Genomic DNA, 53,824 nt, shown 5'->3' with positions numbered 1-53,824 from the left:
GGAGCGGGCGGCGCGGCTGACACGGGCGGGGCCGACGCAGGCGCGGGCGGCGCAGGCGCGGGCGGTGGAGCAGGCGCGGTGGACGGGGCTGTCGGGGCCGGCGCGGGTGAGGCCGGCTCGTCCACGGTGATGCCGAAGTCCGTTGCGAGCCCTTCCAGTCCGGAGGAGTACCCCTGGCCCACGGCCCGGAACTTCCAGGCGTCGTTCCGCCGATACAGCTCCCCGAGCAGGAACGCCGTCTCGGACGTGGCTCCCGAGGCGTCGAACCGCGCCGCCTCGGCGCCGCTGTCCGCGTCCAGCACCCGAACGAACAGGCCGGGCACCTGGCTGAACGTGCCGTCTGTGGAGGCCGCGATCACCACGGTCGAGATCTCCTGCTCCACCGCGGACAGTTCGACCCGGATGGTTTCGAGCAGGCCCGTGCCGTCCTGGCGCCGGCCCTCGTGCCGCACCGAACCGCTGCGGTGCACAGGCTGGTTGTAGAAGACGAAGTCGTCGTCCGACCGCACCTTGCCGGCCGCCGTCAGCAACAGCGCCGACACGTCCACATCAGGCGCCCCCGGCCCTCCTTGCCAGCCCAGCTCCACCCGGACCCTGGCGGCCGGTACCGGTACGTTGGCACCCTTTTGCATCGACATCAGGCTTCCCCCTCTGTGCTTCCGACCCCCGAAGCTTAGGCGTTCAGGGCACCGGCTCAACACGCGCCCGCCGAGAGGGAATCCGACCGGGCACTTCCCGGGGAAAGATCCCGCATCCCGCCGGTCAGCGGGGCGGATGCGTCCCGCACGCCCGCGCTTGCGTCCGCCGGACCCGGCCGAGCTCCTTGTCGCCGGGGATCACCCGGACCAGGGTGTTGACCAGGTGGTCGATCACGTCGGCCCCCGGGCGGTCGGACAGGTTGGACAGCAGCCGCACCATGGCGGCCATGACGCGGGGCGACTTCACGGCGTTCTGGGTGACGAGCGAGGTGAACAGCGGGCGGGCCATCAGGGAGGAGAAGACGCGGCCGAGCCGGTAGTAGCGGCCCAGCCGGGCGGCGATCTCCTCGGGGTACCGCTCCAGCATGCGATCCCGGGTGCGGCCCGGCGGGCGGCCCATGGCCTGGGCCACGACGTCGGCGACGAGTTCGCCGGCTTCCATGGCGTAGGCGATGCCCTCGCCGTTGCACGGGTTGACCATGCCGCCCGCGTCACCGATCAGCAGGAGCCCCTGGTGGTGGTGCGGGAGCCGGTTGAACCCCATCGGCAGCGCTGCCCCGCGCAGCGGTCCTTCCGCGTGCTCCTCACCGCGCAGTCCCCACTCTTGTGGCGTCCGCTCCAGCCAGGGAGCGAGCATTTTGCGGACGTCGGTGGTGCCGGTGCGGGAGTCGTTGAGCACCCCGAGGCCCACGTTCACCCTGCCGTCGCCCAGCGGGAAGATCCAGCTGTATCCGGGCAGGATCCGGCCGTCGGGGCGGCGCAGGTCCAGCCAGGACTCCAGATACGGGTCCTGGTGTTTGGCGGGGCTCCGGTAGTAGCGCCGCACGGCGGTACCCACGGGGCGCTTCCCCAGCCGGGTGACGCCCATGGCGAGCCCGAGCCGCCCCGCGACGCCGTCGGCGGCGATCACCACGGGCGCCGAGAAGTCGCGTACCACACGGTCGGTGCCGCAGACGGCGCTGACCCCGGTGATACGCCCCGCCGCGTCCTGCAACGGCGCCGTCACCTTCGTCTCCGTATGCAGTACGGCACCGGCGGCGACCGCCCGCTCGGCGAGAAGCTGGTCGAAGTCGTGCCGGGTGCGGGTGAGGCCGTAGCCGGGGAAGCTGTTGCTCTCCGGCCAGTCCACCTCGAGGGTGACCCCGCGCGAGACGAACCGCAGTCCGCGGTTGCGGCTCCAGCCGGGAGCTGAGGTGTCGATGCCCATCCGTACCAGGTGCCGTACGGCCCGCGGTGTCAGCCCGTCGCCGCAGACCTTCTCCCGTGGAAACGCCGACTTCTCCAGCACAGCCACCTCCACCCCCTGTCGGGCCAGGTGGTAGGCGGCCGTCGCCCCGGCAGGACCGGCTCCCACGACGAGCACCTGAGCCGCTCGCTCCGGCCGCGTCATACGGCGGACTCCGCTTGCTGCTTCCCGTGTTCGCGCCCGTCCCCGTCTCCGTCCGATTCCTCAGGCCCTGGCTGCCGGGCCGGGGCGAGGGCACGGTGCAGGGCGACGATACCGCCGGTCAGGTTGCGCCAGCAGACCCGCTGCCAGCCGGCCTCCCGGATCAGGGCGGCCAGTGAGCGCTGGTCATGCCAGGCGCGGATGGTCTCGGACAGATAGGTGTACGCGTCGGGGTTGCTCGACACCAGGTCGGCGATGCGGGGCAGGCCGCCCATCAGGTACCGCAGATACACGGTGCGGAAGGGCGCCCAGGTGGGGTGGCTGAACTCGCAGACGACCAGCCGTCCACCGGGCCGGGTCACCCGGGCCATCTCCCGCAGCGCCGCGCCGGGGTCGACCACGTTGCGCAGCCCGAACATGATGGTCACCGCGTCGAAGGCGGCCGTCTCGAAGGGCAGCGCCAGCGCGTCCCCGACCCGCAGGTCCAGGGAGCGGGCGGCGCCGCGGGCCACCATCCCCGGCGACCGGTCGATGCCGACGACCGCCGCACCGGACCGGGCGAGCTCCGCGGTGGAGACGCCGGTGCCGCAGGCGATGTCCAGGCATCTCTCGCCCGGTCGCAGGGCGAGCGCCGCACGGGCGCGGGCGCGCCAGAGCCTGTCCTGGCCGCCGGAGAGCAGGGTGTTGGTCCGGTCGTAGTGGCCGGCGGCCTCGTCGAACATGCGCGTGACCTCGTCCGGGTCCCTCGCGAGGGTCGCGCGGCTCATCAGAGGTTCCCCCGCCGGTCCTGTTCCCGCTCGACCGCTTCGAAGAGGGCCTTGAAGTTGCCCTTGCCGAAGCCCTGGCTGCCGTGCCGCTCGATCAGTTCGATGAAGAACGTCGGCCGGTCGACCAGGGGGCGGGTGAAGATCTGCAGCAGGTAGCCGTCCTCGTCCCGGTCCACCAGTACGCCGCGCTCGCGCAGCTCGGCGATGTCCACGCGGACGTCCCCGATGCGGGCCCGCAGTTCCGGATCGTCGTAGTACGCGTCCGGGGTCGCCAGGAAATCCACGCCCGCAGCGCGCAGCGCGTCGGTGGCAGCCAGGATGTCGTGGGTTTCCAGCGCGATGTGCTGGACGCCGGGCCCTCGGTGGTAGTGGAGATATTCGTCGATCTGGGACCGCTTCTTCCCCGGCGCCGGCTCGTTCAGCGGGAGTTTCACCTTCCCCGTGCCGTCGGCGACGACCTTGCTCATCAGTGCGGAGTACTCGGTGGCGATGTCCTCCCCGATGAATTCGGCCAGCGTGGAGAAGCCGAGCACGCGCCGGTAGAAGTCCACCCAGGTGTCCATGAGGCCGAACTCCACACAGCCGACGGTGTGGTCCACCTGGTGGAAAAGAGGTGGCGAGGAGGGGACGGGCACAGCGGGCGGTGGCCCGAATCCGGGCATGAAGAGCCCGTCGTACCCATCGCGCTCCACCAGGGTGTGCCGCAGTTCGCCGTATGTGGCGATCGCGGCGGTCCGTACCCGGCCGAATTCGTCGCTGTGCACCGTGGGCTCCTCGAGCACGGTCGCCCCGGCCTCGGCCGCGTACGCCAGACCCTCGTCGAGGTTGCGCACCTGAAGCGCGACATCGCTGACCCCGTCCCCGTGAACTGCGGCCCACCGGGCGGCCGGACTGTCAGCGGACGCGCCGCCGGTGATGAGGAAGCGCACCCGGCCCGAGCTGAGCAGATACTCCGCGAGCCCGTTGTGCGAGGTCTCGTCCCCCCGGTAGGCGGTCACTTCCATGGCGAAGGCATTGACATAGAAGTGTGCCGCCTGCCGGGCATTACCGACGCAGAGCCGGATATGGTCGATACCCACCAGGTCGCACGGGCGGTTTCCGGCGGTTTCCCGTCGAGGCTGAGAGCGCACCTCATCAGCGGGAACGGTTGCCTGGAGTTCCATGAACTGGTCCTTTGCACGGCGTCAGGCGGCGTGAAGATCGGTGCGTGGATCGGTGCGGAGATGCCGGGCGGCATGAAGCCGCGCACGCCACAGACGGTACGTTCCGCCGGCCGGGGCGCCGGTCACCACAGGGGTGTCAGCAATGTCCCGTCACTCGGCCAAGTGAAAGTTTGACGCCGCAGGCCCATCGCGTGATTAGCGATCACCACCGGCTGCAATTGATCGCCGGGCCGTGGAATTCGGCCCCCCTTGTGAGTGCGTCCCGGCAGCTGTGTGTGCCTCCCGACGACCCTGTTCACGAAATAGCAGCCCTCTCACTGAAGAAGAAGGGTGTCACGTGACCTCCTCGACGACCACGCGGCCGAGCACTGTTGGCCACGTCTCCGCCCCGTCGGTCCCCCCTCTGACGATGGACCGCCTGTCGTTCATCCTCTTCGGGCACGCCGCCTTCCAGTACCTGAACGCCGCCTGCGAGCTGGGGCTGCTCGACCTTCTGGCGGAACGCGGCCCCCTGTCGGAGGAGGAGGTCAGGGAGCAACTGGGGCTTCAGGAGCGGGCCTGCGCGGTCCTGCTGCTGGGGAGCACCGCGCTCGGGCTGACCGTCAAGGACGGCTCCGGCTACCGCGTCGCCGACCTCGTCGCCTCGCTGCGCGCCGACGGCACCTGGCAGAAGATCAAGGACACCGTCGCCTTCGAGCAGGACATCGTGTACGAGGGGCAGGCCGACTTCGCCGAGTCGCTGCTGCGGAACACCAATGTGGGCCTGCGCCGCGTCCCCGGGGACCAGCCGGACCTCTATCAGCGGCTGGGCGGCAACCCGCGGCTGGAGTCGGTCTTCTACCGCTATATGAAGTCCTGGTCCGAGCTGGCCAACACCCATCTGGTGCACACGCTCGATCTGACGCACACCCGCCGGCTGCTCGACTGCGGCGGCGGTGACGCGGTCAACGCCATCGCGCTGGCCCGGCACAACCCGGGGCTGGAGGTCACCGTACTGGAGATCCCGGCCTCGGCCGGGATGACGGCTGCGAGCGTCGAGCGGGCCGGGCTGTCCGAGCGCGTCTCCGTCCAGCCGTGCGACATGTTCGCCGATCCGTTTCCTTCGGGCATGGACTGTGTGCTGTTCGCCCATCAGCTCGTCATCTGGACCCCGGAGCAGAACACCGCGCTGCTGCGGAAGGCGCACGCGGCCCTCGCGCCGGGCGGCCGGGTGGTGATCTTCAACTCCATGTCGAACGACGAGGGGGACGGACCTCTCGTCGCGGCCCTGGACAGCGTCTACTTCGCCGCGTTGCCCGCCGAAGGCGGCATGATCTACCCCTGGCGCGTGCACGAGCGGTGCCTGCGGGAGGCAGGGTTCGGAGCCGTCGAACGCTTTCCCGTACCGGGCTGGACGCCGCACGGGATCATCGTGGCCACCAAAGAGGCCCCGTGAGCCCAATGAGCGCGACGGAGCCGCCCGGCGCCTCCGTGGCCCCGGGCACGGCGGCCGCCTTCCTCAGGCTGGCGCGTGTCAAGTTCCTCTTCCAGAGCATGATGGTGACGGGTTTCGGCGTCACCCTGGCCGTCCACGCGAGTGGGGACTTCGCGCTCTCCTGGTATCTGCTCACCTTGGGCTTCGCCTGGACGACGCATCTGATGACGCACTTCTGCAACGAGTACTTCGACCTGGAAGCCGACCGGGCCAACCCCTCCCCCACCGCGTGGACCGGCGGCAGCCGCGCTCTGGTCGAGGGGCTGCTCAGCCCGACGGTGAGCCTCGCGTCCGCTTTCGTGACCCTCTTCACCGGCATCGCACTGACCGCCGCGATGCCGACCCTGACCACCCGGCTGCTGGCCGTCGCGCTGATGGCTCTGGCGTGGTTCTACACGGCGCCGCCACTGCGGCTGAACTACCACGCACTGGGCGAGGTGACCTGTGCGGCGGTGCTGTACGGCATGGGCCCTGTGCTGGCCGCGCTGTTGCAGTCGGGTTCGCTCTCACCGCTCCTGCTGTGGTGCACCGCGCTCGTGTGTGTGCTTCAGGTGCTGCGCTGCCTGATCATGAACCTCGCCGATATCGAGGGCGACCGGCTCGTCGGCAAGAACACCCTCGCCTCGGCTCTGGGGCCCCGGCGACTGGCCCGGCTGTACGCCGCTGGCCAGGGTTCCCTGTACACCGGGGTGCTGGCCCTGGCCGCGGCGGGTGAGCTGCCGCTCGTGGTCGCGGTGGCCCAGCTGGCCTGTGCTCCGGCCGGGCTCTACGTACTGCGGGCGCTGCGTACCGGGGCCATGGCGGAGCGGCGCAGGGCTGACGGTGTCACCTTCTGGGCTTCCATGCAGCTGCCGCTGACCACCTGCGGCACCATGGTCGCGCTGCTGGCCGACCTGGCGCTGCGGGGCAGGCCAGCGCCCGGGCTGTGGGTGGCCCTCGCGGCAGGCACCACCGTCGCGTTCGCGTGGTGGCTGGCGCGTACCGCGCTGGCGGCGCGGCGGCGGGCGGCTGCGGACGCGCTGCCCGGAGAGCCGGCTCTGGCCGAAGGGCGGGCCGAGCGGGCATGACCACCGCGGCGGGGGCGACTCCCTCCGAGCTCCGGGTCGCCCAGCAGATGTGCGAGCGCGCCCGCCGGTGGACGCAGCCCGCGCTCCGGGAAGCCGTTGCCCGCCTGCCCGGCCCACTCGCCGCAGCAGGCGCCTACCAGTTCGGATGGCAGCACTCGTACGGGCCCGAGGGACCGGGGCGGGCGTCGGATGAGGTGGACGAGGTACCTGAGGCCGCGTCACCAGCAGGGGCGGACAGCGGGAAAGCAGTGCGGCCCGCGCTGGTGTATCTCGCCGCCGAGGCGCTGGGCGCGCCGGCCGAGCGTGCCGTGCCCGGAGCCGTCGCCGTGGAGCTGGTGCACAATTTCACGCTGGTCCACGACGACATCACGGACGGGGACGCCACCCGGCGCGGCAGGCCCGCACTGTGGCGGCAGTTCGGCGTCGGCCCGGCCCTGCTGGCGGGTGACGGTCTCCATGTGCTGGCCATGGATGCCCTCTTGAGGCGGCGCGACGAGCGCTCGGCCGTAGCGGCCGCACTGCTCAACCGCGCTCTCATCGCCACCATGTACGGGCAGGTCAGGGACCTCGGCTTCGTCCAGCGGCCCTGGGCAGGGCCGGAAGCGGTCTCGGTCGCCGAGTACCGGGCAGCTGCCCGGGGCAAGACGGGGGCGCTGCTGGCCTGCGCGGCGGCCTTGGGGGCCGTGCTCGCGGGCGGCCTGCCGCGGCAGGTGGCCCGCTTCGCCGCCTTCGGCCGGCACATGGGGGTGGCGTTCCAGTGCGCCGACGACATCCTCGGGCTGTGGGGCGACCGGCAGCGCACGGGCAAGCCTGTCGGGGACGACCTTCTCCAGGCGCGGAAGACCATTCCGGTCCTCCTCGCGCTGACGGCGGACACGCCCGCTTCCGCGCGGCTGCGGGACCTGCTGACCCGCGCGGAGACACCCCTGAACCGGGAGGCACTGCCCGGGGTCCTGGAGCTGATCGGTGAGGCGGGCGGCGAGGAGGCCACCCGGCGGGAAGCCGAACACCAGACCGCGCTGGCCCTTCGGATGCTCGCGGCGGTGCCCATGTCCGCCGAGACGCGCGCGCGGTTCGCCGCCATGGCCGCCTATCTGACCCGGCGGGGCTCCTGAGGTGCCGCGCGCGGCGTGGCGGCGCACAGGAGCGGATCTGCCGTGGGGAGACCCGCTCCCCTCGCACCGGTCGTTGATGGAGGGCTATCTGTGGCGGTTCACCGACCCGGTACGCCACCGGGTGCTGGAGGTCGCCTGCGGGGTCAGCCATCAGCACGGCCGCGCCTGGGGGACCGTGGTCGTGGCGGCGAGCCCCCTCTCCCTCGTCCGGTCCACAACGCTCGACGACGCATGGGCCGGCACCGACCGCTTCGCCATCGAGGCGGCTCCCGCACTCTCCTTCGTACGCGACCGGACGGGGGCCTCCGGCGTACGGGACCGGCTACGGGTCTCCCTGGACGACGCGGAGCTGGAGGTGGCTCTCTTTCCGGGCACCCGGCGCCGGACGCTGCTGCCGGGCGCCGGGGTGTTCTCGCTGCTGCCAGGGCTCAACCACTACTGGCACCCCTACCTGTTCGAGGCCCGGGCCGAGGGTGCCGCGCGGCTGGGGGACGAGCACTGGGACCTGGCGGGCTGCCAGGTGTACGCCGAGAAGTCGTGGGGGCGGGGCTTTCCGCCCGCCTGGTGGTGGGGCCAGGCCCAGGACTTCGACCGTCCCGACGTCCGGGTGGCCTTCGCCGGGGGCCTGCTGGGGAGGGGCCGCGCCACCGTGCCCGTGAACGGGCTGGTCCTGTGCCTCGGTGGCAGGCGCCTCGATCTGTTTCCGCCCGCGGCCATCGTGCGCGGCGGGGTTCGGGCCGACCACTGGCGCCTGACGGCCACCGGCCCGCGCCACCGGGTGCGCGTCAGCGGTCAGGGAGCGGACAGCCCCCTCCTCCGGCTGCCCATCCCCGCACTGACCCCCCACCACCTCGGCTACTCCGAGCAGCACTTGGCGGGCACGGTCCGGCTGGAGGTCACCCGCGACGGCAAGCCGCTGTACGCGGGCACCTCCCGCCTCGCCAGCCTGGAACGGGGCCGGGCACCCCGGTCTCCTTGAGGAGCGCACCGGCGAGGCGCTGCGTCCGGTGCGCGGTTACTCCGTCGCCACTCCGGTGATCTCGTTCGGCTTCTCCTTGAAGGTGCCGGTCGCCTTCTTCTTCCCGGATGTCAGATCGATCGCGTAATCGAAGCGCCGGGCCAGATACCCGAACACATGGTGGTTGGTCACCAGCTTCCGCCGGCTCTTGGGAATGGTGTCGAAGCGCTGTTTCATCCAGGCGTCGAGCTGCCCGATCTTCTTGCCGTACGCGGCGGCTTGCGCCTTGACGGCACTCTTGTCGACGCCGGCGACATGTCCGGCTACCGCGTCGCCGATGATGCGGACGGCTTTGCGGACGCGGGAGGGGTCGGTCCAGAAGTGCGGGTCGGGCTGCCCCTCGGTGTCGTCCGTACGGTAGGTGAGGGGGTGCACCGCGGAGGCGACGCCGAGGGTGGGGACGTCAGCTTCCTTGGCCGCTTCCACGTGGCGCAGCACGTTCTCTTCCAGGCCCAGGCCGTTGTACACCACCAGGTCGGCGCTCTCGATCTGTGCGGCCTCGGTGGCCGAGACGCCGAAGGAGTGGGGGTCGGCGTTCGGCTTCATGAGCACTTTCACCTCGGCCTCGCCGCCGACTACTTGGCGGGTGAGGTCGCCCAGGATGTTGGTGGTGACCACCACGGTGGGGCGCTCTTTCTTGCTCCCGACGCATCCCGCGAGGCCGGCGAGCAGCGCGCAGACGAGCACGAGGACGCCCATGGCCGTGCCGCGCCTGCCGGGGCGTCCGGTACGCACGGCGGCCGTCATCGCCCCGTCTCCACCATCTCGGACGGCCTGAAGTCCAGGGAGAAGGAACGCGCTTTGCGGAGGCTGTCGTGGTAGTCGATCTCGTGGACCTTCCTGGCGGCCATGTCATTGACGTAAGCGCGGTTGGCGTCGATCTCGATGACCGCGCGGGAGACGTCCTTCGCTTTCGGCGGGGAAGAGAGGAGCTTTTTGCGGGCGAGCTGCTTCCCCGTGGAGATCTCGTACGCCTTCAGCGTGCCGGAGTTGTCCAGTACGAGAAGCGGGGTGCCCTCGCCTGCGCTGTTCACCGCTGCTACCGGCCCGGTTTCGATCAGCTTCCACTCGCGCTCGGCCACGTTCAGGACCCACACACCCGTGTCACCTGCCCGCGCGGTCAGCGTGGTGCCGAGCGACCGGCTGTGAAAGGCATCGGGCCGCTCGTCACCGGGCACCTTCCGCCCGAAGGGGATCTTCTCCGGGGCGAGTTTCTTCTGTTTCTCCGTGATGAACAGCGCACCGTCTGCGCATCCGAAGACGACGCCGGTCCGCGTCACCGCGGCGCCGCGCAGCTGAGGGCATTTCACACCGAGGGAGGTCTTCTTCCTGCCCTTCCGGTCACGCACCTCCACCGTGGAATCCCCGCCCGTTCCGGCGACAGGCACGAGTGCGTTCTCCTTGAAGGGAACGACCGGGCCCCGCCCGATACCGTCGAGGAACCCTGTCGTCCGGATCCGGCCCTTCTCCAGTTGCGCGTGGTCGACCAGTCGCGCGGTTCCGTCAGCGAAGGTGAAAGCGGTCAGCCATGGACTGCTGTAGACGTGCTCGGGCTGCTTTCCCCGGACCGCGCCGAGGCCGCGTGCCTTGGCCCGGTAATAGTGCAGATGGTCTCCGTGGTCGACCATCCACGCGCCGCTGTCGAACACCTTCGAACCGCGGCTGGAGTTGGCGTACGCGAACCGGCCATCGGTGACGAGTTCCGCGCCCTTGCCCATCCGGCCCAGCGGCCTGGTCCTCCCCTCGATGAGGTCGAGAATCTGCATCTCGCCGCTCTCCGCGTCTCCGAGTACGAGACGGGACTGCTGCTCCGCCGCCTCTTCGGCGCCCGCGACGTATCCGTGCGGCTTCGAAGACGACGCGGACTTCCTGTCGGCCCCTCTCCCCTCTCTGCTCTCTCCGTCGCCGGGATCCGCGCAGCCGGCGAGCAGCAGCCCCAGCGACAGGACCGCGGCGGACACCGGCCCGCCTTTCTTCGGGCTCCAGTTCATGTTGAGTGCTCGTACTCCCTTCGGTGGTTTTCGCTTCGGCCGTCTTCGCCTCGGCTGCCTGCGCTTCGGTTTTCGTCTTCCGGAGCGGGCTGCGCGACATCCGCCCGGCGGTTCCGTACGCCGGAGGCCAGCGCCGAGAGGAAGAACAGCAGGACGGCGACCGCGGCGATCGTCGCCCCGGCAGCCGTACCGAGGTGCCAGGAGACGAGGAGCCCAATGAAGGTCGCGGCCACGCCGGACAGCGCCGCACCGCACATCACCAACGGGACCCGCTGCGACCACGGCAGCGCCGCCGCCGGTGGAGCGATCAGCAGCCCGAAGACCAACAGCGTGCCGACCACGTGGAACGACGTGACGATGGCCAGCGTGACGAGCCCGAGCAGCGCAGCGTGCGCCAGCCGGGGGCGCAGCCCGAGCGTGTGGGCCTTCCGCTCGTCGAAGACGAGGGCCAGGAACGAGCGGTACCCCAGCGCGGAGACGAGCAGCGCGACGCACAACGCCACGGCGAGGCCGGTCAGATCCCGCTCCCGCACCGCGAGTACGTCGCCGAAGAGGAATCCGGTCAGGTCCACCGCGAAGGACTGGGACCGGGAGACGATGATCACGCCCAGCGACAGCATGCCCACGAACAGCAGGCCGATCCCGGTGTCCCGGGAGAGCCGGGGTGCCCGCCCCAGGGCCGTCACCCCGCAGGCCATCACGCCCGCGCTCACCGCCGCGCCGATCAGCAGGTTGCCCCCGCAGAGCGAGGCGACGGCGACCCCGGGCAGCATGCCGTGCGCCATGGCGTCCCCGAGAAACGTCATGCCACGCAGCACCACCCATATGCCGGTGGTGGCGCAGATCAGGGACACCAGGATCCCGCTCCACAAGGCCCGCTGAAGGAAGGCCACTTCGAACGGGCCGGTCAACCACTCCATGACCCGGAGCCTATAATGAAAATGATTGTCATAACAACAAGGGAGGACATGCCGCCATGCCACAGCCGAGGCCCTGCGAGGTCACGCTGCGCAACGCGGCCGCCGGATACCCCCGGCGGCCGGTGCTGCGGCAACTCACCGCGTCCATCCCCCGGTCGGCGACCACCGCCGTCGTCGGTCCGAACGGCTCGGGGAAGTCGACGCTGCTGAGCGTGCTCGCGGGGGTACGCCCGCTCACCTCCGGCTCCCTGGACAGGAGCAGTGCCTCCCGGCCGTGCTTCGTCGTGCAGCGCAGCGCGGTCTCCGACACGCTCCCGCTCACCGTGCGGGAAACGGTGACCATGGGGCGCTGGGCCCATCGCGGTGCCTGGCGGCGGCTGACCGCTCACGACCGCTCCGTCGTACGCGACAGCATGGACCGGCTCGGCATCCTCGACCTGGCCGAACGGCAGCTCGGCGAGCTCTCCGGCGGACAGCACCAACGCGCGCTTGTCGCACAGGGACTCGCCCAGGAGGCCGATCTCTTCCTGCTGGACGAGCCGACGACCGGCCTGGACATGGCAGCGCGGCAGAGCATCTCCGCCGCGCTCGGTGCGGCCGCGGCCGACGGGGCGACCGTGGTCCACGCCACGCACGACCTCGGCGCGGCCCGGGAGTCGGACCACTGTCTGCTGCTCCAGAACGGCCGGCTCGTCGAGGAGGGGAAGCCGGGGGACGTCCTCACCGAGAGCGCGCTGCGCCGGCTCTGGGACTTCCCGGAGGCACGATGACCCGCTCCCCCGCCGCCCGGAAGCGCGCACCCGAGATCCTGCTGAGCGTGGTGTCCGGCAACTCGCCCGGGGCGCGCGGCGCCCTGGTGGACCAAGTGCTGCACGCTGCGCCGGACGCCTGGGTCCTCGCCGTCTCACTCGACCCCGGGCCGGAGGGGTATCCGGTCGTCCAGCGCCTGCTGCGGGGAGCGGACGGGCGGATGCGGGATGCCGCGTCGCGCGGGGCGACAGGTGCGCCGGCGGTGATCGTGCGCGAAGACCTGCTCGCGATCGGCCGTGCGGCACACCGCCCGCAGGCCGTTGTCCTGGCGCTGCCCGAAACTCTCGACACCCTGCCCTTCCTGCTGGAGCTGTGGCGTGAGCGGACCGGAACCGGCTCGCTGGGCACCCACTACGTCGCGGGCCCCGTGCTGGCCGGTATCGATCCGGGCTCCTTCATGGCGGACATCCGCTGCGTTCACCGGGCGGTACGCAGATGGAACGGCTGGACGGCGAGCGCACCCGTGACCCGTGCTGAGGCAGCGGCCGTGCAGACGGAGGTGGCGGACACCGTCGTGGTGCACTCCTCGTCCCGCGAGGAAGGTCAACTCGCTGTCGGAGTCGCCTCGTTGATCCGGCACCTGAACGGTCGCGCCCCACTCGTGACCCATGACGGCGCCGAACCGGCCCGGCTGCCCTCCGCGGCTCTACGGCAAGTGGCGTACGACCCCGAGGAGGTGTGGCGGGCCCGGCTGGACCCCGTGACGGTGCCGCGGCTCTCCCGCGGCAGCAGCCATGGCGTGGGCTCCGTCCTGTGGCGGGCCCGGCGACCGGTGCACCCCGGGCGGCTGGCCGAGGCCCTTTCCGTCGCGCTGCTCGGTGTCGTACGCGGCCATGGGCACCTGTGGCTGGCCAACCGGCCCGAATCCGTGGTGACCTGGCGCTCGGCCGGTGCGCATCTGGAGCTGCGGGAAGCCGGGCCCTGGCTGGAGGCGGAGGCGCCGCAGCTGTGGGCGGCGGTGTCCGCGCAGCGGCGTACGGCCGCATCCTGGTTCTGGGACGACTACTTCGGTGAGCGCCGCAACGAAATCACCTTCACCGGTATCGAGCTGGACGCTCTCCGGATCCGCGGCGCCCTGGACGCGGCGCTGCTGACCGACGCGGAGCTGGCGCTGGGCCTGGACCACTGGCTGGGCGCGGAGGACCCCTTCTTCGCGGACAACGATGCGCTGTGAGCTCGCCGACTGCCGGCCAGCATCCCGTACGGTGGCGGAAAGCGAACCCCGGGAGGCCCCTTGTCCAGCAGCGTCGATGTCCCCAGCGCGGTGATCGCGCCGCTCCTCGCCGAGCACGCCGAACAGGTGCTGGCGATCTACCGGGCAGGGATCGAGGAAGGCAACGCGACCTTCGAGACCGGCGCACCGACGTGGGACGACTTCGACGCCGCGAAACTCCCCGAGCACCGCTTCGTCGCCCTGGACGAGGCCGGGACCGTGCTGGGCTGGATCGCCGCCTCGAAGGTCTCCGACCGGTGCGCGTACGCCGGGGTGGTCGAGCACTCCGTCTACGTCCACCCGGACGCCCGTGGCCGCGGTATCGCCTCCGGCCTGCTGAAAGCGCTGATCGAGTCGACAGAAGCAGCCGGTATCTGGACGATCCAGTCCGGGATCTTCCCCGAGAACACCGCCAGTATCGCGCTGCACCAGCGCGCCGGATTCCGCGTCATCGGAACCCGCGAGCGCATCGGCCGCCACCACGGCCGCTGGCGCGACGTCGTCCTCCTGGAACGCCGCAGTCCGGCGATCACCTGACGACGCGGGCCTTGGACGCTCCGGAGCGGCCCTTCACCCGCGGGAGACCTGGCCCGGGCCGATACCGGCCTGGCGCAGCGTCCTGCGGACCTCGCGCCGGGCTCCGTGGACGACGAGCCGCACGGCCTCGGGCCGCTCGACAGCCGCGCGGAGGAGGGCGTACGCACACGCGAGGTCGAGCCGGGTGACCTCGCTCATGTCCACCACCCACTCACGCGCCGCGCGCAGCCTCGGATCATCCAGCTGCTCCTCCAGTTCCCGGAGGACACCGGCGCCCAGGTCGCCGGCGAGGGTCAGCTCGGCACGCTGTCCGTGGACCATCGTCACGGAAGCGATCGTCCGCCGCGCCGGAACGGAGTGAGATCCGCGTGCAACAGCTGCCATGGCGGCCTCCTCGACAGTGGGGCTGCTCACTTCCATGATGCCTCCGCGGCCTGCGCCGCTCAGGTCTGTGGCTGTGGGCCGGCGATCTTCGCCAGCCGTGGGCGGGCGAGCTTCTCGTAGTCCGCGCCGGAGACGGCTAGTGACCGGTCCAGGCGGGCCGCGTTGAAGTAGAGCTGTGGCCGGGTGACGACATCCGGATCGGCGACGAGTTCCAGGTCGGGGTCGAAGCTGAAGGGCAGCACCGTGCCGGGGACGGCGCGGGCGAGGCGTTCGGCGGTGGCCGCGTCGCTGACGCCGGCGTAGCGGGCGGCGAACAGCTCGCGTATGGCGTCGAGGTCGACACGCCGGTCGCCGGGGACGACGGCGAGCACGTGGCGAGTGGTGCGCCGGTCGGGTTTCACCCGTAGGACAAGGCACTTGGCGGCTTGGGAGACAGGGTGCCCGCGCAGCGCGCTCACGGTCTCTGTGGTGCCCTCGGGGGTGTGGTCGATGAGCCGGTAGGGAGTCGCGGTGTCGTCGAGCAGGGCGATCAGACGGCGGTAGGTGTCGGTGTGGGGCATGCGGTCTTCTCTTTCGTGCGGGTGCGGTGGGCACGTTCGATGGCCTGGCCCCAGTAGGTGCCCGCCACCATCAGGAGCGCGCCGAGTGCGGTGGAGAGGGTGAGGTGTTCGCCGCCCAGGGCGAGACCGATGGCGACGGCCCACACGGGCTCCGTGCCCAGCAGCAGGCTGGCGCGGCTGGCGGAGCTGCGCTGGACGGCCCAGGTCTGGGCGAGGAAGGCGAACAGGCTGCAGAACAGGGCGAGGTGGGCGAGCTGGAGCCAGGTCGCCGTACCGGTGCCGGCGAGAGCGCTCAGGCCGGGTGCGGCAGGCACCAGGAAGAGCAGCGATCCCAACGAGGTCTGTACGGCGGTCAGTTGGAGCGGGCGCAGGGCACGTCCTGCGGTGAGCCGTCCGACGAGCGCGACATGCGCCGCGCGGACCACAGCGGCGGCCAGGATCAGCAGGTCACCGACGCCTGGCACCCCGAACCCGTGGCCGGACGTCAGCAGGCCGACTGCCAGCACACACAAGCCGGCGGCGAGGAAGAACCGCGGAGGCAGCCGGCCGCCGCCTGTGCGGTCCAGCAGTGGAGTGATCACGAGTGTCAGGCTGATGAGCAGCCCGGCGTTGGCGGCGCTGGTGTGTGCCACGCCGTACATCTCCAGCACCAGCACGGCGGCTTGGGACACACCGAGGACGGCGCCGATCCGGATCTCGTCCCGCGTCCAGCGGGGGCGCGAACGGGATGTGACGGCGAGAACGAGCGGCAGGCCGGCCAGGGACGAGAGCAGGTAGCGCAGGAACAGCACCACCAGCACGGGGGCGGCTTCGGCAGCGGTCTTCGCCGTCAGATAGCTGGAGCCCCACACGACCGCCACCAGCAGCAGCACCGCATCGGTACGACGTGCTTCAGGCATGCCCACAACCCTGCCCTGACCAGCACAGTGAAGCCAAGGACCATTTACTGAAACATCTATTTAGAGTGGCTACACTATTGATCTACACTATTGGCCATGGACGAGCGACAGCTGCGTGTTCTCCGCGAGCTGGGAGAGCTGGGCAGCGTGACCGCGGTGGCGGAGGCGCTGCTGGTCACGCCTTCGGCGGTCTCGCAGCAGCTGAGGCTGCTGCAGCGCTCGGTCCGTGTCCCGCTCACCGAGCGCGCGGGCCGCAGGCTCGTGCTCACCCCCGCCGGACGGGCTCTGGCCGCCGCGGCGATCGATGTCGAGACGTCACTGGCCCGTGCCCGGCACGCTGTCGAGGAGTTCCTGGAAGAGCCGGACGGCGAGGTGTCGGTCGCGGCCTTCCACAGCGCCGCCGCCGGTCTGTGGCCCCGCCTCGTACGCGGCCTCGCCGCCCCTGGGGCGCCACGGCTCGCGCTCGCCGACGAGGACGTCTCCCAGGAGGACTTTCCGCCGCTGACCCACGAGTACGACATCGTCCTCGCGCACCGGCTCGACCACTCACCGGCGTGGCCGAGGACCGTGTCGGCCACGCCCCTGCTGCACGAGCCCCTCGACATCGCGCTGCCGGCCGGGCATCCGCTGGCGGACAAAGAGCGCCTGACCCCGCACGATGTGGCCGATCAGACATGGATCACCGTCCACGACGGCTTCCCGCTGATGGCCACCATCGAGGCCATCGCCGCCACTGCAGGACGACGGCTGAGGATCGCGCACCGGATCAACGAGTTCGCCGTGGTCTCCGAGGTGGTGGCGGCCGGGGGCGGCATCGCGCTGCTGCCCCGCTGGACCGCGCGCCCGCACTCCGCCGTGACCCTCAGACCGCTCTCCGGCGTCCATGCCCGCCGCCACATCGACGCGCTCCACCGTCCCGAGAACGCGACTCGCAAAGCTGTGCGCACCGTCCTCGCCGAGCTCCGGAGTGCGGCGGCGGCCGTCAGCGGCGACGGCGGTTCCCCGGAAACCGCCGAGGGGTCCGACGTGCACCGATGACGGAGGCGGGTTCGGCTCCGGCTGTCCGCCGTCGCCCCTGCGAGGACGGGGCGGCGCCTCCGGCTCGTGCGGCGCCGTGCACAGTCCGTGCGGCCCGGCGCGGATCCCGCCACGTTCCGTGGGCGTCCGCCGACGGGGCGGCAGGGGTGGCGGACCGTGTGACGCAGCCCGCACGGTGCGGGCCCGGTGTCGTGGCATACTCGCCCGAAGTGCCCCTTTCGCTCCGGCGGTCATCGGCTGCGGACGCGGAAGCGGCGCACAGGTGCGGCGCCGGCCCGGTCGGGCCCGGCGTTCCGGCACTCCGCCGGGCAGGGCCGCGGGCTCCCCGGCGACGGTCTCCGCCCATGACGCCGGATGCCGGCACCGACGCCGTCGTCGGTGTCCACAGCACCCCAGCCCGTCGACCATCGACCACCGTGCCCATCCCCCCTCGACCGCCGTGTCCGCCGGGCAACCGCCGCGGGCCCTCACCGGTCGGGCCGGTGCCCTGCGCCACGGACCGGCGCCCTGTAGCAGATGGGAGTACCTCCCCCATGAAGACCCGCCGTACCGTCCTCGTCTCCACCGCCGCGCTCGCCGCCGTCATCGCAGCGGGCGGCGGCACCAACGCCCTGGTCGAGCACAAGGCCCAGGAGCGTGCGGCCGAAGCGACCCGGTGCCGGCTGGGCGACACCGCCACCGGGGTGCACGCGGAGCTCACCGACCCGCTGGCCGGCCTGAAGACACTGACCGGCCACGTCGGCACGCTGCACATCGGCGCCGACAAGGTCCGGCACGACGGCACGTCCTTCGCCGTGGACGCAGCGCTGCACGGCGTGTCCACCGACGGCAGCGCCACCTCCGGATCGGCCACCGTCACCGTGGGCTACGACGAGATCGCCAAGCGGCTGCCGAAGCAGGTGCGGGGGATGAAGCCCGGCACGGACGGGCGCCATCTCACCCTCTCGGGCACCGTGGGCGACACCGGAATCCCGGTGACCGTGCTGAACAAGGTGTCGGCCGGCCCGCGCGGGCTGACCGTCACCCCGGACAGCGTCAACGTCATGGGCCAGCAGATGAAGCTCAGTACGCTCACCTCGCTGCCCGGCATGGACCGGTTCGCCGACCAGCTCGGCCCGCGTACCGTCGGCATCGGCAAGCTCCCCAAGGGCGTGCAGCCCACCGGTGCCGAAGCCACCGACGACGGGCTCGCTCTGGACTTCCGGTTCTCCCCCGACAGCCTGCGCTCCGCCGGCGGAGACGCGGACGCCTCCTCCGGATGCGATTCCGGTCCCGGGGGCTCCGGGAGCAAGGGCGCCTGACCCTGCGCACGAGGTGCCGGACGGGAAGCTCAGCGCGGGCCTGACTCCACGAGTGCGGTGAGCGCCCGGCGCATGGTCCGGGTGAACAGCGGATCGGGGTCCTGGGCCGGGTCGGTCCCGGCCTGGCCGGCCGTGGCGGCGTCTGCCATGGCGGCGGCGAGGTGCGGCCGGTCTCCCTGGGCGGCGGCCGTGCCGAGATAGGCGGCCTGCGCCTGCCGGCGGTCGGTGTCCGTGCGCCCGCGCTGGAGCTCCGCACGGGCGAACTGTGCGATCAGAGCGTTCATCAGGGCGACGACTTCCATCTTGGTACGGCCGGACAGCGCGGTGGGCGCCAGTGCGTGCAGCGCGTACTCCAGGTAGTCCAGGCCCCGGGGCCCCAGCCGCAGGGGCTCGGGCGGGATGTCGGACAGCCAGGGGTGTTCCAGGTGTACGCGCTTGGTCCGGGCCGCAAGGGCGAGCAGATCCTCGACGGGGTCGCCGCCGAGCGGGACGCCGAGGTCGATCTGCCCGGTCACCATGTCGGCCATCAGGTCGAGCAGATCGTCACGGCTGGAGAGATAGCGGTAGAGGGAAGCCTGACCGGTGCCCAGCTCCTTGGCCACCTGACGCATCGACACCGCCGACAGCCCTTTGGCGTCCGCGAGTTCGACGGCGACCGCGGCCAGTTCCCCGCGGCTGTGCAGCGCGGCGGGGCCGCGGGCGCCGCGTTCGGGCCGCGTCCAGACGATCACGGGTTCCGGAGTCATGCGTCCATCCGCTTTCTGTGTTCCCCGCTTTCTGTGGTCCCCGATTTCTCGGCTCCACGGTGCATCCCCTACCCTAAAACCGCGAACACCGGTCGCAATTATTGGGAGGTCCCGTGTCCTCGTCGTCGCCCCACCCCTGGAGCCCCGTCCGCTGGGCGCAGAACGGCCATGTACGGCTGGCTTTCGACCAGCTGACCGAAGGGCAGGACGGGGAACCGCTCCTGCTGGCCACAGGGCTGGGAGTCAACCGGCTCTGGGTTCCGGACGGGCTGTGCCGGATGCTGGCCGCACAGGGTTTCGCGGTGGCCCGGTACGACCAGCGTGACGGCGGGGAGTCGACCCATCTGCCCGCCACCGCAACCCGCAACCCGATCGCCGCGCTCTTCGGCAAGCGCGGCGAGGCGTACACGGCCGAGGACATGGCGGACGACGCCGCAGCGGTGATGGACGCTCTGGGCTGGCGCTCGGCCCACCTGCTGGGCGTCTCGCTCGGCGGTGCCGTAGCGCAGCGCGTGGCGCTACGACACCCCGACCGGGTGCGGACGCTGACCTCCATGGCAGCGGTACCCGGAGACGCCACCGGGCTGCGGACCATGCCGTACATCCGGCTGCGGACGCTGGGGAAGTTCGCGCGGCTCACGTTCCCCGACACCCCGGAGGGGGCCGTCGCCGCCGGCGTCGCCGTCTCGCGGCTCCTCGCCTCGCCCAACCGCCCCTTCGACGAGCAGAGTGCACGGGAAGCCGCCGAGCGCAACGCCGACAGCGGGGTGCACGACCAGCGGGCCCAGAGCCGGCAGATCGGCGCCCAGTGGCACGGCCCGCCGATCAGCGCCATCACCCGGCCAACCCTCGTGCTGCACGGGGAGGACGACCCCCTCATCAAACCCGGCGCAGCCAAGGCGATCGCCTCCCGCATCCCGGGCTCGCGCCTGGTCGTCCTCCCCGAGGTCGGACACGAACTCCCCGCGTGCTCATGGCACTCCGTCGCCACGGAACTGCGGGCGCTCGCCGAAACAGCTCACCACCCGCCCGTACCACCCGCCGGGTGAAGCCCCGGTCGCTCCCCTCCCGTCCCACCGGCCGGTTCCGGGAGGGAGGCATCATCGGGGCGGCGAGCCGGCGAGCGGTTCAGCTCAGCAGCATGTCCGCTCCGCGGCACCGTGCGCACGCTGTGTGCCCCCGTTGCCGGCCGTCGCTTCCGCGTCGGCGAGCCTGCCGCGCAGCATGAGGTCCATGACCCTCATGAACCGCTGCGTGCCGTGCCGGCCGAGAACGAAGGGGTTCGGTCCGTGCGGGTCGTTCCGCAGCTGCTCGGCGCGTTCGAGGCCGTTGTCGTTGGGGTGGTTGGACAGCTCGACGTCCACGTTCTCCAGCCGCATCCGGGCCCGGAAGGAGTGGATCGAGGCCAGGTAGGTGCGCAGCTCGGCGGGGGTGGCCGGCGGGTTGACGCCGCCCCACAGCATGGCCGTATGGCGCTCGCCGCCCGCCTGCACCGGGAAGACCGGGGAGACGGTGCCCGGCGTGTGGCCGGGGGTGTGGTGCAGCTGGATCGTCGTGCCGCCGAGCGTGAGCCGTTGCCCGTCCCTGATGTCCAGGTCCCGGGCGGGGGCGTGCTCCGGGTCGGTGCGGGCGACGAGGTCCCAGTCGGCCGGTGCCATCAGCACGCGGGTTCCGTAGCGTTCGGCGAGATACCGCGCCCCGCCGTAGTGGTCGTCGTGGCCGTGGGTGACGATGACGTACTTGATCGTCTCGGGATCGGCCCCCAGCGTACGGAGTCCCGGGACGAGGACGTCCTCGGCCTCTTGGGACGAGGTGAGCGCATCGATCAGCACGATGCCGTCGTCGGTCAGCACAGCCATGGCCGACACCCAGCCGACGCTGAGCATGGCGAGGTTGTCGAATATCTTCAGCGGCTCCGGCGCGGGTGGGCGGGGGACGGTGGCGCCGGGCGTCAGCGCTTTCACGAGGGTGCGCAGCACGGGGTCGTCCCCGGCCAGCTTGCGGGCACGGTCGTAGTAGACCTGCCCCTCCCCTCCGGCAGCCGCCATCGCCGGGGAAGCGAGGGTGAGCGAGCCGGCTCCGGCGCTGCCCGCGGCGAGCGTCAGCGCGGCCAGCCGCCCGAAACGGCGTCTGGAGAGAGCCTCGGCCTGCCGTTCGTGGCGCGATGCATGGGTCATGGGGGTCCCCTCCTGGTGCTGCGGGAAGTCGTCATGGGTACAGGTGAGTTCTGCGGTCGGCCCTTGGTGCGTGGTTCGCGTGGTCAGCGCGTGTGGCTGGTGCGGGGTGGGCCGATATGCGGCCAACACCACCGGGCGGTCGGCCAGTTGATCAGTCTCACAGCAGCCAGGACGCCGCCGGACACGGGTTGGTTTCTCTGGGAGACCGATAAAGTGGGGGCCGTGAAGCGCACTCCGTTCGGGTCCTGGCCCTGCTCGATCGCGCGGACCGTCGATCTGCTCGGGGACTGGTGGACGCCGCTGGTGCTGCGGGAGGCGTACTACGACTCGAAGCGCTTCGGCGAGTTCGAGGCGGCCCTGAAGATCGGACGCAACATCCTCACCCAGCGGCTGAACCGGCGCGCGGGGCACGCGGACGGTGACGCCCTGTTCGACGCGATCGTGGCCAACCCCGCGGGTGTCACCTTCACCGCCGACGGCTGGGACGACGTGTGGGCCTATGTGCGGCGCCCCGACCGGCGCTTCACCGTCGCCATCCCCGAACTGCTCTCACAGCTGCCCGGGTTGAACCGTACGGGGCCGGGCTGGGTCAGCGATGCCTACCCCTTCGTGCTGACCGCGGGGGAGCGCCGCTCCTTCACCGCCAACACCATCATCCGCGACCCCCGCTGGCGCCGCCGGGACACGGAGGGTGCCCTGCGCATCAGCGCGGTCGACGCCGCGCGCCTCGGGCTGTCCGACGGGGACCCGGCCCGGGTCAGCACGGAACGGGGCAGCGCCGAGGCCCGGGTGGAGATCACCGACGCCATGCAGCCGGGGCATGTGTCACTGCCCAACGGCTACGGGGTCGACCACCCGGAGCACGGCAGCAGTGGCGTCGCGCCCAACGAACTCACCTCGCTCCACCTGCGGGACCCCATCGCGGGCACTCCCTGGCACAAACACGTCCCCGCCCGCGTGGAACCGGTCACAGCGGCCGACTGACGCGGTGCAGCGGGCCATCCCGAGCTTCGGTGTGGGCCGCTCTGACACCGGCTCACCCCGCCCTGACACCCGCTCACCCGCGAGTGATGGCGAGGTGGATGGCGCCCGCTTCTCACAGAGTGTTCACCGAGTTACCGAGAACTGGACACGGCCGCGATCGACTTTCGCCATATCCTTGCGCGGGCCGAACGGGTCGAACGGTGCCTCGATTGAGAGCCGTTGATCGTTTCTGGTTATGCTGCTGCAGCCTCGGCATGACGGAGTCTCACTGAGTTGCCCCGGCAACGTCTTGCCCTGCAACGGGTCCCGGACCGGTCGGGGTGTGCCCGGCGCAGAGGGCCGGAGGTGGACTCGTTGCTCCCCCATCGCCTCTTTGCTCAGCCTGTCGAACGATTTGAGGACGCTGATGATGCGCACGGGATCATCTCCCGGAGGTCAACGGTCCGCCCATCTGTGGTGGTGGCTGCCCACACTTGCCATGGCGGTCGCCACAACCGTCGCGGCCGTCCAGGTCCCTGAAGGTGCCGGGGCCGCGGTCGTCGCGTGCGGAGTCGTCGGCGTCGCCGCTGTGGCTCTCATCACAGGCGAGTTGTTGCGACGCGGCAGGGCGCTGACGACGTTGCAGGCAACGTATGCGGAGCAACATCAGGCGCTCCAGCACCGCCTGCGGCAGCAGGAATCGGCGACGGTGCAGCTGGCCAAGGACCGGCTGCCCGAGGCGGTGGAGCGGCTGCGCCGCGGCGAGTTCGCCGAGGAGGTGGTGCGCTCGTTGTCCATCGCCGGCCCGGAGCACGGGTCCGGGGCCGAGTTCGAGGCTGCCCATCACGAGCTGCTGCGCTCGGTGGTCGAGGCGGTCACGGCCGAGGAGTCCCTGCGCGATTCCGCGCAGCGAGGTGTGGTCAACATCGCCCGCCGTGTGCAGGCCGTCGTGCACCGCCAGGCCACCGACCTGCGGGAGATGGAGGAACGGCACGGCGACAGCGGAGAGTTCTTCGCGGACCTGCTGCGCCTCGACCACAGCAACGCCCTGATCAGCCGGCTCGCCGACACCATCGCGGTGCTCGGCGGGGCCAGGCCGGGCCGGCAGTGGAGCCAGGCCGTTCCGCTCTACAGCGTGCTGCGCGGCGCCATGTCCCGGATCGCCGACTATCAGCGGGTCTCCCTGCACTCGGTCGCTGAGGTCGCCGTCGTCGGCCGGGCCGTGGAGCCGCTGATCCACTCGCTCGCCGAGCTGCTGGACAACGCCACCACCTACTCGCCGCCGCAGACGCGGGTCCACCTGACCGCGAGCGAGGTGCACGCGGGCATCGCCATCGAGATCGAGGACGGCGGCTTCGGGCTGAGCGAGGAGGCGCGGGAACGGGCCGAGCGCATGCTCGAGACCGCCCGTGAGGGCATCGACCTCAACGACCTCGGCGAAGCACCGCGCCTCGGCCTGACCGTGGTGGGGCGCCTCGCGCAGGAGTACGACTTCCAGGTGTCGCTGGCGCCTTCCTCGTACGGGGGCGTACGCGCGGTCCTGGTCGTCCCCCACGAACTGGTCACCACTGCGCCGGCGAGCGGGCGCGCCCACGGCATCGGCGCCGCCTCCGGGCAGGGACCGTCGGACCGGCCCGCTCCCTCCGTTCCCTCGGCCACGAAGCTCGCACCGCCGGCCTCAAGCCTCGGGGAACAGGAGCGGATGGACGAGGAGACACCAGAGGTCGTCGAGCGTACGGCCAGCGGCCTGCCGCAGCGCCGCAGCCGTCGCGGCCGGGCCGGCGCCCGCCCAACTGCGAGCAGCACTCCCACGCCGCAGCAGCAGGCCGAGCCGGACGCGACGGTACCGGAGAGCCCGGCGCCCGGAATGTGGATGGGCGCCTTCCAGGAAGGTCTGTCCGGCAAGCGATCAGCAACGGCTGCCGCCCAGGAACAGAGCGACAAGTCGTCGAATGAAGGTGAGTAAGCGATGGTTCGGCAGCCCGACATGGACTGGATGCTTAAGGACTTGGCGGAGAGCGTTCCGCAGACTCGCCACGTCGTTCTTCTGTCGTCGGACGGTCTGTGCATGGCCCAGTGCCCGCCGGACAGGGACACGTCCGACCGGCTGGCGGCGATCGGTGCGGGCGTCCAGAGCCTGGCCGGGGCGGCGGCCGAAGAGTTCCCGCACAGCAACGGCCAGATGCGGATGGTCGTCATGGAGGTGGACGGCGGCTTCCTGCATCTGATGGCCGCCGGCGAGGGAGCTCATCTGGTCGTGCTGGTCGACGAAGGCGTCGACATGGGCCTTGTGGGGCAGCAGATGCGGGACCTCGTCGCACGGATCGGTGCCCACCTGACCAGCCCGCCGCGTGGCGACCGGCTGGCCCGATGACGCCGGACGCTGAGTGGGACGAGGGCAGCCCTGAGCGGCTGTACGTCCTGACCGGCGGGCGCAGCGGATCCGAGGAGACCGGTCTTGACCTGGTCACCTTGATCATGGCCCGTACCGCACCCCGGATCGGCATGCAGCCGGAGCACGAGTCCATCCTGCGGGTGTGCCAGTCCCCGCTGTCCGTGGTGGAGATCTCGGCCCACCTGGAACTTCCGGTGAGCATCGTCACCGTGCTGCTCGCGGATCTCTTGGCAGAAGACCATGTGGAAGCCAGGACACCGGTCCCGTCTCTTCCCGACATCGACATCATCAAGGCGGTGATCCATGGACTCCAGAACCTCTGAGACGGTGGGGCCTCGGAGTGAGGACGCGCTGCCGTCATCGGCCACGTCCGCTGTCAAGATCGTCATCGTGGGCGGTTTCGGCGTGGGCAAGACGACGTTGGTCCGCTCGGTGAGCGAGATCCGGCCGCTGACGACCGAGGAGACGATGACGCAGGCCAGTGTCAGCGTCGACGATCTCGCGGGCGTCGAGCGCAAGAGGATGACGACGGTGGCCATGGATTTCGGCCGCATCAGCCTCAACGACGAGCTGGTCCTGTATGTCTTCGGCACCCCCGGGCAGCAGCGCTTCTGGTTCCTGTGGAACGGCCTGTTCGAAGGCGCGCTGGGCGCTGTGGTGCTCGTCGACACCAGGCGGCTGGAGGCGAGCTTCGATGTGCTCGGCCGCCTGGAGGAGTCGCAGACGCCGTTCGTGGTGGCCGTCAACGCGTTCGACGGGGCGCCTTCCTACGCGGACGAGGAGCTGCGCGAGGCGCTGGACCTGGCCGACGACGTGCCGCTGCTGATGTGCGACGCCCGCAGCCGGGAGTCCAGCAAGGACGTCCTGCTGTCGCTGATGCGGCATCTGTATTCCCTCGCCATGACTTCGGAGGCGACGACGTGACCCCGCAATCCCCCGACCCCTCGTACGAGCCGCAGGAGCCGCAGGCACCGTCCCCGCAGCCCGGGCCCGGTGGAGGGACCGCCGCGGCTGCCTCCCCGCCGCCCGGCTGTCCCGCGCACGTCGGCGGTGCCGCGAGCGGCACCGCCGCGAGCCTGCGCCCCCTCTTCGGCCCCGAGGCCGAGACGGACCCCATGGGCCTGTACGAGAAGCTGCGCGCCGAGCACGGCCCGGTGGCCCCGGTGCTGCTGCCCGGCGACGTGGAAGCCTGGCTGGTGCTCGGCCATCGGGAGAACCTCGAAGTGGCCCGCACGCCGTCGCTGTACTCCAGGGACTCCCGCCACTGGCGGGCCATGCGGGAAGGCCGGATCGGACCTGACCACCCGCTGGCGCCGGTGACCATGTGGCAGCCGCTGTGTGTGTTCGCGGACGGCATGGAGCACCGGCGGCTGCGCCAGGCGCTCACCGACAGCCTGTCCCGTTTCGAGGCGCGCGGCATCCGCCGCTACGTCATCCGCTTCACGCACCAGCTCATCGACGACTTCCAGGACGCCGGGAAGGCCGATCTGGTCGAGCAGTTCGCCGAGCAGCTTCCGCTGCGCGTCATCACCCAGCTGTTCGGTATGGAGGAGGAGTACGGGCCCAAGCTGGCCGAGGCCGCCAAGGACCTGATCCAGGGCACCGAGACCGCCGTCGACAGCAACAACTTCATCACCGAGACCCTGCAGCGGCTGGTGGACCGCAAGCGGGCGAGCCCAGGGCACGACGTGGGCTCCAAGCTGATCGAGCATCCGGCCCGGCTGACCGACGACGAGGTGCGGGAGCACTTGCGGCTGACGCTGGTCGCGGCCAATGAGACGACGATCAATCTGATCTCCAACACACTGCGGATGCTGCTCACCGACCGCCGCTTCCGGGCGACCCTGGCCGGTGGCCACACCACGCTGCCCGACGCGCTGGAACAGGTGTTGTGGGACGAGCCGCCGCAGACGACCAGCATCGGCCGCTGGGCCACCGGGGACACCACGCTCGCCGGGCGACGGATCAAGGCCGGCGACATGCTGGTGCTGGGGCTCGCCGCGGGAAACGTCGACCCGGCCGTCCGGCCCAACCTGTCGGTCCCTCTGCACGGCAACCGCTCCCATCTGGCCTTCGCCGCGGGTCCGCACGAGTGCCCTGGCCGGGATCTGGGCCGGGCCATCGCGGACACCGGGATCGACACGCTGCTCTTCCGGCTGCCGGACGTACGACTGGCCGTTCCGGAGGAGGAGTTGCGCCGGGACAACGCGCTGATGTCACGGCGGCTGGTGTCGCTGCCCACGACGTTCTCCCCGCCCCGCCGGGCCGGCCGGCAGCCTACGGGCGCTCACAGCACGTCGGCCAGGCAGCCGCTGCCGCCACCCGCGCCGCACCGGGAAACCCTCCCCCAGCGGCAGCCGTCGGCGCCGGCGGGGGCCGTGCCGGAGCCGTCCCCCGCGCCGGGGCCCGCCCACGAATCCAGGTGGGCGGCCGTGAAAAGCCGGGTGCTGAACCGCGAGTAGGGAATACCGGAAACCGCTGGTTTCCCTGTGACGCGAATAGGCACTTGTTGCCGTGGATACATATGAGCAGGTGATGGCCGCGATACGTCAACCTCTCCCCGCCGCTTACGACCCGCCCCACCGGGCGGGTCGTGGCATGAGTGCTTGCCGTGTACGTGGGCGTCGCGACGGGACACCGGCGCGCCACCACCGGCCTTCCCAAGAGTTCGGCCACGAAAGCGGCGTTGCCGCAGAACGACCGAGGTGATCGACAGTGGAGCACGGGATGCTGATCCCCCCCGTCTATTCTCCGATACCCCCCGCGATACATCCCCGGCACAAGCTGATCGACCAACAGACCGCCGCCTGGGCACGGACCTTCGACATCGGCTCACCCGAACTCCGCGAGAAGCTGGTCGGCCAGGAGATCGGCACCTTCGCCGCCCGGATCCTCCCGGAGGGCGACGAGGAGGTCATCTCGCTCCTGGCCGACTTCGTCCTGTGGCTCTTCGGCGTCGACGACGGCCACTGCGAGGAGGGCGAACTCGGCACCGACCCCAAGGAGCTCGTCCCCGAGCTCTCCCGGCTGCTGCGCATCGCCCAGAACCCGGAAGCGGCCATGCTCACCGGGGACTCCCTGGCCGCAGGACTGCGGGATCTGCGTCGGCGGATGGAACAGCATGCGACACCAGCCCAACTGGCCCGTTGGGTCGACGCGCTGCGGGAGTACTTCCTGTCGGTGGTGTGGGAGGCGTCGCATCGCAGCAAGAACACCGTTCCCGACCTCAACGACTACGCCCTGATGCGGTTGTACGACGGCGCCACATCGGTCGTCATGCCGCTGCTGGAGATGGGCTACGGCTACGAACTCCAGCCGCACGAGAGGGACGCCACCTCGGTACGGGCCGCTGCCGAGATGGCCTATTTCATCATCACGTGGGACAACGACCTCTTCTCCTACCACAAGGAGTCCCGGGGACAGCAGTACTACCTCAACGTGCTGCGCGTACTGGAACACCACCACGGGCTCGAACCGGCCGAAGCCCTTGAGGTCGCCGTCGCCCAACGCGACCGTGTCATGTGCCTCTTCCTCCGGCTCCGCGACCATCTCTCCGCCTCCGGAAGCCCCCAGCTGCGCCAGTATCTGGAGAGCCTCAGCTGCTTCATCCGGGCCGCGCAGGACTGGGGCATCTCCTCCCACCGGTACACCACACCGGAGGACCCCGCCGAGCTGCCCACCACGTTCCGGGACACACCCACCGACGACAGCGAGGAGCCGCTGGACATCCCGGCCATCGCCTGGTGGTGGGATGCCGTACCCGAGAAGCGAGTCCCCGCCGTCCCGCAAGGCGGACTGCCCGTCAACGGTGACACGGCGCTCGGGGTCCCTCATCTCCCCGTCACGGACCACGTGACGGCAGCCGGACACGACAGCCGTTCCTTCGCCTGAGCCATGGCAGTCATGAGGATCACGAAGAGGAGCATCCTGTGAGCACAGCGCTGAGCGCGATACCCCGGGCCCCCGGGCGGCTGCCCTTGCTCGGCCACGTCCTCCCCCTGCTGCGCCGACCGCTCGACTTCGTGCAGTCCCTCCGGTCGACGGGTGATCTGGTCCGGGTGGATCTGGGCACTCTCCCGGTCTACTTCGTCACCAGCGCGGATCTCACCCACGAGCTGCTCGTCACCAAGGCCAGGTATGTGGAGAAGGGCAGGTTCTTCGTCCGGGCCCGCATCCTGATCGGGGACTCGCTGCCGACCGCGCCCTCGCACATCCACCGGCCGCACCGCCGGCTGATGCAGCCGGCCTTCCACCGGGAGCGGATCGCCGGGTACGCCCGGGTGATGGCCGACCGGGCCCGGGCCATGGCCGATGCCTGGACACCGGGGCAGACCGTCGCCGTCGACGAGGAACTGATCGAGTTCTCGGTCGGCACGCTGGCCGACACCATGTTCTCGACGGACATCAGCCCTGCCGCTGTGGCGTCCGTACGCAGGGACGTACCGATCCTGCTGAAGACCGCACTGCTGCGCGCTGTCACCCCAAAGCTGCTGGACAAGGTGCCGATTCCAGCCAACCGGAAGTTCGACCAGGCGGCTGTCCGGCTGCGCAAGGTCATGGACGATGTCATCGCCGCGTACCGGAAGCACGACGGTTCCGAGGCCGACGACCTGCTGTCCACCCTGCTCGCCGCCCGGGACAGTGACACGGGTGAGGCGCTCAGCGACCAGGAGGTACGCGACGAACTGGTCGCCATCCTGTTCGCCGGCACGGAGACCACCGCCTCGACCCTCGCCTGGGCCTTCCACGAACTGGCCGCCCACCCCGAGGTCGAGGACCGCCTCCTGGAGGAGATCAGGTCGGTCGTCGGAGACCGTCCCGTCACCTTCGAGGACCTGCCCAAGCTGGAGTACACCGACCGCGTGCTGCGCGAGGTCTCCCGGCTGCACGCAATCCCGCTGCTGATGCGCCGGGTCGCCACTCCGGTCGAACTCGGCGGCGCCGAGCTGCCGGCCGGTACGGAGATCGCCTTCAGCCTCTACGCGCTGCACCGCGACCCGCGCCTCTACGAGAACCCGGAGCGGTTCGACCCGGACCGCTGGCTGCCGGAGCGCCGCCAGGACCAGTCGCGCGAGAGCTACATCCCCTTCGGCTCGGGCAACCGCAAGTGCATCGGGGACGGCTTCGCCTGGACGGAGAGCGTCATCGCGCTGGTCACCGTGCTGGCCCGGTGGCGGATGGAGCCCCTTGAGGGCCACTCCGTACGGGAAGTGGCATCGGCGGTGGCCCACCCGGACCGCCTTCCGATGCGGGTGGTGCCACGGGATGCGGCAGCCTGAACCGGGCGCCCTCGCACGCCCTCTCATGGGCCGTGGCAGCCCGCCGCACCGCTCGCCGCCGAGCCGCCACCCGCCGACTGCCCAGGCGGTGCAACTCGCGACGATGTCGGACGCGTCCCTCCGCCTGGTCCGGGTACGGTGACCGCCGTGAGCGGGGGCAACAGCGATCAGCCGGACATCGACGAGATCGAGGCGTGGTTCGCCGCTGTGGCAGAGGGCCGGGTGAGCCGGGATTCGGCCGACCGGTGGGCCGGACAGTGGCTCGCCGAGGACGCGCTCGAATGGGACGAGCTTTCCTGGTGGGCGCTGGACCTGCTCCACGGTATCGACCTGAGGCCGGGTCCGGATGAGCCGTACCTGCACAGCAGTGCGCAGGTTCGTGGATGGCTCGATGAGCTGCGCCGGCGCCGCGGGTCCCCGAGCTGAGACCGGGCCGACCGGCCGGCTGCCCGGCCACCGGCCCTGGCCACCGGGCGTGCTCGTCCGCCCTGAGCGGCGAGCAGGTCCGGTGGGGGCGGCAGGCGCGAGGGCCAGTGTGGGCGGGGGACTTCGCGTCACGCCTCGCGGACGGTGACGGTGGCGCGGTGGTGGTGAGGCTCGGTCGCTTCGTCGAGCAGCGCCACCGCGAAGTCCGGGTAGGTGATCCGGCTGGCCCAGTCGCCGTGCTCGGCCCGCCGGTAGCGGCCGGTGCGCGGGCCGTCGTGGTCGAAGTCGCCGGCCGGAGCGACGTACACCCAGTCCAGGTCACTGGTCCGCAGCACCTCGAGGCCGGCCGCGTGGCCGAGCGAGAAGGAGCGGAACTCGTTCGGGAAACCGGGCTCGTCCATCAGCGGGGCTCCGGAAGCGCCGGGCATGACCGAGGCGAGGCCGGCCACGACCAGGCGGTGCAGGCCGGCTTTGGCCAGGCCGCCGGTCAGGGCCTCGGACGAGGCCGTGAAGAACTGGTGCGGTGGCACGGACAGGTCCACCGCGGCGCTGATCGCGGCATCGTGCCCGGCGGCCACCCGCTCGACGCTCGCCGCGTCCGTGACGTCCCCTGCCACGACCCGCGCATCGGTCAGTTCGGGATGGCCGGCCGGATCACGCACCACAGCGGTGACCTGGTGGCCACGCCGGTGCGCCTCGGCGACGGCCCTTCGCCCCGCCCTGCCGCCCGCGCCGAAGATCACGATGTTCATGACGAATCCCCTCTCACCCGGGCCGGAGCCATCCGCCCGGCCGTCCTCCGGGACGCTAGCGAGGGCGGCGGTTACCAAGGGGATACCGGCTATCGTGAGCCCATGAGGGATCCGCTGCCCGCCGACATGTTCGACGAGTTGTGCCCGTCCTCGCTCAACCCGATCCGGTTCGGCGACAAGTGGGCGGCGCTGATCATCCGCTGCCTCGAAGGCGGACCGCGCCGGTTCTCCGAACTGCGCGTGCCGCTGCGCCGGGTGACGCCGAAGGTCCTCACCCAGTCGCTGCGGTCCCTCGAACGGGACGGAATGGTCGAGCGCACGGTCCATGCCGGGGCGACTCCGCACGTCGAGTACGCACTCACACCGCTGGGCCGCAGCATGCTGGAACCCCTCGCCGTCGCATGCGCCTGGGTGGCGGAGCACTGGGACGAACTGCTCGACGCACGCGAGTCGTACGCGGAGAAGACCCGCGCCGCGCGCGTCGACCGCACCGACCGCGTCGACCGCGTCGACCGCGTCCGCAGCACCGGATAGCCGGGGGCCGCCCGGCGCGACCACGGCGGCCCGCCCGAGCCCGCGCCGCCCCGCTGCGTCACGTCACCGCAAAGGCGCGGTTCGTAGGGGTGGGCTGGTGACTCAGCGCATCCGGTTCTCGGTGCACCGTTATCCGGCCCGTGCTCCGGCCGTGAGGATTCTCTCTCCTGGCGAGAACGTGGCCCCCAGCCCTCCCGCCACGGCCGTCAGCCGCGTAGGGTCGCGCATCGGCCAGGGGTTCAGCGTCCGCGCATCCGGCGCGGAGCGACGCGGACCGGCACCGGCCGATCACGAAACGTAGCGCAAGGAAGCGCGCCCCGGCTGCCGAGAGTGCGTGCAGCAGAGCCGTACCCGGCATCGGACACCGACGGCATCGGACACCGAAGCCACCCATACCGCCAGGGCGGCGGCATCGCCGGTCGCGGACGCGGCACCGCACGGCCGCCCGGCCTGGAGTGCGCGGCTCCAACGTCACCGAGGACGCCCAGCCGCGCCGGCAACCGAGCACCGAACGGGATGACCCGTATGAGGAAGAGCAGACGACCGACACACGCCTTCCCGCAAGGCAGCGGCGCCACACAGCGCCGTAAGCGGTACGCCCTCGGGCTGGTGGCCGCCGTCCTGGCCGGAGGGACGGCCGCTGGGACCCTGGCGGCAGCCGACGGTGCAGCCGCCACCACGGCCCGCGCCCGGGTCGGCGCCTCGAAGGTGGTGTGCCACTCGGACGACGGCGGCCTGGCGCGCCGACTCTCCCACCAGCTGGCCGACACCCTGCGCAAGCAGCACAGCAAGCTGCACAGCACGGCGGCGGTCGCGTTCTACGACCGCTCCTCGGGCACCTCGTGCACCTACCGCGCGGGCACCGCGTACGACTCGGCGAGCGTGGTGAAGGCCACCCTTCTCGGCGCGCTGCTGCGGCAGACCCAGGAGGAGCACCGCAAGCTCACCTCCCGGGAGAAGAAGCTCGCCACCGCCATGATCACCAAGTCGGACAACGAGGCCACCAGCACCCTCTGGCGCGAGGTCGGACGCGGTGACGTGCAGCACTTCCTCGACCTGGCGGGCATGAAGGACACCGAGCCGGGCCGGCACGGCTACTGGGGCCTCAGCCAGGTCACGGCAGGCGACCAGGTCAAGCTGCTCAAGCTGCTCACCTCCGGCAACCGGGTGCTGAACGCCAAGTCCCGCGGTTACGAGCTCGGCCTGATGAACAAGGTCGTCGCCGGCCAGCGCTGGGGCACCCCGTCCGGCGCTCCGAAGGACGCCACCGTGCATGTGAAGAACGGCTGGCTGGAGCGCGACGCGCACGCCTGGCGCGTCAACAGCATCGGCGCCTTCACCGGCGGCGGCCACGACTACGGCATCGCGGTCCTCTCCCAGGACAGCAAGACGATGTGCGACGGCGTCGATACGGTCCAGGCCGCCTCCCGCGCGATCCACCACCAGCTGAACCGGTGACGGCCCGCACCGCACCCGGCGGACCAGCTGCCACACCTCGCGGACGCGTTATTCGGCCAAAGGCCGCGCTCCGCGGCTAGCCCGCCCTCTCCCCCTTGGGTAGCGTCCTCGGCACCAGACAGTGAATGCCGTGCGACGCCGCGTAACTCCCAGGGGCGGGAAATACGCGAGGCGGACACGGCGCTGCCTGGGGCTGTCACGTGGCTGGGGGGCTCGGGGGATTCCAGCATCGTGCGGCGAGGCCCCGAGCCGTCCTTCGGCTCGGGGCCCTGCTTGTACCTGTCCCCCGTGCCCGTACGCCACCGCAGGAGGATCAGTGCCCTACGCGACTGTCAACAGCATCGAGTTGTTCTACGAGGAGCACGGGGCCGGACAGCCGCTGATTCTGCTGCACGGCTGGGGCACCTGCGGCCAGGTGTGGAGCGCCCAGCGGGAGGAGTTCGCCCGCGACCACCGCGTCGTCATCCCCGACTGGCGCGGGTGCGGCCGCTCCGGCCGGCCCGCAGGCGGCAACACCATCGCGGCCAACGCCGAGGACGTGCTGGCGCTGGCCGAAGCGCTGGAGCTGGAGGCTCCGGTACTGGTCGGGTGCTCGGCCGGGGCCGCGATCGTGCTCGAGGCGGCGGGCAGGGCGCCCTCCTTCGTCCGTGCGGTGGTCGCGGTCGACGGGCCCGGGTACTGGCCGGCGGAGCGCAAGGCGGAACGGCTCGGCGAGCTGCGGCAGGCGCTGCGTACCGACCGGGCGGAGACGGTGAGACAGTGGGTCGTGGACTGGTACGGCCCGCTGGCCGACCCGTCGCTGCTGGAGTGGACGGCGCAGCAGATCCTCGGCTCCTCGGAGTCCATCGACGAAATCCTCACCGACGCGGTGCGCAACAATCCGCGGGAGACCGTCGGACAGCTCGCCATGCCCGCCGTGTTCATCCACGGCGGGCTCGACGCGGAGATACCCGCCGAGGTCTCCGAGACGCTCGCCGAACTCGCCCCGCACGGGGAGGCGCACATCATGAAGGAGTCGGGTCACATGCCGCACGTGGAGCAGCCCGCGGAGTTCAACGCGCTGCTGCGCTCCGTGCTCCGCCGCCTGACGGGACCCGGCGCCGGCTCCCCCGCCTCCCCCGCCGAGCAGGGCTGACAGCCGGATACGTACGCACGCACCAGCAGGGCCCGGACCGGTGATACCGGTCCGGGCCCTGCCGTACAGCGCTGGGGTCCCCCGACCCCCAGGCGCGGTACGTCTCCAAGAGTTGGCCGATACTTGCCTGTGTGAACTCCCCGGCTGTGTACGGCGTTTGACTCCTGGGATTCAGAACGTTACTCACTGCGGAAAGAGCAGGCTAGCCGCGGAACGCGGTCCCTGGCCGAATAACGCGACGGTGAGTGAGGAAGCCTGATGAACGCGTCCGCTGCGGACGACAGCCGGATGCGGACACTGGTCCGCAGCGACGACCTGGACGAGACGCGCGAGCTGATCAGTACGGCCTACAGCCCGTACGAGCTGCGTGCGCTGAGCAGGCCGCAGGACTTCTCCGCGTGGTACGCGGAAGGCGGCTTCCCGGGGGTCACTCTCTCAGCGCTGAGCTATGGGACCGAAACGCTGGTGGCGCCCGAGCCGCTGACCACGTATCTGCTGGTGTGCCAGGTGCACCGGGGCAGGGTGCGGGTGGAGTCGCCGGGGCGCGAGGAGCAGTTCGTCGACACCGGCGAGACCTATGTGCTCGATCCGCACCGGAGGTTCAAGGTCTTCTGGGGCGCAGGTGCCCGCATGACGACGCTCCGGCTGTCCCGGGATGTGGTGGACCGGGCGGCGGGCGAAGCGCTGGGGCACGAGGAGCCGGTGCAGGCGCGGTTCGCGCTGGGCGGGGCGGTATCGCCGGCGGCCGCCGAGAGCTGGTCGGGGATCTCCGCGGCAGTGCACAGGGAGGTGATGGCCGGAGGTGTCGCGCACACCAACCCTCTGGTGGCGGCGCAGCTCACCCAGGCGGCGGCAACCGCCTTGATGGCGACGCACCGTCTGCTGCCGGGCTCGGAGCCGGTACGTCACATCGGGTGCGTGGCTCATCCCGCCGTCCGCAGGGCCATCCAGCTCATCGAGGAGCGCAGCGACCAGCCGCTCACCCTCTCCGACCTCGCTGTGGCGGCCAGGCTCAGCCCGCGGGCCCTGCAGGAGGCGTTCAAGCGGTACGTGGGGCGTACGCCGCTGGCCTATCTCCGCGATGTCCGGCTGGACCGCGCGCACCACGATCTCGTCGCGGCGGACGCCGACGGGCCGGTCACCGTTGCGGAGATCGCGTTCCGGTGGGGCTTCTCCAACCTGGGCCGGTTCGCGAGCTGGTACCGCCGCCGCTACGGTCACGCCCCCTCGGTCACCCTGCGCGCGTGACGGCGCAAGGGAGTGGCCCCACCGACACGGGGGAACCGGTGGGGCCACGACCCAGTGTGCCAGCGAGACCTATAGCGCTGGTTGAGCAACAGCAAGGCTCTCGCAAATACTTGCGGGCCCTCCTCGACGGTCCCTGAAGCCGCCGGGCAATCGTGACAGGGAATCACGATCCTTGCCGCCTCAATTCCTTCGGCTATAGCCTTGGCGGACGAGTCGGTTGCCGCGAAAGGATTCGATTGTGGGCAGCAGTGATGCGTACTCTGATCTTCCGGCCGGCACAATCGTCGCCGAGGGGTTTGCCCGGTGGAGCCCCGAGCTGCACAAGGAGTTCGAAAACAACGCCCACAACGGCCGGATCGGCCAGTCGCTGCTGAAGGAGACCGACGCGGTCCGGGTCTGGGAGACGGTGCTGGCGCCGGGCGAGCGCATCCCCGTTCACCGGCATGTGCTGGACTACTTCTGGATAGCCCTCACCAGCGGCCGCGCCCGCCAGCACACGAGCGACGGCACCTCGCGGGAGATCTCCTACACCCGCGGCCAGAGCCATCATTTCCATTTCGGCAGCGGGCAATACCACCTCTACGACGTCAAAAATATCGGTGAGGACGTTCTCTCATTCCTGATCGTCGAGATGAAGGACGGGGAAAACGAGCCCATCGAACTCTGACCCGTACCTCTGCGCCTTCAGACTTCGACCTTCGGCCTTCGGCCGGAAAGAGTCCGCCCGGCTGAAGGCGCAGAGGTTTCACAGGGCGGCGGAGAGTTCTTCGAGCAGAATGGTGTTCGCGCGGCGGGTGCCGATGGAGATGCGGCAGGTGGCCGGGACGAGGTGTCCGGTGTCGGCGACGAGGATTCCCGCCCCGCGCAGCTGGTCCATGACGCGCTCGTGCTTGTGCAGCCTCGCCAGCAGGAAGTTGGTCTCCGAGGGGAACACCCGGTCGACCGCGGGGTGTTCGGCCAGCGCCGCTGCCATCCGGTCGCGTTCGGCGCGGATGCGCTGGACGCTGGCGAGCGCTTCCTCGGCGTTGGTCAGCCGGTCCCGGACAGTGCGCTGCGCCCAGTTGGTGAACCCGAAAGGCACCTGGACCCTGCGCAGCGCGTCGATGAGGCCCGGATGGGCCAGGGCGATCCCGCAGCGCGCACCGGCCAGCCCCCACGCCTTCGAGAGCGTCCTGAGCACGATGAGGTTCTCGTGCCTGTCGACCAGTTCGGCGTACGAGGGGTGCTCGCTGAACTCGACGTACGCCTCATCGATCACCACCAGCCCACGGCCGCCGGCCACCAGAGCGTTCACCTGTGCCGGGTCGAGCCTGGTGCCGACGGGGTTGTTCGGATCGCACAGCATGGTCACTCGTGGGTCGGCCGCCAGGATCCGGTCGACGTCCAGCCCGCTCAGGTCGTCGCCCTTCAGCGGCACCTCGACCACGGACAGCCCCTGGACGCGGGCGAAGTGGGCGTAGAGCTCGAAGGTGGGCGGTGTGACGCAGACGCGTTGGCCGGGTGAGGCCAGTGCCGCCAGGAGCAGCATGACCCCGTCGACTGCCCCGCTGGTGAACAGCAGATGGTCCGCGCTCAGCCCCCCGGCCCCGGCATGGCCGGGCAGCTTCGAGATGGTGGCCAGGTAGATCCTGGCGAGCTCCGCCGTGTCGAGCTCGGGGTAGGTGCTCTCGGCGCCCAGGAACGGGTTGGTGTTGCTCGACAGGTCGAGCAGATCGAACCGTGGCCGATGGCGGAACCGCGCCGGGCCCGGTACCGGCACCGTGCTGACGCCAGGAGCCGCGAAAGCCGAAAGCGCCGGCTCCGCACCGTCCTCCTCGTCCCCTCCCGGCGGCGGGAGGTCGGGGCCGCGCAGCCAGTGGTCGAGGGGCACGAACAGATCCGCCCCGAGGCGGCGCGTGTGGTCGGCATCGCCCCGGCCGAGGTGCACCCACTCCAGACCGGAGCGCCGGGCGTCCAAGTACAGGGCGTAGAGGGACGCCTCGTTCAGGCCGCGCCTGGCGACGGGGTCCTCGTGGTCGACGGCCTGCGCGAGGTGGTAGAGCCCCCGGCCGTTGTGGGAGTTGGTGAGGAGTCCGGCCTGGACCACGGAGTTGTCCGGGCGGCGGCGGATGAGCAGTTCGGTGCGGTCGGCGAGGGCGCTGCCGGCCAGTGCGTGGAGCGCTTCGGCGTTGTACGGGTTGTGCCGGCCGCCCTGGCGCTCCACTTGTCGCCGGTGGAGGGCGGCGAAGGCGTCGCGCGCCCATGGGCTGTCGCCGAGCTCGCTCAGCCGGACCCGTTCCCATGAGAGCTCGCGGGCAACGGTGTGGTGCCGGCGCCGCAGTTCGCCGAGCCGGCCGGCGCCGACGCGAGTACGCAGGGTCTCGTCCACCTCGCCGGGCAGCCGGACGACGCACTCGCTGCCGACGGCCATGGGGTGGAAACCGGCTTCCCGCAGCGCGCTGGTGTCGTCGCTGCGGCGTACGTTCGGCACGAGGATCTGCGGCACGTCCCGTTCCTTCGCGCGCCGGACCAGGGCATCGAGGGCCTGGGCCGTGGGCGCCGGGCTGGTGGGGCTGTACGGGGCTCCGCCGCCGACCAGTGTGGGGCGGGCGAGCGCAGGGCGGGGCAGGGCCGCGAACGCTTCGGCGCTCTGCCCGAGTTCGGCTATGGAGCACACGGGCACGCGGAACCCGAGGGCAGCACTCAGCACGTCCCCGAGCGCGTCGATGTCTGCGGATCTGCGCATGCTCGGTCTCCACTCCTTCGCGTCAATGGGACTACTCGGCTGCGTGCGCGGCCGCGTACGCGTCGATGCGGTCGCGGTACTCCTCGAACAGCTCGGCCAGGGTGCGGGCGATACCGGCCCTCCAGCCGACGGAGCAGTCGCCGATGAGGCCGCGGCGCACGTCGTGGTCGAAGACCGCGGTCTCCCGGCTGTAGTCTCCGCGGTCCAGCCGGAGCGGCACGCCGGTGAGCGCGGACATGTGTTCCAGCAGATCGGTCATGCCGACCTCTTCGTCACCGCCCCAGTTCACCACCCGCGCGGGTGCCTGCGCCGCCGCCCACAGCAGCGGCACCTGGCGGACGACATCGTCGGTGTGCAGCAGGTTGCAGTAGTTCTGTCCCCCGCGGGGCACGGAGCACGCCTGTCCTCTGTGCATCTGGTTGAACAGGATCATCGGGACGCCGCCGTGGCCGTACGGACCATAGGCGATGTTGAGCCGGGCGATCACCGCCGGCAGCGAGAGGGCTTCGGCCAGGCCCCGCACCACCCCTTCGGCGGAGAGCTTGGCGACGGGGTACGTCGGCAGCCAGGGCGCCGCGCCGCCCAGCGGATCGTCCTCCCGGTAGCGGTGCATACGGTCGGCGCGGTTGTAGACCACCCCGGAGGAGACGTACAAGAACGCCTCGGCCGCGCAGCAGTGCGTCATCAGCCGTGCGGTGCCGACAGCGTTGACGCGTGCGGTCCGGTCGAAGTCCTTGCCGTCGCCCCGGTGCACCGCCGAGTGCAGCACATGGGTGAAGTCGCGCGGCAGGTCCTCCAGATCGTCGGTGGACATGTCCCAGATGACGGTGCGGGCTCCGGCCTCCTCCAGCGCCTTGCGCGCCGCCGGGTCACCGAACCGGCCCAGGCACCACACCTCGTTGTCCGCGGCGAGTGCTTCGGCGACCGGTCTTGCGACCTGCCCCGTTCCCCCGGTGACGAGAATCTTCTTGCCTCGCATGATCAGCGGCTCCTGGTCGTCTCGGCGCCCGGCGTCGTCCAGCCGTTCTCCTGCCGCGCTCAGCCGAGCGCACGGGCCAGCTCCTGCCGCAAGGTCGCCTGGAAGGTCTGCACGTGCTGGGGGCTCATCAGGGTGTAGTGCTCTCCCTCGACTTCGATGTACGCGTTGGAGTCGCGGGTGAACTCGTCCCAGTGCCGCAGTTGGTTGTCCAGCCACTCCTGTTTGCTGCCGCGCAATGGGGTGCAGTAGAAGACCCGCACCCGGCCGACCGTTCCCGTGGGTTCGTATGTGCGGCCCAGGTGCACCATGTTCTGGGCCAGGTGCACCCAGTTGGTGAACCGCTCGGTGGTCAGATCGAGTTCGGTCAGGCGTCGCGGGGGTGCCTGCTCGACCAGGTAGGACAGCTGGTCGGCTTCGGGCAGCTCGCGGAGCCTGGCGATCAGCTCCGGGATGTCGGCGGCGTCGATCAGCTCCAGGAACAGCGCCAGGTTGATGGCCCCGTCGGTGAAGGTGATCTCGTTCATCCGGTCGGCAATGCGCGGCGGCAGGTTGAAGATCCCCACGAAGTCGACCTTGTCGCCGTCGGCCTCCAGCCGTTTGGCGATCTCGAACGCGACTGCTCCGCCGTAGGAGTATCCCGCGACCGCGTACGGCCCGCTCGGCTGGGCCCTGCGGATCGCCGCCACATAGGTGGTGACCATCTCGGCGAACGACCCGAAGTGGGTCTCGCCCTCGCCGAAGCCCCGTGCCCGCAGGGCGTAGAACGGCCGTTCCCCGGTGAAGTACTTGGCGAGGTTGACGAAGACCAGCACTTCGCCAAGGCCGGGATGGACGCAGAACAACGGCGTTCCGTCCCCGGTCACCTGCAGCGGCACCAGCGGGTCGTAGGCGGCGTCTCCTCCGGCGCTCCGCCCGGCGGCCAGGCGGCCGGCCAGTGCACGGACGGTCGGGGCCTGCAGCAGCGTCGACATCGGTACGTCCTCGATGCCGAACTCCCGCTGGATCTCGGCCTTGAGCCGCAACACGTCCAGCGAGGTTCCGCCCAGGTCGAAGAAGCTGGCGGTCGCCGGCACCCTCCTGGTGTTCAGTACGCGGGCGTAAATGCCGGCCAGCGCGCTCTCGGCCTCGCCCTCCGGTGCCACATAGGCGCCGAGGAATCGGCGGCTCACCTCCTCCGCGCGGCGCGCCGCCGCTGCCATGCCCCCCGCTTCGACGGCGGTACGCAGCCGGGACCGCTGGATCTTGCCGAGGTTGCCGCGGGGGATCTCGGCCGCGCCGACCGGGAGGATCAGCTGCGGGCGGAAGCCCCAGTGCATCACGGTGGAGCTGCGGATCGCCACGATGGCCCGGTACACGCCCGACTCGTCCGCGGGGTCTCCCGCCGGGGCGAACGCGATGGCCAGCTGTTCCGAGTCGGCTCCTTCGGGCCTGACCGGGAAGGCCGCGACCTGGCCGCGCTGCACCTCGTCCAGGCCGTCGAGGACCGCTTCCAGATCGTGGCTGTAGTAGTTGACGCCGTTGACGATGATGGAGTCCTTGGTCCGGCCGACCAGCATCAGCCGCCCCTCGGAGTCGAGGTGGCCCAGGTCGCCGGTGCGGAACCAGCCGTCCGCGGTGAACGCCTGCGCCGTGGCCTCCTCGTTGCCGAAGTACCCCGCGGTCACCATCGTGCCGCGCAACTGCACCTCGCCCGGCTCCCCGGGCCCGGCCGTCGCCGGGTCTTCGGTGGAGGCCAGCACTTTGCCGTTGCCGTCGGTGATACGGATGTGCAGGCCGCGTACCGGGCGGCCCAGCGGGGGGAACTCCGTGTCCAGGTCGCGGGCGGCGAAGTCGCGGTTGAAGACGCTTCCCGCGCACGTCTCGGTCATGCCGAACGCGGGCACGATCACGTCGCTGCCCAGCCCGTAGCGGGAGAGAGCGCCCAGGAACGCCCGTACGGTGGCGGTCACGGTGGCTTCTCCGCCGGAGATGATGTAGCGCACCTGCGAGAGGTCGATCTCCTGCTGCGCGGCTGGACGCTGGGCGAGGGCCTGATTGATCTGGCCGAACAGGAAGTTGGGCGTGAAGGTCACTCTCACCTGGTGGGCCGTGAGCAGCCGGAGGAATTCCACCGGGTCCGCCAGCACGGTGGCGGGGGTTGCCATGACCTGGTCGGCGCCGTTGACCATCGGCAGCAGATGGGCCTCGACCGCGGCGATGTGGTCCGCCGAGATCCAGTTCATCGTCGTATCGGCGGGGCCAAGGTCCAGCGCCCCTGACTTTCCGGCCTGCGCGGCCAGCAGGTTGGCATGGGTGAGCCTGACGGCCTTGCTCGAACCGGTGGAACCGGAAGTGAGCATCAGTAATGCGAGATCGTCAGGGTCGGGCACGTGCTGCTGGACATCCCGGTCGTCGTCCGACGGAGCCTGGCTCAGCTCTTCGACCGTGACGGTGTGCAGTCCGACGTCGAGGAGCTCGCCGTAGTCCGCTTTCGGGACGACCACCAGCGGATCCCCCAACAGCGTGCGCAGATGCTCAAGTTGGGTCTGTGCCCGTGCCGGGTCGGCCGGTGGCGCCATCGGGCACGGTACGGCACCGGCCAGCACGCAGCCCCAGAAGGCCCGGAAGAAACTCTCCGGGTCGCCGGCGGAGATCAGCACCCGGTCACCCGGAACGGTGCCGTGGCCGCGCAGTCCCTGCGCGATCCGGAGGGCACATTCCCTCAACTCCGCGTACGACAGGGCCGGGCCACCGACGAATGTGACACCTTTTGACCTGTCGCGGGCCGCGCTTTCGAGCAGCTGCGGAAGTGTCGAAGCAGAACGTTGATCCAGCACTGGAGGGAGACCTCCGATCGATCGGAAGATGGGGGGTCGGCGAACAGCCGTTTGTCTGGAGGCGGTTAGGCGGTTCACAGGAGGCAGCGTGTGTCCGCCGACCGCGCAAGGGGTCGGTGGGCATGCGGTGCCGTGGCTGTCCGGGCTCACGGCCGCAACAGCACTACGCGGGATTACGCGGGATTACGCGAGGTCGCGGCGGGCGCCGGCCTCAGCCGACCTCGTTGAACCGCACGATTTCCTCGATCTTCTTCTGCAGTTTCAGCTCATCGTGATCGCTCACCATTGCGTGTCCTACGCTGCCGTACGGGCCGGGCGGCGCATCGGGCGAGGAGGAGTATGTGATTTCCTCCAGCAGGAAGCTGCGCTCGAAATCCTGCTGGGTGAGATTGCCGGTGGCGGAGCGACGCAGAAGTACGTAGCCGTACAGGCGGTCCGGCGTACTGTCCTTGGGCGGCTGTGCCGGCGCTTCGCCCAGGGCGAGGCTGATTTCGGCGTCGAAGAGGTCGACGCCGAACGTCAATTTGTTGGCCTGGGGAGACAGTCCTCCCGGGAGGCGGATGGCGCACTCCCCGAAAGTCAGCCCCGATTCTTGCACGAATGCTTCCAGATGGAAGACACAGTCAGGTGCGCCCAGCCTGCCGAGCACCTGATCGAGCAGGGTTTCCGCCTGCTGGAACAGCGCTGAATGCCGCCTCTTGTCCAGCAGGTGCGCAGCCAGTATCCCGCCCTGTGCGGCACTGACAGGCGAGGCGTGATAGCGGGAAACCGAATACCATTGAAGATGTCCGCTCCCCCAGATGCCGTCGACGAAGATTTCGGGCGCATCGATGAAGGATTCGGCGACGACTTCGACATCGGACTGCCCGGGGAGCGCCTCCAGTGCCTGTTCGTACTCCTCGGGTGAACGGACGATATTCGTACGGAGCGAGCCGGCGCCGTTGGCCGGCTTGATCACGAAGGCCTCCCCCAACTCGCGGGCGAGATCGGCGAAAGGGGTGCCCTTTGCCACGTATCGGCAATGGGCCCGCTCGACCTGGGGCGGCAGGCTGCTCTTCTGGAGATACTTGTCCCGGAAGCGGAGGACGGTCTTCGAGTCGGTATTGCCCGGCAGGTTCAGCTGCTGCCGGAGATAGGCTGCTCCGAATACGCCCATTTCATGGACGGTGAGCACTCCCGCCGAATCCTCGAGCTGCGCGGAGAGCACCGCCCGGAATATCTCCTGGGCGTTCTCCATGTCGTTGACGCACGTGAAGCTCCGGCCCTTCTCCGGGCCCAGTGGTGCCGGTACGAGGTAGTGGGGGTCCAAGCCGCGGCGCTGCAATGCCTGGTCGAGGTCGTCCCGGTACCCGATAACAATGATTTTCGGCATTCGTGCTCCCCGGATCACGGCTGTTCAGAACTTCGAGAAGTCATGTGGCCGTCTGCCACCCGCGTTTGGTTCAGGTGATCAGTGGTCCGGGCAAGTGGTTCACTGAGAGATCGAGTCCCCGCATGACAGAACCCCCGTTGAATGTCTCGCGATCAGTTACTCCGATCGAGGCGGACGCGGTGGCATCTTGGCACACGGGATAGTGCGATGTGGATATGCCAGAACATGATCCTTTACCGCCGGGCGCGTGACATAGATCACAAGTCGAATTGCGGCGGACAGGCATGAAAACACGCACAACGTTTCCGTCCAGCGGACTTTCATTGGGCTGGCCACACCCATGACTCCTCGTGCACCTGGTGGTACGAGTAGTCACGGACCGCAGACCCTGTGAATTCAGGTTGCACAGTGAAACAAGACCGATTGGGCACCGGCCGCCCGGCCGGGGAGCGCCGTCGGGGGTCGCCGCGAGGGTGCCGCCACGGTGGCCCTGTATGGATGCCGCGTGCACACCGGGCCGGCTGGTGCCGCATGTGCCCGGGGGCGCGCCGGCGCCGGCGCAACTGCGGGCCACATTCTGCTCGTGCTGCACGCCTACCCCTCAACTACCGCTGCCGGGTAGCCTGTTGGCCGCCGCCGCTGTCGTGCTCGGGAGGCTGAGAGCCAGTGATCGTGCTCGGTTACAACGGATTCACCAGAGGTGCGGAGCTGTTCGGCCGGCTCTTCGGAGCCACGGGTGTGGGGCGCAATCTACTGGTGGGGCACGACGCCGCGGCGGCTCTGACGATCGACGGCAAGCTGGTCGCAGCGGTCGAGGAGGAGCGGCTGAGCCGGGTCAAGAAGACCTCCGATTTCCCGGCGAACGCCATCGAGTGGTGCCTGGAATTCGCCGGTGTCGGCCTCGACCAGGTGGATCTCTTCGCTTTCCCCTGGCGTTTTTCACCGGCGGTGGCCGAGGAGATGATTGCCCGGATATGCGACTCCGATCTGCCGGTCGCGGAGAAGTTCGACGCCCTGCGGCGCACTGGCGAGGTGTACACCGACATGCTCAGCCGTGAGGCGGTGTACAGCGACTTCGTCCAGCGCACCGGCCACCGGCTCGACCCCAACAAACTGGCTCTGGTGCCCCACCACCTGGCCCATCTCATGTGCGGCGCCTATCTGGCCGGGCGGAAGGACGCCGCCTTTCTGGTGAGCGACGGCCGGGCGGAGACCCTGTCCTCCGTCATGGGCGAACTGCGGGACGGCGTGGTCCACCTCTTCGACGAGAGCACCGTGGACATGGCCAATTCGCTCGGCGTCGCCTATGGAAGGATCACTCGCTATCTGGGATTCGTCCCCAACAACGACGAGTACAAGGTGATGGGCCTGGCAGCGTACGGCCCGCCACCGCAGCACAACCCCCTGCTCGAACAGGTCGTACACCTCCACGAAGACGGCTCCTACACCCTCGCCATCCCCCCGGACCCCGAGTCCTACTACCCGTTGTTCGACGCCCTGTTCGGCGGCGACAGCGAGAAGCGCGAGGAGTTCGACTTCCGCGTCAGAGTCGCCGGATGGGCCCAGCACATGGTCGAGGCCGTCACCGCCCATCAGATGCGCACACTGACCGCCGCCTCCGGCCAGGACACCCTGCTGTTCGAAGGGGGTCTCGCGCTCAACTGCGTAGCCAACACGAAGATGCTGGAGCGGTCGTCGTTCACCGGCATGGAGGTCAGCTTCGGCGCCAGCGACCCGGGAGTCGCCATCGGCGCTGCCGTGTACACCTCCGGTCTCCGCAACCGGCCCGCCGAAGCGGTCACCACCCCCTACCTGGGCCCGTCGTACGACGAGAGGCACATCCGGGAGGCACTGGCTCAGTACGCGGACCGCGTCGCGTGGCAGGAGCAGCCCGACACCGCGTCGGTCGCCGACTGGACGGCGGAACTGCTGGCGGAAAAGAACGTGGTGGGCTGGTTCCAGGGGCGGTCCGAGTTCGGACCACGCGCCCTGGGCAACCGCAGCATCCTCGCCAACCCCGCGTTCCCCGACATCAAGGACGTCATCAATCTGCGGGTGAAACACCGCGAGCCGTTCCGCCCGTTCGCACCCGTCGTGCTCGCGTCCGAGGCCCCCCGCGTATTCGAGATGGGCAAGAAGAGCACGTCCCCCTATATGACGTTCGTCTTCCCGGTACGCGAGGAATACCGGGAGCGGATCCCCGGGGCCTGCCATGTGGACGGGACCGCGCGGATCCAGACGGTGGACGAGCAGCAGAACCCGGCGCTCGCGGGGCTGCTGCGCGCCTTCACAGCGCGTACTGAGGTGCCCTGTCTCCTCAACACCTCCTTCAATGTCGCCGGTGAACCCATCGTCTGCTCCCCGCAGGACGCATTGGAGTGCTTCCTCGCCACCGAGATCGACTACCTGGTCATCGACCGGTTCGTGGTCACCAAGCGGAATAGGTGAGCCGGCCGGGTCCGTACCTCCGTGCGGGCCGCCGGCCCGCACGACTCACTCCGCTCGGGGCGGGCGGCTGGTGTCCCGTACGACCAGCTTCGGGTCGATCACCGCTTCCTGCGGCTCCAGTTCCCTGTTGTCCAGCCGCTGCACGGCGAACCGCACGGCGTGCTCGGCCATGAGGACGGCGTCCTGCCGGACGGTCGTCAGACCGACGGGCATGAGGTGGGACAGGTGGCTGTCGTCGTAGCCGATGACGGACACCTCCCCGGGAACATCGACACCGGACCGGCCGAAAGCCATCAACAGGCCCATGGCGCACCGGTCGTTGGCCGCCAGGACCGCTGTCGGCAGCGGCTGCCCGGCGTCGCGTTCCGAGACCAGGAGCCGGCCGGCGTCGATGCCCGACTCCTCCGTATGGTCGCCCGGGATCACGCGGAGCTCGGAGTCCAGCCCGTGCCGGCGCATGGCGGTGCGGTAGGCACGGCGCCGCTCGGCCGAACCCGGCCCCCGGCCACCGTCGATGTGGACGATCCGGCGGTGCCCCAGCTCCACGAGGTGCTCCATGGCCTGCCGTACGCCTTTGCCCTCGGCGCTGTGCACGAAGTCGATCCGTGACCCCGGCATCCGCCGGGCCACCGAGACGGCCACCGTCCGCTGCACGAGGGCGTCGAGATCGGCGGGCGCCGCGTCCGCGCCGAGCAGGATGACGGCTTCGCAGCGGTGGCCGAGCAGCGCCTCGACGGCCTTCGACTCGCCCCGGCCCTGGGCCGTCGCGGAGAGCAGGACGTCGTAGCCGTGCCGTTCGGCCTCGGCGTAGATGCCCTCGATGAGGTCGGCGTGGAAGGTCTGGTGCACGGTGAACATGACGCCGAGTGCCCGGCTGCGGCCGCGGGCCAGGAGTCGGGCGGCGTTGTCGGGGCGGTAGCCGATCTCGTCGGCTACGCGCAGCACCCGGTCGCGAGTCTCCTGGCCTGCCCCGGGCTGGTTGCGGAAGACGATCGAGACCAGCGCCCGCGAGACGCCTGCCTTCGCGGCGACGTCCGCCATCGTGGGACGCTGCTTGCCCGTCGCATCCACGTGTTGTCTCCCTCTCCCACGCTCTTTGGGGCCTCCACGCTCCCGCGCTTCGGCCCCGCCCGTCTCGTCCGCCTCGTCCGCCTCTTCCATGCCCGGCGGCCCGCGCACCCGGGCCGCTCGTCCGGGGGCCGCCGCCTGCAGCGACCTCCGCTGGTGTCCGCCGGCCTCCATTGGCCGGTCGGCGCCGGACAGCCTCCAGCGGCGGGTCACCGGCACCCGGTGACCTCCCTCGGGCCGCCTGCATCCGGCGCCCCGCGGCGGTCCACCGGCGCCGGTGACCTCCGCGGCCTTCCGGCCGCCGACAACCGTCGGTGGACGCTCGGGCCGTTCCCGGATCTCCGATGGGGTCCGGCCCGGCCCTCCGGTGATCCCGGTGGCCGTCCGCCCTCCGGCGGCTCCGGCCGCGTCCGGAGACCGGACACCGCCGGAGTTCCGGCAGCCGCGACGCTCGCGGCAACCTTGTCCGGTTACGCCCCGGGCGTTCGCTTCCGTCCGGCACGTTATCGCGCGCGCTCGCGGGGCGCGCGACCGCCTGCTCCGTAGCCGGGGAAACCGGCAGGCCATTGGCAGCCACTGCCGGGCCGCTGCCGGCCCCTGCCGGACGCCTCCGTCGAACACCTGCCGCAGGACGGACCTCGTTGAACGCTCGGAAAATCTCGCGGCAACAACCTATTGACATGACATTTGCGCAGGGGCCATCGTACTCGAACTAGAGCGCGCTAGTAGAGCGCGACAGTCCAGCCGCCGCCCCGTTCTCCCGGGGTTCTTTGGTGCGAAGGGATTCCTGCGTGATGTCGTTCGAAGTGCTGACCATGGGCCGCGTGGGAGTGGATGTGTATCCGCTCCAGACGGGCGTCGGGCTGCCGGAGGTCACCTCGTTCGGCAAGTACCTGGGCGGCAGCCCGACCAATGTGGCCGTCGCCGCCGCCCGGTACGGACACGGAGCTGCCGTGATCACCAAGACCGGCCGCGACCCCTTCGGGGAGTTCGTCCGCTCAGCACTCGCCGGCTACGGGGTCAGCGACCGCTTCGTCGGTACGTCGGACATCGCACCGACGCCGGTGACCTTCTGCGAGATCTTCCCGCCCGACGACTTCCCGCTGTACTTCTACCGCCTCCCGAAGGCTCCTGACCTGGATGTACGTCCGGGGGAGCTGGACTTGGACGCCGTCCGGGCTGCGGGGATCTTCTGGATGACCGGTACCGGGCTGGCGGAGGAGCCGAGCCGTTCGGCGACGCTGGCGGCGCTGGAGCACCGGGCGAAGGCGGGTGTGTCCGTCTTCGATCTGGACTGGCGGCCGATGTTCTGGCCGGGCGAGGACGAGGAGGCCGCGGCAGCCGCCCGTACGTACTACGTCGAGGCGCTGCGTCACGCCACGGTCGCTGTCGGAAACCTGGAGGAGTGCGCGGTGGCCACCGGCGAGCGGGAGCCGTACGCCGCCGCCAAGGCGCTGCTCGCGGCCGGGGTGGAGCTGGCCGTGGTCAAGCAGGGGCCGAAGGGTGTCCTGGCCATGGAAGCGGATGGGACGGCTGTGGAAGTCCCGCCGGTGCCGGTGGAGGTCGTCAACGGGCTCGGTGCCGGTGACGCCTTCGGCGGCGCGCTGTGCCACGGATTGCTGTCCGGCTGGGACACCGCGCGCACGGTGGCCTTCGCCAACGCCGCAGGTGCGCTGGTCGCCGGCCGGCTGGCCTGCTCCGACGCGATGCCGACCCAGGCGGAGGTCGACTCCGAGCTCCGCCAAGCCACCCCTGCTCCCACCGAACGAGAGGCGTGACGACGTGCTGTCCGAGAACGTGAGCCGCATCGTGGAGGCCCGGGTACACGATCCCGGCGCCATCGCCGCGGCAGCCGCCCGGCGCGCCAAGGCGACCTCGCTGTTCGGTGCGCATGGCAAGGCGCTGATCATTGCCGCGGATCACCCCGCGCGCGGTGCGAACGCGGTGGGCTCGGACCCGTTCGCCATGGCCGACCGGTTCGAGCTGCTGGACCGCATGTGCACGGCGCTGGAGCGGCCCGGTGTGACCGGCGTTCTGGCCACCGCCGACATCCTCGAAGACCTGCTGCTGCTCGGCGTGCTGGACGGCAAGAGCGTCTTCGGTTCGATGAACCGGGCGGGTCTTGCGGGTTCGGTGTTCGAGATCGATGACCGGTTCACCGGGTACGACGCCGAGACGATCGCCGCGATGGGCTTCGACGGCGGCAAGATGCTCACCCGTATCGCACTGGACGACCCGGCGACTCCCTCCGCGCTGGTGAACACGGCGCGTGCGGTGGACGAGCTGAACGACCGCAGGCTGATCGCGATGGTGGAGCCGTTCTGGTCCTGCTGGCAGGACGGGCGGGTCCGCAACGACCTGTCGCCGGAGGCGGTGATCAAGTCCATCACCACGGCTTCGGGCCTGGGCCGGCGCAGCGCCTACACCTGGCTGAAGCTGCCGGTGGTGCCCGACCCGGAGGCGATGGAGCGGGTTCTGTCCTCCTCCACCCTGCCCGCGCTGCTGCTGGGCGGGGAGGTCAAGGACCCGGAGGCGGCGTTCGCGTCGTGGGGCCGGGCGCTGAAGCTGCCCACCGCGCAGGGCCTGGTCGTGGGCCGTTCGCTGCTCTACCCCGCGGACGGCGATGTCGCCGGTGCCGTGGACCGGGCGGTGAGCCTGCTGTGAGTGCTGCGAGCAAGTACCACCTGACCAACGGCGCTGCGGCGGACGGCCCGTACGAGCTGGCCATCACGCCCGAGTCGGCGGGCTGGGGATACTCCGGGCTCAGGATCCTGACGCTTGCACCGGGCGAGGAGCAGGTGCTGGCCACGGGCGACAGCGAGGTTCTGGTGCTGCCGCTTCGCGGGGGCTGCACGGTCGCTGTGGGTGGACAGGTCTTCGAACTGTCCGGCAGGGACGGGGTGTTCGGTGAGGTCACCGACTTCGCCTATCTGCCGCCCGCCTCCCAGTGCCTCATCAGCTCGGCTTCCGGCGGTACGTTCGCGCTGCCCAGCGCCCGTACCAAGCGGGATGGCCTGCCGGCCCGGTACGGGCGCAAGGATGACGTGCCGGTCGAGCTGCGCGGCGCCGGGAACTGTTCGCGGCAGGTCAACAACTACTGCCTGCCGGGCACGTTCGAGGCCGAGCAGCTGCTGGTGTGCGAGGTGCTCACCCCGGGCGGGAACTGGTCGTCGTATCCGCCGCACAAGCACGACGAAGCGCGCCGCGACGAGCACGGCAGGCCGGTCGAGTCCGAGCTGGAGGAGATCTACTACTTCCAGGTCGCGGGCGAGGGCGGTTTCGCCTACCAGCGGGTGTACGGCACGGCGGACCGGCCCATCGACGTACTGGCCGAAGTCCGGTCCGGGGATGCGGTGCTGATCCCGCACGGCTGGCACGGGCCTTCGATCGCCGCGCCCGGCTACGACCTCTACTACCTGAACGTGATGGCGGGTCCAGGACAGGACCGGGCCTGGCTGATCTGTGACGACCCGGCGCACGGCTGGGTGCGCTCCACCTGGGAGGCGCAGGAGGTCGACCCCCGGCTGCCCTTCGGAGGGGACGAGAAGCGATGAACACCGTACGACTGACCACCGCGCAGGCCCTCGTCCGCTTCCTGGCGGCCCAGTACAGCGAGCGGGACGGGAACGAGCAGCGGCTGATCCCCGGCGTGTGGGGGATTTTCGGGCACGGCAATGTGGCGGGTGTCGGCCAGGCGCTGCTGCAGGCCGCGGTCGCCGAAGAGGCGGATCTGCCCTACTACCTGGCGCGGAACGAGCAGGGCATGGTGCACGCGGCCACCGCGTTCGCGAAGATGCGCAACCGGCTGTCGGCCTTCGCCTGTACGGCGTCGACCGGGCCCGGCTCGACGAACATGATCACGGGTGCGGCGCTGGCGACGACCAACCGGCTGCCGGCCCTGCTGCTGCCCAGCGACATGTTCGCCACCCGCACCCCGGACCCGGTCCTCCAGCAGCTGGAGGACACCCGGGGTGGGGACGTGACGGTCAACGACGCCTTCCGTCCGGTGTCCAAGTTCTTCGACCGCGTCACGCGGCCCGAACAGCTGATCCCGGCCGCGCTGGCGGCGATGCGGGTGCTGACCGACCCGGCGGAGACCGGTGCTGTCACTCTCGCGCTGCCGCAGGATGTGCAGGCCGAGGCGTTCGACTGGCCGCTCTCCTTCTTCCGGCGCCGGGTGTGGCACGTGGGCCGCCCGGTGCCGGAACCCGCCGCGATCGAGCGGGCCGCACAGCTGCTGCGCGAGGCGAAGAAGCCGCTGATCGTGGCGGGCGGCGGGGTCGTCTACGCGGAAGCCCATACGCAGCTGCGGGCGTTCGCCGAAGCCACCGGCATCCCCGTCGCCGACACCCACGCCGGCAAGGGCGCGGTGGCCTGGGACCACCCCTGCGCGGTCGGCGGCATCGGCTCCACCGGCACGCACGCCGCCAACGAACTGGCGCGTGAGGCAGACGTGGTGCTCGGTATCGGCACCCGGTACTCGGACTTCACCACCGCCAGCCACACCGTCTTCGGCAACCCCGATGTCACCTTCGTCAACCTCAACGTCGCCCGCCTGGACGCCGTCAAACACGCGGCCGAACCGGTGGTGGCCGACGCCAAGCTCGGTATCGAGGCCCTCGCGGGCGCGCTGACCGACTGGCAGGTGTCCGACGACTACCGGGCCCGCACCCGGGAGCTGATCGCCCGCACCCGGCAGATCGAGGACGAGTGCTTCGCCCCCGGCCGCAACACCGGCAACCTGCCCGCCCAGACCCAGATCCTCGGCACGCTCAACGACACCCTCGGCGACCGCGACGTGGTCATCAACGCGGCCGGTTCCATGCCCGGTGATCTGCAGCAGCTGTGGCGGGCCCGCGACCCGAAGGCCTACCACGTCGAGTACGCGTACTCCTGCATGGGATACGAGGTCGCCGCCGGTCTCGGCGCCAAGATGGCCGACCCGACCCGCGAGGTCGTCGTCCTGGTCGGCGACGGTTCGTACCTGATGATGGCTCAGGAGATCGTCACCATGGTCTCCGAGGGCCTGAAGGTCATCATCGTCCTGGTCCAGAACCACGGCTTCGCCTCCATCGGCTCCCTCTCCGAGGCGCTCGGGTCGCAGCGGTTCGGCACCAGATACCGCTTCCGCGACAGCGACTCCGGGCTGCTGGACGGCGACGTCCTCCCTGTCGACCTGGCCGCCAACGCCGCCTCCCTCGGCGCCGACGTCCTCCACGCAGCCAGCGTCGAGGACTTCCGCACCGCCATGGAGAAGGCCAAAGCCGCCGAACGCACCACCGTCGTCCACGTCGAAACCGACCTGTACGGGCCAAACCCGCCCGCGCACGGCTGGTGGGACGTACCCGTCAGCCAGACCTCCGCGCTGGAGTCCACCCGCAGCGCGTACGAGACCTACGCCGCCCACAAGGCCACCCAGCGCCACTACCTCTGAGCCCTCCTCGCACGTCCGTAAGGAAACCCGCACCGTGAAGACCATCCGCCACTGGATCAACGGCAGCCCCACCGAGGGCTCCAGCACGAACACGCAACCAGTGTTCAACCCGGCCACCGGCCAGCAGCAGGCCCATGTGGCCCTGGGCAACGCCACCGACGTCGACACCGCCGTCCAGTCGGCGTCCGCCGCGTTCGAGTCCTGGTCCCAGTCATCGCTCACCCAGCGCGTCCAGGTGATGTTCGCCTTCCGCCAGCTGCTGCTGGAGCACGAGGAGGAGCTGGGCCGGATCATCTCCGCCGAGCACGGCAAGACCATCGACGACGCACGCGGTGAGATCATGCGCGGCCGCGAGGTGGTCGAGTTCGCCTGCGGCCTCGGCGACGTCCTCAAGGGCAGCTACTCCGACCAGGTCTCCCGCGGCGTGGACGTGCACGACTTCCGCCAGCCGCTCGGCGTCGTCGCCGGCATCACCCCGTTCAACTTCCCCGCGATGGTGCCGCTGTGGATGCACCCCATCGCCATCGCCACCGGCAACACCTTCGTCCTCAAGCCCAGCGAACGCGACCCGTCCGCAGCCAACTTCGTCGCCGAGCTCTACCAGAAGGCCGGGCTGCCCGATGGCGTCTTCAACGTCGTCCACGGCGGCAAGGACGCGGTCGACGCGATCCTCGCCCACCCGGGCATCGAGGCCGTCTCCTTCGTCGGCTCCACCCCCATCGCCAAGTACGTGCACCAGACCGCCACCGCGGCAGGCAAGCGCGTCCAGGCCCTCGGCGGCGCCAAGAACCACGCCGTCGTCCTTCCCGACGCCGACCTGGAGTTCGCCGCCAACCACATCACCGCCGGCGCCTACGGCTCCGCGGGCGAGCGTTGCATGGCCGTCTCCGTCACCGTCGCCGTGGGGGAGGCCGCCGACGGGCTGGTCGAGGTGCTCAAGCGCAAGGCACACGACGTCACCGTCGGCCCCGGCGACGCACCCGGCACCGACATGGGCCCCCTGGTCACCAAGGCCGCGCAGGAGCGGATCGAGAACGCCGTCGGCACCGCCGCCGCGCAGGGCGCGACCGTCGTGGTCGACGGACGCGGACTGAAGATCGACGGCCACGAGGACGGCTTCTTCACCGGCCCCTCCCTCCTCGACCACGTCACCGCCGAGATGGACGCCTACAAGGAAGAACTCTTCGGGCCCGTCCTGGCCGTCGTCCGCGTCGACACCCTCGACGAGGCGATCGACCTGATCAACGCCAACCCCTACGGCAACGGCACCGCCCTGTTCACCGACTCCGGCGAAGCCGCCCGCCGCTTCCAGCGCAAGATCAAGGTCGGCATGATCGGCATCAACGTCCCCGTGCCCGTGCCGATGTCGTACTACTCCTTCGGCGGCTGGAAGGACTCCCTCGTCGGCGACTCCCCCATCCACGGGCCCGAGGGCATCCGCTTCTACACCCGCCCCAAGGTCGTCACCACCCGTTGGCCCCGGCCCACGGCACAGCAGGCTGCCGCCGGGTTCGCCTTCCCCACCTC

The 53,824-nt window shown here is 70.5% G+C and carries 47 protein-coding genes and 1 pseudogene; 30 read left to right on the top strand and 18 right to left on the bottom strand.

Going from position 1 to position 53,824, the window contains the following annotated elements:
* The 4 genes from ITI46_RS07270 to hppD form a co-directional block, all read right to left on the bottom strand.
* The coding region (locus ITI46_RS07270) for a TerD family protein (RefSeq protein ID WP_209238582.1) at nt 1-638 on the bottom strand (638 nt) is incomplete at its 3' end.
* Between the two features lie 124 nt (nt 639-762).
* The gene (locus ITI46_RS07265; protein WP_209238581.1) at nt 763-2,088 is read right to left on the bottom strand and encodes a geranylgeranyl reductase family protein; all 1,326 of its coding nucleotides are present in this window, start codon (nt 2,086-2,088) and stop codon (nt 763-765) included.
* Nucleotides 2,085-2,852 carry a demethylmenaquinone methyltransferase gene (locus tag ITI46_RS07260; RefSeq protein ID WP_209238580.1) on the bottom strand — a complete coding sequence of 256 codons (768 nt, stop codon included), beginning with the start codon at nt 2,850-2,852 and terminating at the stop codon, nt 2,085-2,087. The genes ITI46_RS07265 and ITI46_RS07260 overlap by 4 nt, the downstream gene beginning before the upstream one ends.
* Complete coding sequence (gene hppD / locus ITI46_RS07255; RefSeq protein ID WP_209238579.1) at nt 2,852-4,015, bottom strand: 4-hydroxyphenylpyruvate dioxygenase; 1,164 nt, start codon at nt 4,013-4,015, stop codon at nt 2,852-2,854. The genes ITI46_RS07260 and hppD overlap by 1 nt, the downstream gene beginning before the upstream one ends.
* Nucleotides 4,016-4,424: 409 nt before the next feature.
* Here hppD and ITI46_RS07250 point away from each other — a divergent pair, with 409 nt between their 5' ends.
* The 4 genes from ITI46_RS07250 to ITI46_RS07235 are packed head-to-tail and all read left to right on the top strand — an operon-like array spanning nt 4,425 to nt 8,650.
* Nucleotides 4,425-5,450: a methyltransferase gene (locus ITI46_RS07250; RefSeq protein WP_209238578.1), complete on the top strand. Its 1,026-nt coding sequence runs from the start codon at nt 4,425-4,427 to the stop codon at nt 5,448-5,450.
* A gap of 5 nt (nt 5,451-5,455) precedes the next feature.
* A complete protein-coding gene (locus tag ITI46_RS07245; RefSeq protein ID WP_209238577.1) occupies nt 5,456-6,556 on the top strand; it encodes a prenyltransferase in 1,101 nt (366 codons plus the stop codon).
* Entirely contained in the window at nt 6,553-7,671 is a 1,119-nt protein-coding gene (locus tag ITI46_RS07240) for a polyprenyl synthetase family protein (RefSeq protein ID WP_209238576.1), read from the top strand. The genes ITI46_RS07245 and ITI46_RS07240 overlap by 4 nt, the downstream gene beginning before the upstream one ends.
* Before the next feature lies 1 nt (nt 7,672).
* Nucleotides 7,673-8,650 (top strand): tocopherol cyclase family protein, encoded by a 978-nt coding sequence (locus ITI46_RS07235; protein WP_209238575.1) that lies wholly within the window; start codon nt 7,673-7,675, stop codon nt 8,648-8,650.
* A gap of 117 nt (nt 8,651-8,767) precedes the next feature.
* Here the strand turns inward: ITI46_RS07235 and ITI46_RS07230 are convergent.
* From ITI46_RS07230 to aztB, 3 genes and pseudogenes are all read right to left on the bottom strand, one after another.
* Nucleotides 8,768-9,388: pseudogene (locus ITI46_RS07230) on the bottom strand (metal ABC transporter solute-binding protein, Zn/Mn family); the annotation flags it as partial.
* Between the two features lie 44 nt (nt 9,389-9,432).
* Nucleotides 9,433-10,650: a hypothetical protein gene (locus tag ITI46_RS07225; protein ID WP_307808085.1), complete on the bottom strand. Its 1,218-nt coding sequence runs from the start codon at nt 10,648-10,650 to the stop codon at nt 9,433-9,435.
* 26 nt (nt 10,651-10,676) lie between these two features.
* On the bottom strand, nt 10,677-11,600 hold the full coding sequence (aztB, locus tag ITI46_RS07220) for a zinc ABC transporter permease AztB (protein ID WP_209238573.1): 924 nt from the start codon (nt 11,598-11,600) through the stop codon (nt 10,677-10,679).
* Nucleotides 11,601-11,656: 56 nt separating this feature from the next.
* Here aztB and aztA point away from each other — a divergent pair, with 56 nt between their 5' ends.
* From aztA to ITI46_RS07205, 3 genes are read left to right on the top strand one after another with little or no spacing between them, the layout of a single operon-like run.
* Nucleotides 11,657-12,370 (top strand): zinc ABC transporter ATP-binding protein AztA, encoded by a 714-nt coding sequence (gene aztA, locus ITI46_RS07215; protein WP_209238572.1) that lies wholly within the window; start codon nt 11,657-11,659, stop codon nt 12,368-12,370.
* Complete coding sequence (locus ITI46_RS07210) at nt 12,367-13,584, top strand: GTP-binding protein (protein WP_247745601.1); 1,218 nt, start codon at nt 12,367-12,369, stop codon at nt 13,582-13,584. Before aztA ends, ITI46_RS07210 begins: the two co-directional genes overlap by 4 nt.
* A 60-nt stretch (nt 13,585-13,644) precedes the next feature.
* Entirely contained in the window at nt 13,645-14,160 is a 516-nt protein-coding gene (locus ITI46_RS07205) for a GNAT family N-acetyltransferase (protein ID WP_247745600.1), read from the top strand.
* A 33-nt stretch (nt 14,161-14,193) separates the two neighbouring features.
* On the opposite strand, the gene ITI46_RS07200 is transcribed toward ITI46_RS07205, so the two are convergent.
* From ITI46_RS07200 to ITI46_RS07190, 3 genes are all read right to left on the bottom strand, one after another.
* A complete protein-coding gene (locus ITI46_RS07200; RefSeq protein ID WP_209238587.1) occupies nt 14,194-14,481 on the bottom strand; it encodes an STAS domain-containing protein in 288 nt (95 codons plus the stop codon).
* Nucleotides 14,482-14,603: 122 nt separating this feature from the next.
* Entirely contained in the window at nt 14,604-15,104 is a 501-nt protein-coding gene (locus ITI46_RS07195; RefSeq protein ID WP_209238571.1) for a YbaK/EbsC family protein, read from the bottom strand.
* Nucleotides 15,074-16,003, bottom strand: coding sequence for a DMT family transporter (locus ITI46_RS07190; RefSeq protein ID WP_209238570.1), 930 nt, complete (start codon nt 16,001-16,003; stop codon nt 15,074-15,076). The genes ITI46_RS07195 and ITI46_RS07190 overlap by 31 nt, the downstream gene beginning before the upstream one ends.
* Before the next feature lie 96 nt (nt 16,004-16,099).
* On the opposite strand from ITI46_RS07190, the gene ITI46_RS07185 reads away from it, so the two are divergent.
* Together ITI46_RS07185 and ITI46_RS07180 are read left to right on the top strand one after the other, a co-directional pair.
* The gene (locus ITI46_RS07185) at nt 16,100-17,041 is read left to right on the top strand and encodes a LysR family transcriptional regulator (RefSeq protein ID WP_209238569.1); all 942 of its coding nucleotides are present in this window, start codon (nt 16,100-16,102) and stop codon (nt 17,039-17,041) included.
* A 533-nt stretch (nt 17,042-17,574) separates the two neighbouring features.
* Nucleotides 17,575-18,342, top strand: coding sequence for an LmeA family phospholipid-binding protein (locus tag ITI46_RS07180; protein ID WP_209238568.1), 768 nt, complete (start codon nt 17,575-17,577; stop codon nt 18,340-18,342).
* A gap of 29 nt (nt 18,343-18,371) precedes the next feature.
* Here the strand turns inward: ITI46_RS07180 and ITI46_RS07175 are convergent, their stop codons facing one another.
* Nucleotides 18,372-19,088: a TetR/AcrR family transcriptional regulator gene (locus ITI46_RS07175; protein WP_209238567.1), complete on the bottom strand. Its 717-nt coding sequence runs from the start codon at nt 19,086-19,088 to the stop codon at nt 18,372-18,374.
* Nucleotides 19,089-19,201: 113 nt separating this feature from the next.
* Here ITI46_RS07175 and ITI46_RS07170 point away from each other — a divergent pair, with 113 nt between their 5' ends.
* Nucleotides 19,202-20,137 carry an alpha/beta fold hydrolase gene (locus tag ITI46_RS07170; protein ID WP_209238566.1) on the top strand — a complete coding sequence of 312 codons (936 nt, stop codon included), beginning with the start codon at nt 19,202-19,204 and terminating at the stop codon, nt 20,135-20,137.
* Nucleotides 20,138-20,221: 84 nt separating this feature from the next.
* Here the strand turns inward: ITI46_RS07170 and ITI46_RS07165 are convergent, their stop codons facing one another.
* The gene (locus tag ITI46_RS07165; RefSeq protein ID WP_209238565.1) at nt 20,222-21,265 is read right to left on the bottom strand and encodes an MBL fold metallo-hydrolase; all 1,044 of its coding nucleotides are present in this window, start codon (nt 21,263-21,265) and stop codon (nt 20,222-20,224) included.
* Nucleotides 21,266-21,487: 222 nt separating this feature from the next.
* On the opposite strand from ITI46_RS07165, the gene ITI46_RS07160 reads away from it, so the two are divergent.
* From ITI46_RS07160 to ITI46_RS07120, 9 genes are all read left to right on the top strand, one after another.
* Entirely contained in the window at nt 21,488-22,249 is a 762-nt protein-coding gene (locus ITI46_RS07160; RefSeq protein WP_307808084.1) for a molybdopterin dinucleotide binding domain-containing protein, read from the top strand.
* A gap of 406 nt (nt 22,250-22,655) precedes the next feature.
* Nucleotides 22,656-24,194, top strand: coding sequence for a sensor histidine kinase (locus ITI46_RS07155; RefSeq protein ID WP_209238564.1), 1,539 nt, complete (start codon nt 22,656-22,658; stop codon nt 24,192-24,194).
* Nucleotides 24,195-24,197: 3 nt separating this feature from the next.
* Nucleotides 24,198-24,602 (top strand): roadblock/LC7 domain-containing protein, encoded by a 405-nt coding sequence (locus ITI46_RS07150; RefSeq protein ID WP_209238563.1) that lies wholly within the window; start codon nt 24,198-24,200, stop codon nt 24,600-24,602.
* Entirely contained in the window at nt 24,599-24,946 is a 348-nt protein-coding gene (locus tag ITI46_RS07145) for a DUF742 domain-containing protein (protein WP_209238562.1), read from the top strand. The genes ITI46_RS07150 and ITI46_RS07145 overlap by 4 nt, the downstream gene beginning before the upstream one ends.
* Nucleotides 24,927-25,547: a GTP-binding protein gene (locus ITI46_RS07140; RefSeq protein WP_209238561.1), complete on the top strand. Its 621-nt coding sequence runs from the start codon at nt 24,927-24,929 to the stop codon at nt 25,545-25,547. Before ITI46_RS07145 ends, ITI46_RS07140 begins: the two co-directional genes overlap by 20 nt.
* A complete protein-coding gene (locus ITI46_RS07135) occupies nt 25,544-27,085 on the top strand; it encodes a cytochrome P450 (protein ID WP_209238560.1) in 1,542 nt (513 codons plus the stop codon). The genes ITI46_RS07140 and ITI46_RS07135 overlap by 4 nt, the downstream gene beginning before the upstream one ends.
* A 265-nt stretch (nt 27,086-27,350) precedes the next feature.
* Nucleotides 27,351-28,514, top strand: coding sequence for a selina-4(15),7(11)-diene synthase (locus ITI46_RS07130; protein ID WP_247745597.1), 1,164 nt, complete (start codon nt 27,351-27,353; stop codon nt 28,512-28,514).
* Nucleotides 28,515-28,552: 38 nt separating this feature from the next.
* Entirely contained in the window at nt 28,553-29,902 is a 1,350-nt protein-coding gene (locus ITI46_RS07125; protein ID WP_307808083.1) for a cytochrome P450, read from the top strand.
* 147 nt (nt 29,903-30,049) lie between these two features.
* Nucleotides 30,050-30,328 carry a YxzC family protein gene (locus tag ITI46_RS07120; RefSeq protein ID WP_247745596.1) on the top strand — a complete coding sequence of 93 codons (279 nt, stop codon included), beginning with the start codon at nt 30,050-30,052 and terminating at the stop codon, nt 30,326-30,328.
* A gap of 128 nt (nt 30,329-30,456) precedes the next feature.
* Here ITI46_RS07120 and ITI46_RS07115 read toward each other — a convergent pair whose 3' ends face one another.
* Complete coding sequence (locus ITI46_RS07115) at nt 30,457-31,080, bottom strand: NAD(P)-dependent oxidoreductase (RefSeq protein WP_209238558.1); 624 nt, start codon at nt 31,078-31,080, stop codon at nt 30,457-30,459.
* 102 nt (nt 31,081-31,182) lie between these two features.
* Here ITI46_RS07115 and ITI46_RS07110 point away from each other — a divergent pair, with 102 nt between their 5' ends.
* The 5 genes from ITI46_RS07110 (at nt 31,183) to ITI46_RS07090 (ending at nt 36,122) form a co-directional block, all read left to right on the top strand.
* Complete coding sequence (locus ITI46_RS07110) at nt 31,183-31,614, top strand: winged helix-turn-helix transcriptional regulator (protein WP_209238557.1); 432 nt, start codon at nt 31,183-31,185, stop codon at nt 31,612-31,614.
* A gap of 525 nt (nt 31,615-32,139) precedes the next feature.
* Nucleotides 32,140-33,072 carry a serine hydrolase gene (locus ITI46_RS07105; RefSeq protein WP_209238556.1) on the top strand — a complete coding sequence of 311 codons (933 nt, stop codon included), beginning with the start codon at nt 32,140-32,142 and terminating at the stop codon, nt 33,070-33,072.
* Between the two features lie 316 nt (nt 33,073-33,388).
* On the top strand, nt 33,389-34,207 hold the full coding sequence (locus tag ITI46_RS07100; RefSeq protein ID WP_209238555.1) for an alpha/beta fold hydrolase: 819 nt from the start codon (nt 33,389-33,391) through the stop codon (nt 34,205-34,207).
* Between the two features lie 258 nt (nt 34,208-34,465).
* Complete coding sequence (locus tag ITI46_RS07095) at nt 34,466-35,455, top strand: AraC family transcriptional regulator (RefSeq protein WP_209238554.1); 990 nt, start codon at nt 34,466-34,468, stop codon at nt 35,453-35,455.
* A 238-nt stretch (nt 35,456-35,693) separates the two neighbouring features.
* Entirely contained in the window at nt 35,694-36,122 is a 429-nt protein-coding gene (locus ITI46_RS07090) for a cupin domain-containing protein (RefSeq protein ID WP_209238553.1), read from the top strand.
* A 78-nt stretch (nt 36,123-36,200) separates the two neighbouring features.
* Here ITI46_RS07090 and ITI46_RS07085 read toward each other — a convergent pair whose 3' ends face one another.
* From ITI46_RS07085 to ITI46_RS07070, 4 genes are all read right to left on the bottom strand, one after another.
* A complete protein-coding gene (locus ITI46_RS07085; RefSeq protein ID WP_209238552.1) occupies nt 36,201-38,180 on the bottom strand; it encodes an aminotransferase class I/II-fold pyridoxal phosphate-dependent enzyme in 1,980 nt (659 codons plus the stop codon).
* A gap of 31 nt (nt 38,181-38,211) precedes the next feature.
* On the bottom strand, nt 38,212-39,159 hold the full coding sequence (locus ITI46_RS07080; RefSeq protein WP_209238551.1) for an NAD-dependent epimerase/dehydratase family protein: 948 nt from the start codon (nt 39,157-39,159) through the stop codon (nt 38,212-38,214).
* A gap of 59 nt (nt 39,160-39,218) precedes the next feature.
* Complete coding sequence (locus tag ITI46_RS07075; protein ID WP_209238550.1) at nt 39,219-41,975, bottom strand: non-ribosomal peptide synthetase; 2,757 nt, start codon at nt 41,973-41,975, stop codon at nt 39,219-39,221.
* Between the two features lie 211 nt (nt 41,976-42,186).
* Nucleotides 42,187-43,347: an ATP-grasp domain-containing protein gene (locus ITI46_RS07070; protein WP_209238549.1), complete on the bottom strand. Its 1,161-nt coding sequence runs from the start codon at nt 43,345-43,347 to the stop codon at nt 42,187-42,189.
* A gap of 666 nt (nt 43,348-44,013) precedes the next feature.
* Between ITI46_RS07070 and ITI46_RS07065 the strand changes: the two genes are divergently transcribed.
* Nucleotides 44,014-45,795, top strand: coding sequence for a carbamoyltransferase family protein (locus tag ITI46_RS07065; protein ID WP_209238548.1), 1,782 nt, complete (start codon nt 44,014-44,016; stop codon nt 45,793-45,795).
* 45 nt (nt 45,796-45,840) lie between these two features.
* Here ITI46_RS07065 and ITI46_RS07060 read toward each other — a convergent pair whose 3' ends face one another.
* Entirely contained in the window at nt 45,841-46,836 is a 996-nt protein-coding gene (locus tag ITI46_RS07060) for a LacI family DNA-binding transcriptional regulator (RefSeq protein ID WP_209238583.1), read from the bottom strand.
* A gap of 821 nt (nt 46,837-47,657) precedes the next feature.
* Between ITI46_RS07060 and iolC the strand changes: the two genes are divergently transcribed.
* The 5 genes from iolC to ITI46_RS07035 form a co-directional block, all read left to right on the top strand.
* A complete protein-coding gene (iolC, locus tag ITI46_RS07055) occupies nt 47,658-48,641 on the top strand; it encodes a 5-dehydro-2-deoxygluconokinase (RefSeq protein WP_209238547.1) in 984 nt (327 codons plus the stop codon).
* Between the two features lie 4 nt (nt 48,642-48,645).
* On the top strand, nt 48,646-49,527 hold the full coding sequence (locus tag ITI46_RS07050) for a Cgl0159 family (beta/alpha)8-fold protein (protein ID WP_209238545.1): 882 nt from the start codon (nt 48,646-48,648) through the stop codon (nt 49,525-49,527).
* Entirely contained in the window at nt 49,524-50,417 is an 894-nt protein-coding gene (gene iolB / locus ITI46_RS07045) for a 5-deoxy-glucuronate isomerase (protein ID WP_209238543.1), read from the top strand. The genes ITI46_RS07050 and iolB overlap by 4 nt, the downstream gene beginning before the upstream one ends.
* A complete protein-coding gene (iolD, locus tag ITI46_RS07040) occupies nt 50,414-52,297 on the top strand; it encodes a 3D-(3,5/4)-trihydroxycyclohexane-1,2-dione acylhydrolase (decyclizing) (protein WP_209238541.1) in 1,884 nt (627 codons plus the stop codon). The genes iolB and iolD overlap by 4 nt, the downstream gene beginning before the upstream one ends.
* 34 nt (nt 52,298-52,331) lie before the next feature.
* Nucleotides 52,332-53,824: CoA-acylating methylmalonate-semialdehyde dehydrogenase (locus tag ITI46_RS07035; protein ID WP_209238539.1), on the top strand; the 1,493-nt coding region annotated here is incomplete at its 3' end.

It is taken from the genome of Streptomyces oryzae, assembly GCF_017676365.1.
GTDB classification, from domain to species: Bacteria; Actinomycetota; Actinomycetes; order Streptomycetales; family Streptomycetaceae; genus Streptomyces; species Streptomyces oryzae.
The sequence above is the reverse complement of the archived record's forward strand: the minus strand, read 5'-3'. Positions and strand labels throughout refer to the sequence as shown.

Coding starts and splice junctions, on each gene's coding strand:
- ITI46_RS07265 (WP_209238581.1), bottom strand. CDS start 2,088: ATGACGCGGCCGGAGCGAGCGGCTCAGGTGCTCGTCGTGGGAGCCGGT.
- ITI46_RS07260 (WP_209238580.1), bottom strand. CDS start 2,852: ATGAGCCGCGCGACCCTCGCGAGGGACCCGGACGAGGTCACGCGCATG.
- hppD (WP_209238579.1), bottom strand. CDS start 4,015: ATGGAACTCCAGGCAACCGTTCCCGCTGATGAGGTGCGCTCTCAGCCT.
- ITI46_RS07250 (WP_209238578.1), top strand. CDS start 4,425: ATGGACCGCCTGTCGTTCATCCTCTTCGGGCACGCCGCCTTCCAGTAC.
- ITI46_RS07245 (WP_209238577.1), top strand. CDS start 5,456: ATGAGCGCGACGGAGCCGCCCGGCGCCTCCGTGGCCCCGGGCACGGCG.
- ITI46_RS07240 (WP_209238576.1), top strand. CDS start 6,553: ATGACCACCGCGGCGGGGGCGACTCCCTCCGAGCTCCGGGTCGCCCAG.
- aztB (WP_209238573.1), bottom strand. CDS start 11,600: ATGGAGTGGTTGACCGGCCCGTTCGAAGTGGCCTTCCTTCAGCGGGCC.
- aztA (WP_209238572.1), top strand. CDS start 11,657: ATGCCACAGCCGAGGCCCTGCGAGGTCACGCTGCGCAACGCGGCCGCC.
- ITI46_RS07210 (WP_247745601.1), top strand. CDS start 12,367: ATGACCCGCTCCCCCGCCGCCCGGAAGCGCGCACCCGAGATCCTGCTG.
- ITI46_RS07200 (WP_209238587.1), bottom strand. CDS start 14,481: ATGGTCCACGGACAGCGTGCCGAGCTGACCCTCGCCGGCGACCTGGGC.
- ITI46_RS07195 (WP_209238571.1), bottom strand. CDS start 15,104: ATGCCCCACACCGACACCTACCGCCGTCTGATCGCCCTGCTCGACGAC.
- ITI46_RS07190 (WP_209238570.1), bottom strand. CDS start 16,003: ATGCCTGAAGCACGTCGTACCGATGCGGTGCTGCTGCTGGTGGCGGTC.
- ITI46_RS07185 (WP_209238569.1), top strand. CDS start 16,100: ATGGACGAGCGACAGCTGCGTGTTCTCCGCGAGCTGGGAGAGCTGGGC.
- ITI46_RS07180 (WP_209238568.1), top strand. CDS start 17,575: ATGAAGACCCGCCGTACCGTCCTCGTCTCCACCGCCGCGCTCGCCGCC.
- ITI46_RS07175 (WP_209238567.1), bottom strand. CDS start 19,088: ATGACTCCGGAACCCGTGATCGTCTGGACGCGGCCCGAACGCGGCGCC.
- ITI46_RS07165 (WP_209238565.1), bottom strand. CDS start 21,265: ATGACCCATGCATCGCGCCACGAACGGCAGGCCGAGGCTCTCTCCAGA.
- ITI46_RS07155 (WP_209238564.1), top strand. CDS start 22,656: ATGATGCGCACGGGATCATCTCCCGGAGGTCAACGGTCCGCCCATCTG.
- ITI46_RS07150 (WP_209238563.1), top strand. CDS start 24,198: ATGGTTCGGCAGCCCGACATGGACTGGATGCTTAAGGACTTGGCGGAG.
- ITI46_RS07145 (WP_209238562.1), top strand. CDS start 24,599: ATGACGCCGGACGCTGAGTGGGACGAGGGCAGCCCTGAGCGGCTGTAC.
- ITI46_RS07140 (WP_209238561.1), top strand. CDS start 24,927: ATGGACTCCAGAACCTCTGAGACGGTGGGGCCTCGGAGTGAGGACGCG.
- ITI46_RS07130 (WP_247745597.1), top strand. CDS start 27,351: ATGCTGATCCCCCCCGTCTATTCTCCGATACCCCCCGCGATACATCCC.
- ITI46_RS07115 (WP_209238558.1), bottom strand. CDS start 31,080: ATGAACATCGTGATCTTCGGCGCGGGCGGCAGGGCGGGGCGAAGGGCC.
- ITI46_RS07110 (WP_209238557.1), top strand. CDS start 31,183: ATGAGGGATCCGCTGCCCGCCGACATGTTCGACGAGTTGTGCCCGTCC.
- ITI46_RS07105 (WP_209238556.1), top strand. CDS start 32,140: ATGAGGAAGAGCAGACGACCGACACACGCCTTCCCGCAAGGCAGCGGC.
- ITI46_RS07095 (WP_209238554.1), top strand. CDS start 34,466: ATGAACGCGTCCGCTGCGGACGACAGCCGGATGCGGACACTGGTCCGC.
- ITI46_RS07085 (WP_209238552.1), bottom strand. CDS start 38,180: ATGCGCAGATCCGCAGACATCGACGCGCTCGGGGACGTGCTGAGTGCT.
- ITI46_RS07080 (WP_209238551.1), bottom strand. CDS start 39,159: ATGCGAGGCAAGAAGATTCTCGTCACCGGGGGAACGGGGCAGGTCGCA.
- ITI46_RS07070 (WP_209238549.1), bottom strand. CDS start 43,347: ATGCCGAAAATCATTGTTATCGGGTACCGGGACGACCTCGACCAGGCA.
- ITI46_RS07060 (WP_209238583.1), bottom strand. CDS start 46,836: ATGGCGGACGTCGCCGCGAAGGCAGGCGTCTCGCGGGCGCTGGTCTCG.
- iolC (WP_209238547.1), top strand. CDS start 47,658: ATGTCGTTCGAAGTGCTGACCATGGGCCGCGTGGGAGTGGATGTGTAT.
- iolD (WP_209238541.1), top strand. CDS start 50,414: ATGAACACCGTACGACTGACCACCGCGCAGGCCCTCGTCCGCTTCCTG.